Source organism: Kitasatospora sp. NPDC058243 (genome assembly GCF_042882025.1).
GTDB lineage: Bacteria > Actinomycetota > Actinomycetes > Streptomycetales > Streptomycetaceae > Kitasatospora.
This window is the reverse complement of the sequence record NZ_JBHVWW010000023.1, coordinates 1-56,581: the sequence shown is the minus strand read 5'-3', so window position 1 is coordinate 56,581 and position 56,581 is coordinate 1. Positions and strand designations below refer to the sequence as shown.

Here is a 56,581-nt window from a genome sequence, read left to right as displayed (position 1 = left end):
GCTCACCTCGGTGACGTCCTGCAACGGCAACGACCCGGCCCAGCGCTGGAAGATCGGCTGACGGCTCACCGAGAGGGGTCCGACGGTTCCCGCCGGGGGCGCGAACCGTCGGACCCACCCCGTCCCCGGTCCGTTCGTCGGCCTCGGCGAGCGGGCCGGTCCGCGCCCACCACCCCCCTCCCGAGCCACCCCTGGGCCGGCGGAGGGGTTCGTGGGCGAGCCGGTCCTCGACCTGCTCGCCCACGAGTGGGCCCCGTGACACGCCGCCGGACCCCTCCCCGGCGGCGTGTCACGGTCAGGCTTCCGCCGTCACCGTGCCGCGGGCGTCTCACGCTCCGGCGCCCGCTGTCACCGCGCCACCGGCACCCGCGCCGTCACCGCACCGCGGGCACCCGGTGGATCCGCAGGAAGGCGTCGACACCGAGCGCCGCGATCCGGGCGAGCTCCTCGTCCGCCACCGGCAGGGCGCCCCAGAACGAGCGCTCGGCGACGCCGTGGAAGGTCAGCAGCGTGAACTGCTCGGCGGTCTGCGGGGCGTCGTCGACGACCAGCAGGCCTCGGTCCGCGATCGCCTCGAACCGCTGCGCGAGGTCGCGCTGCGAGGCGATCGGGCCGGCCTCCAGCCACGCCTCCAGGACGTCGGCCGGGATGTTGGCGACCTCGGCGCGGATGGCCCGGCCGAGCGCGCCGCGATCCCCGGCCGAGAGGACGGCCCGGGCCCGTTCGACCGCGAAGTCGGTGAGGTCCTGGCGCAGGTCCACCACCCGGTCGAGGTGCTTGTCCATCAACTCGCGTATGAACTCGGTAAGTTCGGCCGAGTTCTGGAGTGCGACGGAGAGGAAGAGGGTCTCCTTGTCGGCGAAGTGGTTGTAGACCGTGCGCTTGGACACCCCGGCCTCCGCCGCGATCGCGTCCATGCTGGCCCGGACGTAGCCCTCGCGCCCGAACACCGCCGTCGCGGCCCGCGTGATCGCCTTGCGCTTCTCCGGCCGTCCCGCTCCGCCCGTCGCCGCCACGGCGTCACTCCTCATCTACCGGGGCTCTCGAAAACTGCCCGGTGTAGTGTCTCCCGAGCCCGCCTGAGCCGGGTTGCCATCGAACAAGGGTGCTCTATGCTGCCTACAACCTCTACACCCGTGTAGAGGGAATTCAACAGCACGCCTGCCCCCGACCGGAAAACGGAAGCCGAGCGCGGGAACCGGCCGGCCGAACAGCAGCGTCCAGAAGTGGCAGCGCACAACGGCTCATCACACGAGGACCGGGCGCAGGCGCCACAGGGGCGCAGAGCACGGGAACACCGGGGGTGAGTGCGTGGCGGGGCGGCGAGGACGGACGTCCAACCAAGAGGCACGCGGGCGAACGCCCGGCCAGGAGACGCAGGCGCGGACGACCGACCAACGGACGGCCGGCCAGCGGACGGCCGACCGGCGGACGACCGGCCAGCAGGCACCGGGGCGGACGACCGACCAACGGACACCGGGGCGCACCTCCGACCAGGGAGCCCGCCGGCGGGCGAACAAGGCCCCCGCCCACCCCCGCCCCTTCCCCGGCGGAGCGGCCCTGCCCGCGGCCCTGGCCGTGGGGCTGCCGGCGGCAGGCGCCGGGATCGACGAGCTCTCCGGCCCCGGCATGGGGACGGCCTTCCTGGTGGGCGCCGTGCTCGGCACCGGCCTGGCGGCCGCACTCAGCAGCCGCAACGGCTGGTGGTGGGTCCTCGCCGCCTCCCCGCTGCTGGTCCTGGGGGTGACGGCCGGCGCGGAACTGCTGGCCAACGGCGACGCCTACCAGGGCAAGAACCTGGCCACCGGCTCCGCGAAGTGGGTGGTCCACGACTTTCCCGTGATGGCCGCGGCCGTCGCAACGGCCGCCCTGGTGATCGTGGTCCGGCTGGTCCGGGACCGGAGGAGGGACCATGGCTGAGAACCCGCAGACCCGGGACGGCGGCCGCACCGCCGCGCCCCCGACCCGCCGCACCTCCCCCCTGCTGATCGCGGGCCGGACGCTGGCCTGCTCGGTCGCCCTGGCGGTGTTCGCCGCCAGCGGGGTGGTCTGGTACGAGGTGACGTCCCTCACCGACGGGATGACCACCTCCAACGCCATCGCCGAGACCAAGAAGAACGCGCCCAAGCACCTCGACAACTCGGTCAACATCCTGCTGATCGGCCTCGACAGCCGCAAGAACATGGACGGGACGGACCTGCCGCCGGAGTTCGTCCAGGACGAACTGCACGCCGGCCACAGCTCCGACATCGGCGGCTACAACACCAACTCCCTGATCCTGCTGCACATCCCCGCCGGCGGCGGCAAGGCGCAGGCCGTCTCCATCCCCCGTGACGACTACGTCATGACCTACACCGGGGACGGCAAGCAGGCCGGCATGCGCAAGATCAAGGAGGCCTACGGCGAGGCCAAGGAGAAGGCCACCCCGGCCCTCCAGGCGAAGGGGCTCAAGGGCGCGGACCTGGAGAAGGCCGGCCGCGACGCCGGCCGGGCGGCCACCATCCAGACCGTGCAGAAGTTCCTCGACCAGCCCGTCGACCACATAGCCGAGGTCAACCTGATGGGCTTCTACGACATCGCCAAGGCCGTCGAACCGATCGAGGTCTGCCTCACCCACGACACCAAGGACCCGGCCATGGAGGGCCAGGGCTCCGGCGCCGACTTCCACAAGGGCATCAACAAGCTCAACGCCTCCCAGGCGCTCTCCTTCGTCCGCCAGCGCCACAACCTGGACGGCCCGGACGGCAACAGCGGCGACTTCGCCCGCACCCACCGCCAGCAGGCCTTCATCTCCTCCGTCGTGCACAAGCTCAAGCAGGACGGCGTCATCAGCGACCTCGGCAAGCTGCAGCAGCTGTTCGGCGTGGTGCAGAAGGACCTGGTCATCGACAACGAGTGGAACGTCCTCGACTTCGCCCAGCAGGCCCCCAACCTCACCGGCGGCAACGTCGAGTTCAACACCCTGACCTTCGACGGCTTCGGCACCCGCAACGGCCAGGACGTCAACCTCGTCACCCCCGCGAAGCTCCAGAAGGTCGTCAAGCAGATCTTCGGCTACGCCGACTCCGCCCCGGCCGCCCCCGACGCGGCGGGCGACACGCCCACCCCGGCGGCCTCCTCCGCGCCGGCCACGACCGCACCGCCCACCACCAAGGCCGCCGCCCCCACCACCGTGGACGTCTTCAACGCCTCCACGGCCGCCGGGGTCTCCTCCACCGCCGAGTCCAAGGCCCTGGTCGCGATGGGCTTCAAGGCGGGCAGGACCGGCAGCGCCGCCGCGAAGCCCAAGACCACCGCCGTGGCCTACGGCAAGGGCGCCAAGGAGGCGGCCGACCAGATCGCCGCCCGCTACGGCGTCACCGCCACGGAGTCCGCGTCGGCCCCCGCCGACCGGGTGGTCGTCACCCTCGGCACCGGCTTCACCGGCGCGACCGACGACAAGACCGGCGCCGCAGCGCCGGGCGGCGGCGCGACCGGCTCCCCGTCCGACCCGGCGGCCAACCTGCCCGTGCAGGGCCCGTCGGTCGACGCCCAGAGCGACGGCGGCATCCCCTGCGTCTTCTGACACCCCGCACCTGACGCACCGCACCGAGCCGTAGGGAGGCTCCCACCCGGGAGCCTCCCTACGGCTTTTCCCCGTGCCTTCCCCCGCGTCCGGGCCCAGGGCGCACACCCCTCGCCCAATTCTCCGTACTATGTATAGTGTACTGCGTACGGGATAACCGCGCGCTCGCGCCGACGAGAGGGCTCCGCCATGCAGATCACCACCACCACCCTCGCCCTGACCGTCGAGGACGTCACCGCCTCCGCCGCCTTCCTCCAGCGGCACTTCGGCTACACCGAGGAGATGTCGGCCGACGGCTTCGTCTCGCTCCAGCACCCCGGCGGCGGGGTCGACGTCGTCTGCCTGCGGCGCGGCCTGGAGGTACTGCCCGAGGGCCGGCGCGACCGGACCGCGACCGGCGTCATCCTGGCGTTCGTCGTCGAGGACCTCGCCGGCGAGGAGCGGCGGCTGCGCGGCGAAGGGGTCGAGATCACCCTGCCGCTGCGCGAGGAGCCGTGGGGCGAGAAGCTGTTCCAGGTCACCGACCCGAACGGGGTCGTGATCGAACTGGTCGAGTGGGCCAAGCAGTAACCACGCGCCCGAGCAGTGACCGCCCACCCGAGCGGTAACCGCGCGCCCGAAGCGACGGCGCCCCCTCGGCCGATGGCCGAGGGGGCGCCGCGGCGACCGGACCAGGCCGGACCGGACCGGACCGGTCAGTCCACCGTCCAGGTGTCGCCGCCCGCCAGCAGCGCGGCCAGGTCGCCCGGCCCGCGATCGGCCTGCGCGGCCGCCAACTGGCCCGCCATCAGCTCGTCGTAGACAGGCCGCCGCACATCGCGCAGGACACCGATCGGGGTGTGGTGCAGGGTGTCGGCGTCGGCGATCCGGGACAGCGCGAAGGCCGCCGTCGGGTTGGCCGCGTGCGCGTCGTGGACCAGCACCCGCGCCTCGTTGTCCGCCGTCACCGGGGCGGTGAACAGCTCTCCGTCCGGGCCGCGGAACACGCCGCCGGCCAGGTCCGCGCCGAAGCGGATCGGCTGCCCGTGCTCCAGCCGGATCAGCGCCTCGTCCCGGGTACCGGGCTGCTTCAAGGCCTCGAACGCACCGTCGTTGAAGATGTTGCAGTTCTGGTAGATCTCCACCAGCGCGGTGCCCTCGTGCGCGGCCGCCGCCCGCAGCACCGACTGCAGGTGCTGGCGGTCCGAGTCGATCGTCCGGGCGACGAAGGAGGCCTCGGCGCCGATCGCCAGCGAGAGCGGGTTGAACGGCGCGTCCAGCGAGCCCATCGGCGTCGACTTGGTGATCTTGCCCAGCTCGCTGGTCGGCGAGTACTGGCCCTTGGTCAGGCCGTAGATCCGGTTGTTGAACAGCAGGATCTTCAGATTGACGTTGCGCCGCAACGCGTGGATCAGGTGGTTGCCGCCGATGGACAGCGCGTCACCGTCCCCGGTCACCACCCACACGCTCAGGTCCTGCCGCGCGGACGCCAGCCCGGTCGCGATCGCCGGCGCGCGCCCGTGGATCGAGTGCACCCCGTAGGTGTTCATGTAGTACGGGAAGCGCGAGGAACAGCCGATCCCGGAGACGAACACGGTGTTCTCGCGCTTGATGCCGAGCTCCGGCATGAAGCCCTGCACCGCCGCCAGGACGGCGTAGTCCCCGCAGCCGGGGCACCAGCGCACCTCCTGGTCGGTCTTGAAGTCCCGTGCGCTCTGCGGCTCTTCGGCCTTGGGCACCAGGCGCAGGGAGGGGAAGCCGTTCTCGCTCATCGGTGGTCCTCCTCGTCCAGGGTGCCGATCGCCGCCGACAGCACGTCCGCCAACTGTGCCGCCTTGAACGGCAGTCCACGCACCTGGTTGTAGGACTCCGCGTCCACCAGGTACTTCGCCCGCAGCAGCAGCGCGAGCTGGCCGAGGTTCATCTCCGGCACGATGACCTTCTCGTAACTCCTGAGCACCGCGCCCAGGTTGGCCGGGAAGGGGTTCAGGTGGCGCAGGTGCGCCTGGGCGACCTCCCCGCCGTCCGCCCGCACCCGCCGCACGGCCGCGGTGATCGGCCCGTACGTCGAACCCCAGCCGAGCACCAGCACCCGCGCCTCGCCGCTCGGGTCGTCGACCTCCACGTCGGGGACGGCGATCCCGTCGATCTTCGCCTGCCGGGTGCGGACCATGAAGTCGTGGTTCGCCGGGTCGTAGGAGATGTTCCCCGTCCCGTCCTGCTTCTCGATCCCGCCGATCCGGTGCTCCAGCCCCGGCGTACCGGGCAGCGCCCACGGCCTGGCCAGGGTCTTCGGATCCCGCAGGTAGGGCCAGAACGAGCCGTCCTCGCGGTTCGGACCGGTCGCAAAGTCCGGGCTGATCAGCGGGAGTTCGTCCACCTCCGGGATCCGCCACGGCTCCGAGCCGTTCGCCAGGTAGCCGTCCGAGAGCAGGAACACCGGCGTCCGGTACGTCACCGCGATCCGCGCCGCCTCCAGCGCCGCGTCGAAGCACTCGGCCGGCGTCGCCGGGGCGACGATCGGCACCGGCGCCTCGCCGTTGCGCCCGAACATCGCCTGCAGCAGGTCCGCCTGCTCCGTCTTGGTCGGCAGGCCGGTGGAGGGGCCGCCGCGCTGGATGTCCACGACCAGCAGCGGCAGTTCCAGCGACACCGCCAGGCCGATCGTCTCGCTCTTCAGCGCCACCCCGGGGCCCGAGGTCGTCGTCACGCCGAGCGCGCCGCCGAAGGACGCGCCGAGCGCGGCGCCGATCCCGGCGATCTCGTCCTCGGCCTGGAAGGTGCGGACCCCGAAGTTCTTGTGCCGGCTCAGCTCGTGCAGGATGTCCGAGGCCGGCGTGATCGGGTACGAGCCCAGGTACAGCGGCAGCCCGGAGCGCTGCGCGGCGGCGATCAGGCCGTAGGAGAGCGCCAGGTTCCCCGAGATGTTGCGGTAGCGCCCGGCCGGGAGCTTGGCCGGCGGCACCTCGTAGGAGACCGCGAAGGTCTCCGTGGTCTCGCCGAAGTTCCAACCCGCCTTGAACGCGCTGATGTTCGCCTCGGCGATCTGCGGCTTCTTCGCGAACTTGCTGCGCAGGAAGGTCTCCGTCCCGCGGGTGGGGCGGTGGTACATCCAGGACAGCAGCCCCAGCGCGAACATGTTCTTGGCCCGCTCGGCGTCCTTGCGCGCCAGCCCGCTGTCCTTCAACGCCTCCAGGGTCAGCGTCGTCAGCGGCACCTTGTGCAGGTGGTAGCCCTCCAGCGAGCCGTCGGCCAGCGGATCCGCCGCGTAACCGACCTTCGCCAGCGCGCGCTTGGTGAACTCGTCCGTGTTGACGATGATCTGCGCGCCGCGCGGCAGGTCCTCCAGGTTCGCCTTCAGCGCCGCCGGGTTCATCGCCACCAGCACGTTCGGCGCGTCCCCCGGGGTGAGGATGTCGTGGTCCGCGAAGTGCAGTTGGAAGCTCGACACGCCCGGCAGCGTCCCGGCGGGCGCCCGGATCTCGGCCGGGAAGTTCGGCAGCGTGGAGAGGTCGTTGCCGAACGACGCCGTCTCCGAGGTGAACCGGTCACCGGTGAGCTGCATGCCGTCACCCGAGTCGCCGGCGAAACGGATGATCACCCGGTCGAGTCGGCGAATCGGCTTGCTGTTCCTCGGCGGCGAACCTCCCGGGGCCGTTGGATCGGCGGGCACGGCCGCACCGGGGCGTCCGTCACCACTGCCGGAACGACCACCGTCGCCGTCCGAGCCGTCCACTGCCTCTGACTGATCGACCTGACTGGTCACTGCCGCGGACCTCCTCGAGGGCACACCACCGCGGGCGCGGCCCCGTGCCCCGTCCGCTTGGTGCACCTCCCGCATCCTATGCGCGGGCACTTGATCCCGGACGGAACTCCCACGTGCGGCGGGAAAACACCGGCCCGCGCCCGAACCGCACACGGGGTACAACGTCCGACCGCCGGAGATCATTCCGCGTCCGACGGCCGCTCCCCCGGCCCCCTGCCCCCGAGCTGCCCGGCCGCCCGGCCGGCTACGAGTTGAGGTAGGTGAGCACCGCCAGCACCCGGCGGTGGTCCTCCGGGCTCTGCGCCAGGCCCAGCTTCAGGAAGATGTTGCTGACGTGCTTCTCCACCGCGCCGTCCGAGACCACCAGCTGCTTGGCCACCGCGCTGTTGGTGCGGCCCTCCGCCATCAGCCCGAGCACCTCCCGCTCGCGCGGGGTGAGGTTGGCCAGCACATCGCCCTTGCGGCTGCGGCTGAGGAGTTGCTGCACCACCTCCGGGTCCAGCGCGGTGCCGCCGTCGGCGACCCGGACCACCGCGTCCGCGAACTCGCGCACCTCCGCGACCCGGTCCTTCAGCAGGTAGCCGACGCCCCGGGTCGAACCCGCCAGCAGCTCGGAGGCGTACCGCTCCTCCACGAACTGCGACAGCACCAGCACGTTCAGCTCCGGGTAGCGGCCGCGCAGCTCGACGCAGGCGCGCAGGCCCTCGTCGGTGTGGCTCGGCGGCATCCGCACGTCGGAGACCACGACGTCCGGCAGCTGCCCGGCCGCGGCCAGGTCGTGGATGGTCTTCACCAGCGCGGCGCCGTCCCCGACACCCGCCACGACCTCCAGGCCCCGGTCGGTGAGCAGCCGGGTCAGCCCCTCCCGCAGCAGTACGGAGTCCTCGGCTATGACGACACGGCGCATGGTGACCTTCCCGGCAGGGCTGAGCTGACAGAGGCCAGTCTCCCCCATCCGGGCAACCACCCGACCCGCCGTCCGCGGATCCGCCGGCCGGGGGCCGCCGCCCGCCGCGCCCCGGTCACATGGTCCGGATCGCCACCGCGTCGCAGAGCCCCTCCAGGGCCGCCTTCGCCGCGCAGTCCGGCAGCGGGGCGAGCAGCGCCCGGGCGTCCTCGGCCTGGCGCAGCGTCTCCCGGCGGGCGCGCTCCAGCGCGGGGTGGCGGCGCAGCAGCCGCAGCGCCTCGGCGTGCAGCTCGTCGTCGGCGAGGTCCAGGGTGAGCAGTTCGCGCAGCCGGGTGTCGGCCGGGTCGGCGGGGTCGGCCGGCATCTGCTCCAGCAGCAGGGTCGGCAGGGTCGGCACGCCCTCGCGCAGGTCGGTGCCGGGCGTCTTGCCGGACTCCTGGCCGTCGCTGGCGATGTCCAGCACGTCGTCGGCCAGCTGGAAGGCGATGCCGATCCGCTCGCCGAACTCGCTGAGGGTGTCCACCATCCACGACTCGGCGCCGGCCATCAGTGCTCCTATCCGGCAGGAGACCGCGATCAGCGAACCGGTCTTGCCGGCCAGCACGTCGAGGTAGTGCAGCAGCGGGTCGCCGTCCGGGCCGGGGCCGCGGGTCTCCAGGATCTGCCCGGTGACCAGCCGCTCGAAGGCGTCGGCCTGCATCCGCACCGCCTCGGGGCCGAGGTCGGCGAGCACCTGGGAGGCGCGGGAGAACAGGAAGTCGCCGGTGAGGATGGCCACCGAGTTGTCCCAGCGGGAGTTGGCGCTGGGGGCGCCGCGGCGCACCGGGGCCTCGTCCATGACGTCGTCGTGGTACAGGGTCGCCAGGTGGGTGAGCTCGACGACGACGGCGGCCGGCACCACCCCGGGCGCCCCCGGGTCGCCGAACTGCGCCGCCAGCAGCAGCAGCAGCGGGCGGAAGCGCTTGCCGCCGGCCTCGATGAGGTGACTGGCGGTGATGGTGATGAACGGGACGTCGCTCTTGACGGCCTCGGCGAGAGCCGTCTCCACCGCGTCCAGTCCGGCCTGAACGTCCCGGGTCAGGTCGCGGTCCTGCACGCTGAGCCCGAAGGGTCCCACGACGGTCACGAAGACCACTCCTCTGTCCCTGGTCGATCTAGCGGCCTGGTCCCTGAGTGCCGCCGCTGGCCATACAGGCAGGGTATCCGGTCACGAGTGGATCACTGCACGGGCGTGCGGATCCTGTCATGATCGGGCCGGATGCCCTGGTCAGGGCGGCTGTGGGGGCAGTACTGCGGTGGGGGCGAATTCAGCTGGAAAACACGGGCCGGAGCCCCTCCGCCGACAGGCCGGCGGCAAACACGCGTCCGGACCGCGCGCCGAGGGCGCGGCCCGGACGGGCCCGGGGCGGCGGCGCCGCCCCGGCGGCGGTCAGCGGACGAACAGCGCGGCCTTCGACGCCAGGTCCAGGAAGTACTGCGGCAACAGGCCGAGACCCAGCGTGACCAGCACCCCCACCCCGATCGCGGTCGCCGTGAAGGCACTCGGGATCGCCACCGTCGGGCCGCCCGGCTTCGGGTCGGAGAAGAACATCAGCACGATGACCCGGATGTAGAAGAACGCGGCCACCGCCGAGCTCAGCACACCCACGATCACCAGCGGCGTCGCCCCGCCGGCCGCCGCCGCCTGGAACACCGCGAACTTCCCGGTGAACCCGGAGGTCAGCGGGATCCCGGCGAAGGCCAGCAGGAACAGCGCGAACACCGCCGCCACCAGCGGCGAGCGCCGGCCCAGCCCGGCCCAGCTGGACAGGTGGGTCGCCTCGCCCTTGGAGTCGCGCACCAGGGTGACCACGGCGAACGCGCCGAGCGTCACGAAGGAGTACGACAGCAGGTAGAACAGCACCGAGGACAGGCCCTGCTTGTTGGTGGCGATCACGCCCGTGAGGATGAACCCGGCGTGCGCGATCGAGGAGTACGCCAACAGCCGCTTGACGTCCTGCTGGGTGACCGCCAGCACCGCGCCCACCACCATGGTGAGGATCGCCACCCCCCACAGCACCGGCCGCCAGTCCAGCCGCAGGCCCGGGAAGGCCACGTAGAACAGCCGCAGGAACGCCCCGAAGGCCGCGACCTTCGTCGCCGCCGCCATGAAGCCGGTCACCGGGGTCGGCGCGCCCTGGTACACGTCCGGGGTCCAGGAGTGGAACGGCACCGCGCCGACCTTGAACAGCAGGCCGACCGCGAGCATCGCCAGGCCGATCAGCAGCAGCGCGTCACTCTGGGTGCTGCTCAGCTGCGCCGGGGTGGTCATCGCCTTGCCGGAGATCACGTCCGAGATGTCGCCGAGCTTCACGCTGCCCGCGTAGCCGTACAGCAGCGCGGTGCCGAACAGGAAGAACGCCGAGGCGAAGGCACCCAGCAGGAAGTACTTGACGGCCGCCTCCTGGGAGAGCAGCCGGCGGCGCCGGGCCAGCGCGCAGAGCAGGTACAGCGGGAGGGAGAAGACCTCCAGCGCCACGAACATCGTCAGCAGGTCGTTGGCCGCGGGGAACAGCAGCATCCCGCCGACCGCGAACATGGTGAGCGGGAAGACCTCGCTGGTGGCGAAGCCGGCCCGGACCGCGGCCCGCTCCTGCTCGCCGCCGGGGGTGGCGGCGGCCTGGGCCGCGAAGGCGTCGGCGGGCAGGCCGCCCGCCTTGGGCTCCAGCTTCCGTTCGGCGTAGGTGAGCACCGCGACGACGGCGACCAGCAGGATCACGCCTTGCAGGAACAGCGCCGGGCCGTCCAGCGCGACCGACTCCATGGCCAGCAGGTCGACCCGGGTGGAGCCGAAGCCCTCGGAGGCCAGCACCACCACGGCGACGAAGGAGCCGATCAGCCCGGCCAGTGCGAGCGACACCTGCGTCCAGTGCCGGTACCGGCGGGGCACGAAGGCCTCCACCAGGATGCCGGCCACGGCGGCGCCGAACACCACCAGCATCGGGGAGAGCTGGCCGTACTCCAGGTGCGGCGCCGGGATGCTGGCGGTGTTGCCGCCGGCGGCGGCGAGCATGCCGGTGGTGCTCACTTCTGCTCACCTCCTGAGGTGGCGGCGACCGGGTGGGCCGGCGCCGGGTCGGTCTCGTGGACCTGCGAGAGCGTCGCGTTCACCGAGGGGTTGACCAGGTCGGTGAGCGGCTTGGGGTAGACGCCGAGCAGGATGGTCAGCGCCACCAGCGGGGCGACCACGGCCAGTTCGCGGACCTTGAGGTCGGGCATCCCGCCGACGCCGGCCTTCACCGGTCCGGTCATGGTGCGCTGGTACAGCAGCAGGGCGTACAGCGCGGCCAGCACGATGCCGAAGGTCGCCACGATGCCGATCGCCGGGTAGCGGGTGAACGTGCCCACCAGCACCAGGAACTCACTGACGAACGGGGCCAGCCCGGGCAGCGACAGGGTCGCCAGACCGCCGACCAGGAACGTCCCGGCGAGCACCGGCGCGACCTTCTGCACCCCGCCGTAGTCGGCGATCAGCCGCGAACCGCGACGGGAGATCAGGAAGCCCGCCACCAGCATCCACGCGGCGGTGGAGATGCCGTGGTTGACCATGTAGAGGGTGGCGCCGCTCTGGCCCTGGCTGGTCAGCGCGAAGATGCCCATGATGATGAAGCCGAAGTGCGAGATCGACGCGTAGGCGACCAGCCGCTTGATGTCCTTCTGGCCGACCGCCAGCAGCGCGCCGTAGATGATCCCGATCACCGACAGGACCAGGATCGCCGGGGCGAAGGTCTTCGAGGCGTGCGGGAACAGCCCGAGGCAGAAACGCAGCATCGCGAAGGTGCCGACCTTGTCCACCACGGCGGTGATCAGCACGGCGGTGCCGGCGGTGGCCTCGCCCATCGCGTTCGGCAGCCAGGTGTGCAGCGGCCACAGCGGGGCCTTCACCGCGAAGGCGAAGAAGAAGCCCAGGAACAGCGCCTTCTCGGCGGTGCCGGACAGCTGCAGCTTGCCGTCGGCGATCGCCGAGGTGAGGGTCTGGAGGTCGAAGGTGCCGAAGCCCTGGTCCTGCGCGATCACGTACAGGCCGATCACGGCGGCCAGCATCACCAGGCCGCCGAGCAGGTTGTAGAGCAGGAACTTCACGGCCGCGTACGAGCGCTGGCGCGCCGCGTCGGGGCCGCCGGCCCGGTCCCCGAAGCCGCCGATCAGGAAGTACATCGGGATCAGCATGGCTTCGAAGAACACGTAGAAGAGGAAGACGTCGGTGGCGTAGAAGGAGACGACCACCATCGCCTCCACCGCCAGGATCAGGGCGAAGAAGCCCTGGGTGCGGCGCCTGCCCTCAAAAGTGTCGGGGGCGAAGGTGCCGTCGGGGCCGGCCGGCCCCGGGTCGGCGTCGTGCCAGGAGGCCAGCATCACCACCGGCACCAGGACGGCGGTGAGCAGGGCGAGGACGGCGCCGATGCCGTCCACGCCGAGCGAGAAGGTGATGCCGAAGGAGCGGATCCAGCTGTACGACTCGGTCAGCTGGTAGCGGGCGCCGTGCGGGTCGAAGCGGGTCGCCACCACGGCGGCCAGCACCAGGGTGACGACCGAGACGCCCAGGGCGACGGCCTTGGTGGTCGAGCGGCGGCGCTCGGTCGACCCGGCGGGCAGCGCGGCGGTCAGCACCGCGCCGGCCGCCGGGACGGCACAGGTGGCGGTCAGCAACGCGCTCATGGCCGCACCCCCCACGTGGAATCTGCGCGAGTCATCAGACGGACCTCATCAGGAGAGTCGTGGCGACCAGCACCAGCGTGCCGCCGAACATGGAGAGCGCGTACGAGCGGACGAAGCCGTTCTGGATCCGCCGCAGCCGACTGGACACCCCGCCGATGGTGGCGGCCAGGCCGTTGACGAAGCCGTCCAGGCCGCGGCTGTCGAAGTAGACCAGCGTCGCGGTGAGCGCCGAGCCCGGGCGGACCAGGACGGCGTGGTTGAAGTCGTCCTGGAGCAGGTCGCGGCGGGCGGCCCGGGTGAGCGGGGAGCCGACCGGCGCCACCACGGGGACGGCGGAGCGCCCGTACATCAGGTACGAGACGAGGACGCCGGCCAGCATGCAGGCCGTGGTGAGCACGGTGACCACCAGCGGGGCGAGCGGCGAGTTGCCCTCGGAGTGTCCGGTGACGGGCTCCAGCCAGGTCAGGAACGAGTCGTTGAAGGCGAACAGCCCGCCCGCGAAGACCGAGCCGAAGGCCAGCAGGACCATCGGGATGGTCATGGTCTTCGGCGACTCGTGCGGGTGCGGGGCGTCGCCGTCGGCGTCCGGCTGCCAGCGCTTCTCTCCGAAGAAGGTCAGCAGCATCACCCGGGTCATGTAGAACGCGGTGACGGCGGCGCCGGTCAGCGCGCACAGGCCGAGGATCCAGCCCTCGGTGCCGCCCTTGGCGAAGGCCGCCTCGATGATCTTGTCCTTGGAGAAGAAGCCGGACAGACCGGGGAAGCCGATGATCGCCAGGTAGCCGAGGCCGAAGGTGACGAAGGTGACCGGCATGAACTTGCGCAGGCCGCCGTAGTGACGCATGTTCACCTCGTCGTTCATGCCGTGCATGACCGACCCGGCGCCGAGGAACAGCCCGGCCTTGAAGAAGCCGTGCGTCACCAGGTGCATGATCGCGAAGGCGTAGCCGATCGGGCCGAGCCCGGCCGCCAGCACCATGTAGCCGATCTGCGACATCGTCGACCCGGCCAGCGCCTTCTTGATGTCGTCCTTCGCGCAACCGACGATCGCACCGAACAGCAGCGTGACCGCGCCGACCACCACCACGGCGGTCTGCGCGTCCGGCGCCAGGTCGAAGATCGCCGACGAGCGGGTGATCAGGTAGACGCCGGCGGTCACCATGGTGGCCGCGTGGATCAGCGCCGACACCGGGGTCGGGCCCTCCATCGCGTCGCCCAGCCAGGACTGCAGCGGCACCTGCGCCGACTTGCCGCAGGCCGCCAGCAGCAGCATCAGGCCGATCGCCGTCAGCTTGCCCTCGCTCGCCTGCGCCGCCCCACCGGCCCCTCCTTCTGAACCGAGGATCGGCTGGAAGGCGAAGGAGCCGAACTCGGTGAACATCAGCATGATCGCGATCGACAGGCCCAGGTCACCGACCCGGTTGACGATGAACGCCTTCTTCGCCGCCGTCGCCGCGCTCGGCTTGTGCTGCCAGAAACCGATCAGCAGGTACGAGGCGAGGCCCACGCCCTCCCAACCGAAGTACAGCAGCAGGTAGTTGTCGGCGACCACCAGCAGCAGCATGGCGGCCAGGAACAGGTTCAGGTACGCGAAGAAGCGGCGCCGGCGCTCGTCGTGCGCCATGTAGCCCACCGAGTACAGGTGGATCAGCGTGCCGACACCGGTGATCAGCAGGACGAAGGTCATCGACAACTGGTCGAGCCGGAACGACATGTCGGCCTGGAACCCGTTCACCGGGATCCAGCTGAACAGGTGTTGGGTGACGGCCCGGTGCTCGGCCTCGCGGCCCAGCATGTCCCAGAACAGCGCCAGGCCGAAGCCGAACGAGAGCGCCGCGAGGGCGGTGGCCAGCCAGTGGCCGAAGCGGTCCAGCGCGCGGCCGCCGAGCAGGAGCAGGGCGGCGCCGGCCAGCGGGGCCGCCACCAGCAGCGGAATGAGAGAGTTCACCGAGGCCCTCCGCCTACAGCTTCATCAGATTGCTGTCGTCGACCGAAGCGGAGTGCCTGGTCCGGAAGATGGAGACGATGATGGCGAGGCCGACCACGACCTCGGCCGCCGCGACCACCATCGTGAAGAACGCGATGATCTGACCGTCCAGGGTGCCGTGCAGCCGGGAGAAGGTCACCAGGGCGAGGTTCGAGGCGTTCAGCATCAGCTCCACGCACATGAACAGCACGATCGCGTTGCGCCGGATCAGCACTCCGGCCGCGCCGATGGTGAACAACAGGGCCGCGAGGTACAGGTAGTTGACCGGGTTCACTCCGCTCCCCCCTCGTCGGCGCGGCCGTTCAGGCCGTCCTTGCCGTTCAGGCCGTCCTTGGCATTCAGACCGCCGTTGGCATTCAGACCGCCGTTGCCGTTCAGACCGTTCGGACCGCCGTTGCCGTCCTTGCCGTTCACCGACGTCGGCACCGACGCCGGCACCGGCTCCAGGGACTTGCGCGGTCCGGCGACCGCCGGCCGCTCGGACGACGGCCGGCCCAGCCAGTCCGCCGTGGTGTTCTCCAGCTCGGCCATCCGCCGCAGCATCTCCTGACTGACGTCCCGGACCTGGCCGCGCTCGCGCAGCGTCGCCATCACCGAGTCCTCGGCGATCGTGCCGTCCGGCAGCAGCGCCGGAACGTCCACCGCGTTGTGCCGCGCGTACACGCCCGGCGCCGGCAGCGGCGGCAGCTGGAGGTTGTCCACGACCCGCTGGGCGGCCAGCTCGCGCTGCGTCTTCGGCGCCTTCACGTGCTCGCGGTGGGTCAGCACCATCGCACCGATCGCCGCGGTGATCAGCAGCGCGCCGGTGACCTCGAACGCCCACACGTACCGGGTGAAGATCAGCCGGGCCAGGCCCGGTACATTGCCCTCGGCGTTCGCCTCGGACAGGCCGGTGAAGTGGTCCAGCCGCGCGTTGGCGATCCCGGCGATCAGCAGCACGCCGAAGCCCAGCCCGCACAGCACCGCGGCGACCCGCTGACCCTTCAACTGCTCCTTCAGGGAGTCCTCGCTGGTGACGCCGACCAGCATCACCACGAACAGGAACAGCATCATGATCGCGCCGGTGTACACGACGATCTGCACCACGCCCAGGAACACCGCGCCCTGCGCCATGTAACAGACCGCCAGCGCCATCATCGTGGCCGCCAGGCACAGCGCGCTGTGCACGGCCTTGCGCATCAGCACCATGCCGAGCGCGCCGCCGACCGCGAGCACCGCGAGCACCCAGAACTGGACGGCCTCCCCGACGGAGGTCGTCCCGGTCGCGGCCAGGTTGAGGGAGGTCACTGCTGGACCTCCCGCTCCCGGTCGGTGCGCTCCTGCTGGACCGTCCCGGGCGCCGCCGCGGTGATCTCGCCCCGGTAGTACGCGCCCTCGTCGGCGCCCGGGAAGATCGAGTGCGGGGAGTCCACCATGCCCTCGGACAGACCGACCAGCAGCTGCTCCTTGGTGAAGATCAGGTCCCGGCGCGAGGAGTCGGCCAGCTCGTACTCGTTGGTCATGGTGAGCGCGCGGGTCGGACAGGCCTCGATGCACAGCCCGCACAGGATGCAACGGGCGTAGTTGATCTGGTAGACCGCGCCGTAGCGCTCGCCCGGCGAGTAGCGCTCCTCCTCCCGGTTGTCCGCGCCCTCCACGTAGATGGCGTCGGCCGGACAGGCCCACGCGCACAGCTCGCAGCCGATGCACTTCTCCAGGCCGTCCGGGTGCCGGTTCAGCTGGTGGCGGCCGTGGAAGCGCGGAGCGGTGGGCTTCTTCTGCTCCGGGTACTGCTCGGTGAGCCGCTTCTTGAACATGGCCTTGAAGGTCACGCCGAAGCCGGCGGCCGGGCCGAGGATCGACGGCTTGTCGGGCCGTTCGGCCCGTTCCGTCTGGTCGGACGACATCTCGGTTCAGCTCCCTTCGGTATGGTCGGCCCCGTTGAGGGCTTCCTGGAGTTGCTTCGGGGCCCGGCTGCGCCGGCGCGGCACCGGCGGGAGCTCCTGCCCGGGCAGCGGGGGCACCGGGTAGCCGCCCGCCATCGGGTCGAACTCCCCCTTCGGCAGGGTTGGTTCGGGCTCGGGTTCCTTCTTCAGGAAGTCCCGCAGCAGGGCGAGCAGCAGGATCGCCCCGACCGGCGCGCCGACGTACAGCACCACCTCGCCGAAGCCGTAGCCCTCGTTGCGCAGCGCCCGCACGCTCGCGATCAGCACCAGCCACACCAGCGAGACCGGGATCAGCACCTTCCAGCCCAGCTTCATGAACTGGTCGTAGCGGAACCGGGGCAGCGTGCCGCGCAGCCAGATGAAGAAGAACAGCAGCAGCTGGATCTTCAGCGTGATCCACAGCATCGGCCACCAGCCATGGTTGGCGCCCTCCCAGAAGGTCGACACCGGCCACGGGGCCCGCCAGCCGCCCAGGAACAGGGTGGAGGCCACCGCCGAGACGGTCACCATGTTGACGTACTCGGCCAGCATGAACATCGCGAACTTCAGCGAGGAGTACTCGGTGTTGAAACCGCCGACCAGCTCGCCCTCGGCCTCCGGGAGGTCGAACGGCGCCCGGTTGGTCTCACCCACCATCGCGATGATGTACACGATGAACGACACCGGCAGCAGCGCCGCGAACCAGGTCGGCTGCTGGTGCGCCACGATCTCCGAGGTCGACATCGACCCCGAGTAGATGAACACCGCCGCGAAGGACAGACCCATCGCGATCTCGTAGCTGACCATCTGCGCGGCCGAGCGCAGCCCGCCCAGCAGCGGGTACGTCGAACCGGACGACCAGCCGGCCAGCACGATGCCGTAGATGCCGATCGAGGCCGTCGCCAGGATGTACAGCAGCGCCACCGGGAAGTCGGTCAGCTGCATCGCCGTCCGGGTGCCGAAGATCGACACCTCGTTGCCGGCCGGCCCGAACGGGATCACCGCGAAGGCCATGAACGCCGGGACGGCGCAGACGATCGGGGCCAGGATGTAGACCACCTTGTCCGCGCCCTTGACCACCAGGTCTTCCTTGAGCGCCAGCTTCACGCCGTCCGCCAGGGACTGCAGCATCCCCCACGGCCCGTGCCGGTTCGGCCCGATGCGCAACTGCATCCAGGCCACCACCTTGCGCTCCCAGACGATCGCGATCAGCACCGTCAGGACCAGGAAGCCGAAGCAGAACACCGCCTTCAGCAGCACCATCCACCACGGGTCCTGCCCGAAGAAGTGGAGCGTCTCGTACGGCTGCGGAGTCATCGCTCCTCCCCTTCACTGCCCGCGTCGCCCGCCGCGGCCTCGGCCCGGACGGCCGGCTCGGGGGCGGCCACGGCGATCGTGACCAGATGGCCGACGGTGGTGCCGAGCGCGCGGTGGGCGCCGCCCGGCGTGGAGTTGAGCGGGATCCAGACCGTACGGTCCGGGATCGAGTCGGTGACCTCCAGCGGCAGGGTCAGCGAGCCGGCCGGGCCGGTCAGCCGCAGCGCCCCACCCTCCCCGCCCGCCTCGGCGCCGGTGTCCTTCGCGCCGATCTCCTTCGCGGTGGCCGGCGAGACCCGGGCCACCGCCCGGTGCCGGGTGCCCGCCAGGTGCGGATCGCCCTGCTGCAACGTGCCGTTGTCCAGCAGCTGGCGCCAACCCGCCAGCACCGCCTGGCCGGTGGCCGGGCGGGGCAGCACGCCGGGGTGCGCGGCCGGGTCCGCGGACCGGTCACCCGCCCACGGGGTGAAGTGGTCCAGCTCCAACCGGGCCGCCCGGACGTCCGGCAGACCCAACCGGTGGCCCAGCGCCTCCGCCAGCATGGTCAGCACCCGCAGGTCCGGGTACAGATGGCGGCCCATCTGCTGATCGGGCTTGAGCGCCGCCTCGAACATCCGCAGCCGGCCCTCCCAGTCCAGGAAAGCACCGGCCTTCTCCGCCACCGCCGCCACCGGCAGCACCACGTCCGCGTGCGCCGTCACCGCGGAGGGCCGCAGCTCCAGCGACACCACGAACGGCACCGCCGCCAGCGCCGCGTCGGCCAGCGCCGGATCCGGCAGGTCGTCCGGGTCGACGCCGCCGACCAGCAGCGCGTCCAGCTCACCGTGCGCCGCGGCCGTCAGGATCTGGCCGGTGTCCCGGCCCGGCCCGGACGGCAGCTCCGCCACCCCCCACACCCCGGCGGCCTCCGCCCGGGCAGCCGGAGCCGCCACCGGACGGCCGCCGGGCAGCAGCCCCGGCAGCAGGCCCGCCTCGACCGCACCGCGCTCACCCGCCCGACGCGGCACCCACGCCAGCCGGGCGCCGGTCGCGTGCGCCAGCCGCAGCACCGCCGTCAGCGCGCCCGGGGCCGCGGCCAGCCGCTCGCCCACCAGGATCACCGCGCCCGGGCTACGTAGCAGCTCGGCGGCCCGCCCGGCCTCGTCGTTCAGCGGCTCGTCGGCGGCCAGCGCGGCGAACCACTCCGCCTCCGTGCCCGGGGCCGCCGGCAGCAGCGCGCCGCGCAGCTTGGCCAGTCCCCGGGAGGCGAACGCCGCCACCGAGTACACCTTCAGGCCCCGGTCGCGGCTCGCCTTGCGCAGCCGCAGGAAGACGATCGGCGACTCCTCCTCCGGCTCGAAGCCCGCCAGCAGCACCGCCGGCGCCTGCTCCAGCTGCTCGTAGGTCAGGCCCTCGCCGTCCACGTCCACCCCGCGCCCGGCGACGGCGGCGGCCAGGAAGTCCGCCTCCTCGCCGCTGTACGGGCGGGCCCGGAAGTCCACGTCGTTGGTGCCGAGCACCACCCGCGCGAACTTCCCGTACGCGTAGGCGTCCTCGACGGTCACCCGGCCACCGGTCAGCACCCCGGCGCGGACGCCGCGCAGTCCCTCGGCGGCCCGGGCCAACGCCTCCGGCCAGGAGACGGGCACCAGCTCGCCGTCCACCCGCACCAGCGGGGTCGCGATCCGGTCCCGCTGCTGGGCGTAGCGGAACGCGAACCGGCCCTTGTCGCAGTTCCACTCCTCGTTGACCGCCGGGTCCTCGCCCGCCAGCCGGCGCAGCACCTTGCCGCGCCGGTGGTCGGTGCGCTGGGCGCAGCCCGCGGAGCAGTGCTCGCACACGCTCGGCGAGGAGACCAGGTCGAACGGGCGGGAGCGGAAACGGTAGGCCGCCGACGTCAGGGCGCCCACCGGGCAGATCTGGATGGTGTTCCCGGAGAAGTACGAGTCGAGCGGCTCGTCGTCCCCGGTGCCGACCTGCTGGAGCGCGCCGCGTTCCAGCAGGTCGATGAACGGGTCCCCGGCGATCTGCTGCGAGAAGCGGGTGCAGCGCGCGCACAGCACGCAGCGCTCCCGGTCCAGCAGCACCTGGGTGCTGAGCGGGATCGGCTTCTCGTAGGTGCGCTTCATCCCCTCGAACCGGGTGTCGGCGTCACCCGTGGACATCGCCTGGTTCTGCAGCGGGCACTCGCCGCCCTTGTCGCAGACCGGGCAGTCCAGCGGGTGGTTGATCAGCAGCAGCTCCATCACGCCGCGCTGCGCCTTCTCGGCCACCGGCGAACTCACCTGGGTGCGCACCACCATGCCCTCGGCGACCGGGATGGTGCAGGAGGCGACGGGCTTGCGCTGGCCCTCGATCTCGACGATGCACTGCCGGCAGGCGCCGGCCGGGTCGAGCAACGGGTGGTCGCAGAAGCGCGGGATCTGGGTGCCGATCCGTTCAGCGGCCCGGATCACCAACGTCCCCTTGGGGACCTGCACTTCGACGCCGTCGATGGTGAGCGTGACCAGCTCGACCGCGGCCTTGTCGCCCGTGGAGGTGGATGGCTCTGTGATCGTCACGCGTGCACCTCCCTTTCGGTGGCGGACTGGTGGCCGGGGCGGGGGCCGTCGGCCCAGACGGTGGAGGCGGCCGGGTCGAACGGGCAGCGGCGCTCGGCCAGGTGCTGCTCGTACTCGGCCCGGAAGTGCTGGAGGGAGGAGACGATCGGGCTCGCGGCGCCGTCGCCCAGCGCGCAGAAGGACTTGCCGTTGATGTTGTCGGCGATGTCGAGGAGCTTCTCCAGGTCCCCCTCGACGCCCGCGCCCGCCTCGATCCGCTTGAGCAACTGGACCAGCCAGTAGGTGCCCTCGCGGCAGGGGGTGCACTTGCCGCAGGACTCGTGGGCGTAGAACTCGGTCCAGCGGGTGACCGCCCGCACCACGCAGGTGGTCTCGTCGAAGACCTGCAGCGCCTTGGTGCCGAGCATCGAGCCGGCCGCGCCGACACCCTCGTAGTCCAGCGGGACGTCCAGGTGCTCGTCGGTGAACATCGGGGTGGACGAGCCGCCCGGGGTCCAGAACTTGAGCCGGTGCCCGGGGCGGACGCCGCCGCTCATGTCCAGCAGCTGGCGCAGCGTGATGCCCAGCGGCGCCTCGTACTGGCCGGGGTTGGTGACGTGGCCGGAGAGCGAGTACAGCGTGAAGCCGGGGGACTTCTCGGTGCCCAGGCCCTTGAACCACTCCTTGCCGCGGGCCAGGATCGGCGGCACCGAGGCGATCGACTCGACGTTGTTGACCACCGTCGGGCAGGCGTACAGGCCGGCGATCGCCGGGAACGGCGGCCGCAGCCGGGGCTGGCCGCGGCGGCCCTCCAGCGAGTCCAGCAGCGCCGTCTCCTCGCCGCAGATGTAGGCGCCGGCGCCGGCGTGCACGGTGATGTCGAGGTTGACGCCCGAGCCGAGGATGTCGCGGCCGAGCAGCCCGGCCTGGTACGCCTCGGCGACGGCCGCGTGCAGGCGGCGCAGCACCGGGACGACCTCGCCGCGCAGGTAGATGAACGCGTGGTCGCAGCGGATCGCGTAGGAGGCGATGATCATGCCCTCGATCAGCGCGTGCGGGTTGGCGAACAGCAGCGGGATGTCCTTGCAGGTGCCCGGCTCGGACTCGTCCGCGTTGACCACCAGGTAGTGCGGCTTGCCGTCGTTCTGCGGGATGAACTGCCACTTCATCCCGGTGGGGAAGCCGGCGCCGCCGCGACCGCGCAGCCCGGAGTCCTTCACCAGGGCGATCACGTCGTCCGGCGGCATCGCCAGGGCCGCCTTGAGGCCGTCGTAGCCGTGGTGGCGGCGGTAGGTGGCCAGCGTCCAGGGCCGGTCGTCGTCCCAGGAGGCGGACAGGACGGGGGTGAGCAGCTTCTCGGCCGGCTCGGCGGCGGTCATCACGCTTCCGTCCCTTCGTGGCCGGTGCCCTCGTGGCCGGTGCCCTCGTGGCGGGGTGCGACGACCTTGGTGCCGCCGGTGCCGGGCAGCGCCTCGCCCTTGGCCAGGCGCAGGCCCGCAAGCGAGGGCGCGCCGCCCGCGCCGGACTCGTCGTTGGCACCCGGGCGCTCGTCGGGGAAGCCCGCCAGGATCCGGGCGGACTCCTTGAAGGTGCACAGCCGGGCGCCGCGGGTCGGCCGGACCTCCCGGCCCGCGCGCAGGTCGTCGACCAGCCGCTTGGCGCTCTCCGGGGTCTGGTCGTCGAAGAACTCCCAGTTGACCATCACCACGGGCGCGTAGTCGCAGGCCGCGTTGCACTCGATGTGCTCGATCGAGATCTCGCCGTCCCCGGTGGTCTCGTTGTTGCGCACGCCGAGGTGCTGCTGGAGCTCGTCGAAGATCTGGTCGCCGCCGAGCACCGCGCACAGGGTGTTGGTGCAGACCCCGACGTGGTACTTCCCGGCCGGGCGCCGCCGGTACATGGTGTAGAAGGTGGCGACGGCGGTCACCTCGGCGGTGGTGAGGTCCAACTGCTCGGCGCAGAACCGGATGCCGGTCGGGCTGACGAAGCCCTCCTCGGCCTGCACCAGGTGCAGCAGCGGCAGCAGCGCCGACCGGGCCTGCGGGTAGCGGCCGATCAGCTCCGCGGCGTCGGCGGCCAGCCGGGCGTGCACCTCCTCGGGGTACGGTGTGGCCGGCAGCGCCGGCATCCCCAACTGAACGTCTGTCACCGGTCCACGCCTCCCATCACCGGGTCGATCCCGGCCACCGCGACGATCACGTCGGCGACCTGGCCGCCCTCGCACATCGCCGCCATCGACTGCAGATTGGTGAACGACGGATCCCGGAAATGGACCCGGTACGGGCGCGTCCCGCCGTCGCTGACCACGTGCACGCCCAGCTCGCCCTTGGGCGACTCGACCGCCGCGTACGCCTGGCCGACCGGGACCCGGAAGCCCTCGGTGACCAGCTTGAAGTGGTGGATCAGGGCCTCCATCGAGGTGCCCATGATCTTGCGGATGTGGTCGAGCGAGTTGCCCATCCCGTCCGGGCCGACGGCGAGTTGGGCGGGCCAGGCGATCTTCTTGTCGGCCACCATCACCGGGCCCGGCCGCAGCCGGTCCAGGCACTGCTCGACGATCCCCAGCGACTGCCGCATCTCCTCCAGGCGGATCAGGAAGCGGCCGTAGGAATCGGCGCTGTCCGCGATCGCGACCTCGAAGTCGTAGTCCTGGTAGCCGCAGTACGGGTCGGTCTTGCGCAGGTCGTGCGGCAGGCCGGTGGCGCGCAGGATCGGGCCGGTGGCGCCGAGGGCCAGGCAGCCGGGCAGGTCGAGGAAGCCGACGTCGACCAGGCGGGCCTTGAACACCGGGTTCCCGGTGGCGAGTTTGTCGTACTCGTGCATCCGGGAGCGCAGGGTCTTCACGCACTCGCGGATCTGGTCGACGGCGCCGGGCGGGAGGTCCTGGGCGAGGCCGCCGGGGCGCACGTACGCGTGGTTCATGCGCAGGCCGGTGACCAGCTCGAAGACGTCCAGGATCAGCTCGCGGTCGCGGAAGCCGTAGATCATCAGGGTGGTGGAGCCGATCTCCATGCCACCGGTGGCCAGGCAGACCAGGTGCGAGGCGATCCGGTTGAGCTCCATCATCAGCACCCGGATCACGGTGGCCCGGTCCGGGATGTCGTCGGTGATGCCGAGCAGCTTCTCGACGGCCAGGCAGTACGCGGTCTCGTTGAACAGCGGGGTCAGGTAGTCCATCCGGGTCACGAAGGTGGTGCCCTGGACCCAGTTGCGGAACTCCATGTTCTTCTCGATGCCGGTGTGGAGGTAGCCGATGCCGCAGCGGGCCTCCTTCACCGTCTCGCCGTCGATCTCCAGGATCAGCCGCAGCACGCCGTGGGTGGACGGGTGCTGGGGGCCCATGTTGACGATGATGCGCTCGTCGTCGGCCCGGCCGACCGCCTCGACCACCTCGCCCCAGTCGCCGCCGGTGACCGTGAAGACCCGGCCCTCGGTGGTCTCCCGGGCCTCTGCCTGCTCGGCTTCTTCGTGGGGACGAGTCCCTTCGTCGTGCCGAGCCTCTTCGTCGTGCCGAGTACTCATCAGCTGTACGACCTCCGCTGGTCGGGAGCCGGGATCTGGGCGCCCTTGTACTCGACGGGGATGCCGCCGAGCGGGTAGTCCTTGCGCTGCGGGTGGCCCAGCCAGTCGTCCGGCATCATGATCCGGGTGAGTGCCGGGTGGCCGTCGAAGACCAGGCCGAAGAAGTCGTAGGCCTCGCGCTCGTGCCAGTCGTTGGTCGGGTAGACGCTCACCACGGAGGGGATGCGCGGGTCGGCGTCCGGCGCGGTGACCTCCACCCGGATCAGCCGTCCGTGGGTGATCGACCGCAGGTGGTAGACCGCGTGCAGCTCGCGGCCCTTGTCGTCGGGGTAGTGCACGCCGCTCACGCCCAGGCACAGCTCGAAGCGCAGTGCCGGGTCGTCGCGCAGGGTGCGGGCGGTCCGGAGCAGGTGGGCGCGGTCGATGTGGAAGGTGAGCTCGCCGCGGTCGACGACGGTCTTCTCGATCACCTCGGCCGGGTCCATGCCCTGCTCCTCCAGGGCGCCCTCCAGCTCGTCGGCGACCTCGTCGAACCAGCCGCCGTACGGCCGTTCGCTCGGGCCGGGCAGCACGATCGGCGCGGCCAGGCCACCGAAGCCGGAGGTGTCACCGCTGCCCAGGGCGCCGAACATGCCCTGCCGGCGGCCGACCACCTCGACCGGGATCTCGCGGACCGGGTGTTCGCGACGGGTCTCGGGTACCTGCTCGTTCATCGCAGCAGCCCCCGCATCTCGCTGACCGGGGTGGCCTTGAGGGCGAGCGCCTCGCCGAGCTCCTCGGCCCGGATCCGGTTCGCGCCCAGCGGCTCGTGCTGGATCTTGTCGTGCAGCTTCAGGATGGCGTCCATCAGCATCTCCGGGCGGGGCGGGCAACCGGGCAGGTAGATGTCCACCGGGACGATGTGGTCGACGCCCTGCACGATCGCGTAGTTGTTGAACATCCCGCCCGAGGAGGCGCAGACGCCCATCGAGATGACCCACTTCGGGTTGGCCATCTGGTCGTACACCTGGCGCAGCACCGGGGCCATCTTCTGGCTCACCCGACCCGCCACGATCATCAGATCGGCCTGCCGGGGGGAGCCCCGGAACACCTCCATGCCGAACCGGGCCAGGTCGTAGCGGCCGGCGCCGGTGGTCATCATCTCGATCGCGCAGCAGGCCAGACCGAAGGTGGCCGGGAAGAGTGACGCCTTGCGCACCCAACCGGCGGCCGTCTCCACGGTCGTGAGCAGAAAGCCGCTCGGCAGCTTCTCCTCGATTCCCATCAGATCCCTCTCAATGCCCTCAAGAAGCCCTCAAGTCCTGTGGTACCTCGGCCCGTTCGGGCTTGTCCGCTCGTTCACAAAGGCGGCGGCCACCCCGCGCTCAGTCCCACTCCAGGCCGCCGCGGCGCCACACGTAGGCGTAGGCGACGAAGACCGTGGCGATGAACAGGAGCATCTCGACCAACCCGAAGATCCCCAGGGCGTCGAAGGTCACCGCCCAGGGATAGAGAAAGACGATCTCGATGTCGAAGACGATGAAGAGCATCGCCGTCAGGTAGTACTTGATCGGGAACCGACCGCCGCCCACGGGCTGCGGGGTCGGCTCGATGCCGCACTCGTACGCCTCCAACTTGGCCCGGTTGTAGCGCTTGGGGCCGGTGAGTGAGGCCATCACGACGGAGCCGACCGCGAACGCCGCCGCGATGGCACCGAGTACGAGGATCGGCGCGTAGGCATTCATAGCCCCCGCTCCCTCCGTCCAGTCGTCCTTGACTGCAGATCGGAACCGGCAGGTCACGCTGAGGTGAACCCGCGTTCCGGTTCCCGGGATCCACCTCATGTGAGGCAGTTCACAAAGCCTGGAACGAGCGCATCCTATGCCCGTCGGCTTGTGATCTGCGACACGCAGTTCAACGTCATCTTTGTGATCTACGCCACGATGGGAATCGTGCCGAATATGAACATGTCCAGAATTGTCGACACAAAGAAGTCAAATGGTCACAACCAGTCGCATTTACTTGTGAAGCGGCTGGTCAGAGCCGCGCTCCTATATCAACTATGCGTCGACGGGAGCAAATTTCGAGGCGCCATGTTGACGTGTTATAGCGGCTCACTCTGAGGGGTGGCGGGGGGCCGAACGCTCGCTTGACCCTTCGTTCACAAGCGCGCGAAACGGTCCTTGGGGCCCTCCCCCTCCCCCCTCCCCCACCCCGCCCGCCGCCCGCCGCCCGCCGCCCGCCCGACCCTCTCCTGCGCTGGGCCATGCCCGGCCCAGCGTGCGGCGCCCCGGCCTCCGTGCGCTGCCCTTCCCGCGCCACCTTCCCTGGGGCCCTTTCCTCGGGGCCCTTCCTCGGGGCCGCTGCCCTCTGCCCTCGCGCCCGCGTCCGGGCTCGCCCCACCGTTCACCGGGGCCGGTTACCGGCTACCGGCCCTGCTCCCAGACCCAGGCCGCGATGCCCACCCGGTTACGGGCACCGAGCTTGCGCTGGACGTTGGCGAGGTGGTTCTTGACCGTCCCCGGCGAGATGAACAGCCCCGCTCCGATCTCGGCGTTCGTCGCGCCGTCTGCCACCTGTTCGGCGATCTCCCTTTCTCTCGCGGTCAGTTCCTCGATCGGGCCGGCTATCAGCGGCGCCGCCGCCGAAGGCCCTGCTCCGGCCGTACGGTCGCTCCCGGGCGCCGTCATGTGCCGCAGCAGCCGGACGGTGACCTGTGGACTGATCAACGCGTCCCCGGCCATCGCCGCCCGCACCGCCTCGATCAGCAGCACTGGCCCCGATCGCTTCAACAGGAAGCCGGCCGCCCCATGCCGCAGGGCCGTATGCACGTACTCGTCCAGGTCGAAGGTGGTCACCACGATCACCTTGCACTCGCCGGCCAGCTGCCTCGTGACCTCCAAGCCGTCGAGCCTCGGCATTCGAATGTCCGCGAGCACGACGTCCGGTCGAAGCCGTCGGGCCTCCTCCACCGCCGCGGCGCCGTCCGCCACCTCCGCCACCACCGACATGTCCGGCTGAACGTCCAGGATCATCCGGAACGCGGTGCGGACATCGGCCTGGTCGTCCGCGACCAGGATCCGGATCGGCCCTGTGCTGCCGATCATTTCCACCTCTCCCCTGAACTGGTCCTCACCGGAATCACTGGTTTCTCCTGACTCTCCTGTCGTTCCTGCCTCTCCAGCGGCAGTCTCGCCGCCACCCGCCAGACCTCCCGCTCCTCCGTGCCTGCCGCGAACGTGCCGCCGAGCGCCTCCACTCGGGCCGCCAGCCCCGGCAGTCCGCTGCCGCCGCCACCGCGCGGGCGCCCACCCGCGCCGGGTGCGAGTCCGTCGTTCGTCACGGTCAACTCCAGCCACCCGCCCGCGCGACGGGCACGGACCTCGACCGTCCGGGCGCCCGCAGCGTGCCGCCGGACATTGGTCAGCGCCTCGACCACGATCCGGTGGACCGTGCCCTCCACCTCCCGGGGGACCGGCCCGTCCGGCAGCTCCAGCCGGACCTCGGCGCCGCCCAAGGCGGTGAACCGCTCTGCCACCTCCGCCAGTTCGGCCAGCCCCTGTTGCGGTCCGCGCCCACTCCCCTCCTCCGTGCGCAGCAGTTGAACCGTCCGGTCCAGCGAGGCCAGGGCCCGCTGCCCGGCCTGTTCTATCCGCTCGAACATCTCGACCGCCCGGGCTGGGTCAGCCGCGGCCAGGTACACCCCGGCCTGAGCCTGGGCGACCATGCCGCTCACGTCGTGCGCCACGAAATCGTGCAGATCGTGGGCCAGTTCGAGCCGCTGGGAACGCCTGGCCTCGGCCACCGCCCGACACCGCCCCTCGTCCAGGCCGCGCAGGTAGAGCCCGGTCAGGACGGCCGGCAGGGCCAGCATCGACCCGAATCCGAAAAGGGTGAGCACGTCTCCGGGCCCGCCGATCGCCTCGAACCGGGACGGCCAGAGCGCGACCGCGCCGCAAGCCGTCCACGTCGCCAGCGCGCACCGGAGGCCGTCCTCGACGCGCAGGGCGAGGACCACGGACAGCAGGAGGACGGCCAGTTCGACCAGGCCGACCAGGCCGGGCCACCGGTCCGACTCCGTCCAGCGGCCGGTGAGCCAGACGGCAACCGTGACCGCGGCCGACATCGCCCCGGCCGTCGCCGTCACGACCGCCATGCCGTGGCGCCTGTGCGCCGCCCGGACCAGCGGAAGCACGGCCGGGACGATCACCGCCAGCATCTGATTCATCGCCATCTCCTCCCTTCGACTGCCGCCACGTTACGACGCGGCGCAGGTTGCCCGCCTGTGCCGATCGGCATATTTCAGAGGCCTGTTGAGCAGGGAGAACAGCCCGATCGGCAGCTGCCGCTCGCCGCGTGGAACGGCCAGGCTTGAGCCATCGAAGCGGCCGGAGGGCCGGCCGCGAAGGGAGTTCACCACCATGTCGAAGCTCGCGATCAACGCCCGGACCACCACCCGTCCGGCCGTCCCGCCCGCACCACGCTGGGCCGAGCTCGCCGCCAAGGCCACCGTGCTGACCACCGTTCCCTCGGGGCTGTGGCGGATCGCGTTCGGCTTCGGCGTCCCGGTCGGCTTCACGGGTGCCACCGCCGCACGGTACGCCGAGCACCAGCCGGGCTGGGGCACGGTCTACGTCGTGGTGCTGAGCGCCCTGGCCGAAGCGCTGGCCTTCCTGACCGTCGGGCTGGTCCGGCCCTGGGGCCAGCTGGCGCCGCGCTGGATCCCGCTGATCGGCGGCCGGGCGGTGCACCCGCTCGCCGCGATCGTTCCGGGCGCGCTGGGCTCGGCGTTTCTGACCGCGCTCGGGATAACCGCGGCGGTCGGCGGCTGGGGCCGGAACATGGCGGAGCCGGACTCCCCGCACGGTGCCGCCGGCCTGGTGATGACCCTCGCCTACCTGCCGCTGGTGGCATGGGGTCCGCTGCTCGGCGCGGTCACCATCGACTACGCCCGTCGGACGCTGAGTCGCCGGTGACCACCACCGCGGATCACACCGGGGCCGGCTCCGGGCCCCGCTCCCCGACCCCGGTCGCGGACTCGGCAACAACAGATCCAGCGGCCTCGGACTCGACGATCTCGGACTCAGCGGCTTCGGTCTCCCCGCGCCGGACGGGGGCGGGAGCGGTACGGCGGCCCCACTCGGTGGCGACCACGACCAGGGCTCCGCCGACCAGGGCGAGCGGCCCCATCCGGTTCCCGGCGATGGTGATGCCGAAGACGGCGGCCCACAGCGGTTCGGTGCCGAGCAGCAGACTCACCCGGGACGGCGAGGTGGCGCGGACAGCCCACATCTGAACGAAGAAGGCGAACAGCGTGCACAACAGGGACAGGTGCAGCAACCAGGCCCACTGGCCGGGCCCGTACGAGCGGGCGACGGCCCACGGCGACGGCCCTACGGCTGGTGCAACGGCCGCGAACACGGCGGTCGCGACGGCGAGTTGGACCCAGGTCAGGGCCAGCATGTCGGTTTCGCGGACGGCGCGGACGCGGGCCGTCGCCAGGACGAAGGCCGAGCGAACCAGGGCAGCTCCCAGCACCAGCAGGTCGCCGAGCGAAGGCGGGCGCAGCCCGCCGTCCCCGGTGAGCAGGGCGACGCCGAGCACGGCCAGCGCGGCGGCCGCGAGGAAGGCGCGGGGCGGCGCCGTCCGGCTGAGGACGCTCTCGCCGAGCGGGGTGAGCACCATCGCGAGGCTGATGATCAGCCCGGCATTGGTGGCGGAGGTGTGCACGGCGCCGTACGTCTCCAGCAGGAAGATCCCGCTGAGCACCAGCCCCAGTGCACCGCCGCCCAGCCACTCGGCGCGGCTCAGCCTCCGTAGCGCCGGCCAGGCGACCATCCCGAGCAGCGGCAGCACCAGCCCGAACCGCAGGACCAGCATCGCCACGGCCGTCCCGGGCTCCGCCACCCGCTGGACGGCGAGGAAGCTCGACCCCCACACCACCGCCACCAGGAGAACCGGCAGGTCGCGAAGGGCCGATGAGGACGAAGACATGGACAGGGAGGCACGCATGAGTCAGATCCCTCCGAGCGAACGGAACCGGCGGGGCGCGAGTACCGTACGGCGTCGGACGGACCCTGGAGCTGGGCGAAGGGCACAGCTATCGACGGGGCGGAGCATGGAGCAGGGGGACGCCATCCTCCCGCACCGGCCCACCCGTGATCAACGCCCTGCCGTAACTCGCTGGATCTCCGGAGGGCTCCGGCGTCCCCGGGGCCAACGCCCTTCCCAGGCCCGGCAGGTCAGCGGGCGAGCAGGCCGTTCGCCGCGGCGATCTCCTCGATGTCGGCCGGGGTCCCGGACATGATGGCGCGGACGTGCTCGGTGACGAGCTCGACCGGCCAGTCCCACCAGGCCGCACGGAGCAGGCGCTCGACGTCGGCGCCCTCGAAGCGGCGCCGGATCGGGCGGGCCGGGTTGCCGCCGACGATGGTGTACGGCTCGACGTCGGCGGTGACCATCGCACCGGCCGCGATGATCGCGCCGTCACCGATCCGGACGCCGGGCAGGACGGTGGCACCGAAGCCGAACCAGACGTCGTTGCCGATCACGGTGTCGCCCCGGCTGGGCAGGCCGGTGACGAGGTCGAGGGTCCGCTCGGTCCACTCGCCGCCGAACATCGTGAACGGGAAGGTGGACACGCCGATGGTCGGGTGGGCGGCGCCGGCCATCAGGAAGCGGGCCCCGGTGGCGATCGCGCAGTACTTGCCGATCACCAGCCGCTCGGGTCCGTAGGCGTAGAGGACGTTGCGCTCCTCGAAGTGGGTGGCCCCCTCGGGGTCGTCGAAGTAGGTGTACTCGCCGACCTCGATCCGCGGGTCGATGACGAGTGGGCGCAGCAGGACGACCCGGTCGTGGCCGGCGAGCGGGTGCAGGGCAGTGGGGTCGGGAATGGCGGTGGCGGTCACGCAGGCTCCTCTCGTAACGCGACCAAAGTCGCATTACGATGAGCATGGCACGACCGCCACACCGCAGCAAGCCTTAACGCGACTGGAGTCGACTTTGAACGAGAACGCCCCGGAGCCGACCCACCCCGCGACGGCCCGCCCCGCGACGACCCGCCCCGCCACCACCGCACCACCCGCGACGACTCGCCTCGAAACGACCCACCCCGAGCCCCGCACCCCGACCCCGCGCCCCGGCGGCCGCAGCGCCCGGGTCCGGGAGGGGGTGGTCGCCGCCACGCTCGCCGAGGTCACCGAGAAGGGGTACGACGACCTCACCATCGAGGCGGTCGCGAGCCGCTCCGGCGTCCACAAGGCGACGCTGTACCGGCGGTGGGGCGGAGTGGACGGCCTGGTCGCGGACGCCCTGACCGCCTCGGCCGACCAGCCCTGGCCGCTGCCCGACACCGGCGACCTCCGCGAGGACCTGCGACTGATCACCCAGGAGGTGTTCACCGTCTTCACCGATCCCGACCTGGGGGCCACCCCCACCGCGCTGATCTTCGCCGCCCAGCGCTCCGACACCGGCGCGACCGCCCTGCGCGCCTTCTTCGCCTCCCGCCACCGCCAGGCCGCCGAGGTCGCCGAACGAGCCGTCGCCCGAGGCGAGTTGCCCACCGGAACGGACGGTGCCGAGGTGGTCCGGGCCGCCACCGCCCCGCTCTACTACCGGCTGTTCGTCACCGGCGAGCCGCTGGACGCCCGCACCGCCGAGCGGGCCGCCGACGCCGCCGCACTGGCCGCCCGCGCCGGACTGTTCACCCCCGCCCCCCGGGCCAACCCCGTTCCCCCGGAGTCCACCTGACCCTCCACCCGCCCGACGGGGCCTGAACCCCACCGCTCCCTACCGCCCCCTACCGGATCGCCGCCCCGGCGTGGATGATGGCGCCATGCCAACCCCGCCGTCCACCACCCTTCGGAAGGCCCGTCACGTGAAGCGCGCACCCTGGGCTCTGCTCGCCGTCGCCACCGTCCTCCCGCTCACGGCGAGCACCGGCACCGCCGTCGCGGACACCACGCCGCCCGCGCCCGCCTGCACCTACACGCCCGCGGTGCCGGCCGACAACTTCAAGGGCATCCCGGTCTTCGACGCCAAGAAGGCCGCCCAGCCCTACCGCGCCACCCTGCGCACCAGCCAGGGCGCGATCACCTTCCAGGCGTTGACCGACAAGGCGCCCTGCACCACCTTCTCGTTCCGCTTCCTCGCCGAGCACGACTACTTCGACCGCAGCCACTGCCACCGCCTCACCACCCAGCGGCTCTACGTCCTGCAGTGCGGCGACCCGACCGGAACGGGCAGCGGCGGGCCCGGCTACTCCTTCCCGGACGAGAACCTGACCGGCGCCACCTACCCGGCCGGCACCGTGGCGATGGCCAACGCCGGTCCGAACACCAACGGCAGCCAGTTCTTCTTCGTCTGGAAGGACACCAAGCTCTCCCCCGCCTACACCCCGTTCGGCCGGATCACGGCGGGCCTGGACGTCCTGCAGAAGATCGCCGCGGGCGGCGAGGACGACCAGAACAACCCCGGCGACGGCTTCCCCACCCTCCCCGTGAACATCCGCCACGTGAAGATCAGCACCCGCTGACCGGGAGCCCGCCCCTCACCGCCAGCCCCTCACCGTCCGTGCCTCACCGCCCGCCCCCACGCCGTTCCCGTGCGTCGGCAGCGCCTCCCGTACGGTGGCAGCACCAACGACACCGCACGGGAGCAGCGCGCATGGACAGCCGGATCTGGGAGAGCGTGGACCACCTCGTCGCGTGGCTCGACGAGCAGGGCACGCAGTCGCCCCGGGAGGAGCGCCTGCTGCGGATCCTCAAGCTCTCCGAGGAGGTCGGCGAGGTGGGCGCCGCGGTGATCGGCGCCACCGGCCAGAACCCGCGCAAGGGCGTCACCCACAGCTGGGAGGACGTCCAGCACGAGCTCTGCGACGTCGTCTTCACCGCCCTCGTCGCCCTCCGGACGCTCACCCCCGACGCGGCCCGGGTCTTCGCCGACCGCCTCGCCTACGTCGAACAGCGCTCCGCCGCCTCCCGCCGCCCGGCGGACGGGGAGCGGAAGGCGGCGGAGGAGACGCCTTGAGGTCCTGGAAAGGACCGGGGGGACCGGGGGGACCGGGGGGACCGGGGGGACCGGGGGAAGGCCTCAGGCCCGCTACGCGTTGGGCGCGACCTTCGCGAGGCCGTTGATGATGCGGTCCATCGCGTCGCCTCCCTGCGGGTCGGTGAGGTTGGCGAGCATCTTGAGGGTGAAGCGCATCAGCATCGGGTGGGTGAGGCCGCGCTGGGTGGCGATCTGCATCACCTTGGGGTTGCCGATGAGCTTCACGAAGGCGCGGCCCATCGTGTAGTAGCCGCCGTAGACGTCCTTGAGGACGCGCGGGTAGCCCTGCAGAGCGCGCTCGCGCCCGGTCTCGGTGACCCGGGCGTGGGCCTGGACGATGACGCCGGCGGCGATCTGGCCGGATTCCATCGCGTAGGCGATGCCCTCGCCGTTGAACGGGTTGACCATGCCGCCCGCGTCGCCGACGAGCAGCAGGCCGCGGGTGTAGTGCGGCTGCCGGTTGAAGGCCATCGGCAGCGCGGCGCCGCGGATCGGGTCGGTCATGTTCTCGGGGGTGTAGCCCCATTCCTCCGGCATGCCGGCGCACCAGGCCTTGAGCACCTCGCGCCAGTCGAGTTCGCCGAACGCGGGCGAGGAGTTGAGGATGCCGAGGCCGACGTTGGAGGTGCCGTCGCCCATGCCGAAGACCCAGCCGTACCCGGGCAGCTGCTTGCGCTGGCCGCCGCGGGTGTCCCACAGCTCCAGCCAGGACTCCAGGTAGTCGTCGTCGTGGCGCGGCGAGGTGAAGTACGTCCGGTAGGCGACGCCCATCGGGCGGTCCTCGCGGCGGTGCAGGCCCATGGCGAGCGAGAGCCGGGTGGAGTTGCCGTCGGCGGCGACCACCAGCGGGGCGCGGAAGGTGACCGGCCGCTTCTCGTCGCCGAGCTTGGCGGTGACGCCGACGATCCGGCCGGTGCGCTCGTCCAGGACGGGCCCGCTGACGTTGCAGCGCTCGTAGAGCCGGGCGCCGGCCTTCTCGGCCTGACGGACCAGCAGCTCGTCGAAGTCGGCGCGCTTGCGGACCAGGCCGTAGTCGGGGAAGGCGGACAGCTCGGGCCAGTCCAGCTCCAGCCGGACGCCGCCGCCGATGATGCGCAGGCCCTTGTTGTGCAGCCAGCCGTTCTCGGTGGAGACGTCGATGCCCATGTCCACCAGCTGCTTGGTGGCGCGGGGGGTGAGGCCGTCGCCGCAGACCTTCTCGCGCGGGAACGCGGTCTTCTCCAGCAGCAGCACGTCCAGCCCGGCCTGGGCGAGGTAGTACGCGGTGGTGGACCCGGCCGGACCCGCGCCGACCACGATGACGTCGGCCGTGCTCTCGACCGGGCTGTCCGGCTTCGTCAGATCGGCTGCGGTCTCGGACACGGTGGACACTCTCCTGGAGCTGCGGCTGTGGGGACGGCGGCTTTTGTCTCCGGCAGTCTAGTTCCGTCCCCGCCGCCGGAAACGACCACGCCCCCATCCCGCCGGTGCAGCGGCTAACCGAGCTTGTACGCCCGGTGCAGCGCGACGATGCCGCCGGTGAGGTTGCGCCAGGCGACCTTGGACCAGCCGCTCTCCTGCAGCCGGGCCGCCAGCTCGGGCTGGTCGGGCCAGGACCGGATGGACTCGGCGAGGTACACGTACGCGTCCGGGTTGCTGCTGACCGCGGTGGCGACCGGCGGCAGGGCGCGCATCAGGTATTCGGTGTAGACCGTCCGGAACGGCGTCCAGGTCGGGGTGGAGAACTCGCAGATCACCAGCTTGCCGCCGGGCTTGGTGACGCGCTGCATCTCGCGCAGCGCCGCGTCGGTGTCCTGGACGTTGCGCAGCGCGAAGGAGATCGTCACCGAGTCGAAGGTGCCGTCCGCGAACGGCAGCCGGGTGGCGTCGCCGGCGGTGAGCGGCAGTTCGGGGTGGCGGCGCTTGCCCTCGACGAGCATGCCGACGGAGAAGTCGCACGGGACGACCTGCGCGCCGGCCTCGGCGAAGGGCAGCGAGGAGGTGCCGGTGCCGGCTCCGAGGTCGAGCACGAGGTCCCCCGGTCCGGCGGCCACCGCCTCGGCCACCGCCCGGCGCCAGGCGCGGGCCTGGCCGAGGGACAGCACGTCGTTGGTGCGGTCGTACTTGGCCGCGACGTCGTCGAACATGGCGGCGACTTCGTGCGGCTGCTTGTCCAGAGAGGCTCGGGTCACGCCCCCATTGTTCACCCTGGCGCCGACAGCCCGACCAACGGGGCACGCCGCGGGGCGTCCGCACCCGCCGCACGGGCCCCGCCGCACAGACCCGTCCACCCGGCACCCGTCGCACGGACGTCGCCGCGCGCCCCCGCCGCCCAGCTCCCCCGCCCCCGCCCACCAGCGCCCCGCCCGGCCCACCGGCGCTACGCGCCCCGCCGGTGCTGCGCGCCCCACCGGTGCTGCGCGCCCCGTCAGTGCTGCGCGCGCCGCCCGCCCGCGCGCCGCCGGCGCCGGGAGCGCTTGCCGTGGGTTATCGCGGGCATCCCGTCGGCCAGCGCCCCGGTCGCCAGCGCGACGGTGGTGGCCAGCCGGCCCTGCCCGGCGCGGACCGCGAGCGCCCGCCGGTGCCGCCGGATGCGCAGCACGCAGATCACGAACATCCCGACCGCGACCGGCACGCTGAACCGGGCCAGGCCGACGCCGACCGGCTGCGGGTAGGTGTCGCCGCAGATCCGCACCGCCCCCGGGTCGTCGGCGGCGTGCTCCAGGCAGATCGGGTCGCCGATCCTGGCGCCGTCGGCGAGCGGCAGCGCGGCCGCGGTGTGCGACTGGCCGGACGCCCGGTAGCTGACGGCGCTGTAGGAGCCGCCGCCGGTGGGGAGCTGGGTGACGACGCCTTCGACTCTCACGGGGTGGGCGCCGATCCGGTCGGCCTGGTCGGCCTGGCGCCAGCCGAGCAGGCACATGCCGACGGCCAGCACGGCGCTGAGCACGGCGGCGAGGTACCAACCACGGCCCATCCGCGGGGATCGCGGCGGGGGGACGGTCGCGGATCGCATGGTTCCTGTCCTGGCTTGCCTTCGGGGCCTGGGACACGGCCCCGCCACCCGCGGGCACGGGCGGTAGGTGGTGAGGGTACGGAGTGAGCTGTCCGGGATCGTATCCGCTGGCGGGCCCTCAGGTCACGGCGAAGGGGGAATCACCCCACAGGGTGGACAGTGGAGTTCGGCGGCACACGAAGGAAGTGCCGTACGCCGCAAGGAAGTCCGACTACCGGCGAGTACGTCGCCCGGTTCCCGGCCTCGTTCAGCGCCGCCGGTACACCAACCGCCCGCCCAGTACGGCGGCCAGGCAACCGCCCGGCGATGGCTGGGCGAAGCCCTCCCCAACGGCCGGGAACACCGCGAAGTCGGCCCGGCCGCCCGCCGCCACCCGGCCGTGCACGGCCGCCGCGAGCGGCAGCACCGACAGCGGGTCCAGCGGGCCGTCTCCCAGGCCCAGCAGGCAGTCCCCCGCGCCCACCGCGCCAGGGCCACCCCCCGGGCCCGGGCCGCTCCCCGCCTCAGGGCCACCCCCCGTGTCAGGGCCGCCCGGCAGCGCGACCAGCCCGGAGCGCGCCACGGCCGTGCGCACCGCGGCCCGCTCGAACGGCCCGGCCACCGCCGTCACCCCGAACCCGAGCATCCGTTGCAGCCCGCGCCGGGCGCTCGCGCCGCAGCGCCCCTCGTCGGCGGAGCCCGTCAGCCCGTCCGCGACCGGCTCGACGCCGATCTCCTCGCGCGGGTCCGGGTGGTAGGCGTGTTCCAGCAGCCGGTGCCCGTACGGGTTGCGCAGCCCCGGCGTGAGCACCGCGGCGCCCCAGTCCCGCAGTCGCGCCCCCGGGTGCGCGGCGGCCAGTTCCCGGTACGGTCCGACGGCCTCGACGCGGTCGCCGCGCACCAGCACCGCCCCGTCCGGGAGGGACGGGGCGGTGGGGTCGGCCGGGTCGGGCAGCACCAGGGCCGCCCGGTGCAGGGTCAGCACGGCGGTGCCCCGGGCCTCAGTTGTCCAGGATCTTCAGCTCGGGGTGCGCGGTGCCGCCCTCGATCGCCGTGGAGGCGATGTGCGAGGCGACCCGCGGGTCCACCGGGTCGTTGGCCGGGTCGTCCAGCACCCGCAGGTGCTCGTACGTGGTCGCGCGCTGCGCCGGGACGCGGTCGGCGGCCCGGATGAGGTGGATCAGCTCGGTGAGGTTGGAGCGGTGCTTGGCACCGGCCGCCGAGACGACGTTCTCCTCCAGCATGACCGAGCCGAGGTCGTCCGCACCGTAGTGCAGCGACAGCTGGCCGGCCTCCTTGCCGGTGGTGAGCCAGGAGCCCTGGATGTGGGCGATGTTGTCGAGGAACAGGCGGGCGATCGCGATCATCCGCAGGTACTCGAAGACGGTGGCCTGCGTCGAGCCCTTCAGGTGGTTGTTCTGCGGCTGGTAGGTGTAGGGGATGAAGGCCCGGAAGCCGCCGGTGCGGTCCTGCACGTCGCGGATCATCCGCAGGTGCTCGATCCGCTCGGCGTTGCTCTCGCCGGTGCCCATCAGCATGGTGGAGGTGGACTCCACGCCGAGGCCGTGCGCGGCCTCCATGATCTCCAGCCAGCGCTCGCCGGACTCCTTGAGCGGGGCGATCGCCTTGCGCGGCCGCGCGGGCAGCAGCTCGGCGCCGGCGCCGGCGAAGGAGTCCAGGCCGGCCCGGTGGATCCGGGTGATGGCCTCCTCGATCGAGACGCCCGAGATCCGGGCCATGTGGTCGACCTCGGAGGCACCCAGGGAGTGGATCACCAGCTGCGGGAAGTCGGCCTTGATGGCCGAGAAAGCGCGCTCGTAGTACTCCACGCCGTAGTCCGGGTGGTGGCCGCCCTGGAACATGATCTGGGTGCCGCCCAGTTCGACGGTCTCGGCGCAGCGGCGCAGGATCTCGTCGAGCTCGCGGGACCAGCCCTTGTCGCTCTTCGGCGGCACGTAGAAGGCGCAGAACTTGCACGCCGTCACGCAGACGTTGGTGTAGTTGATGTTGCGCTCGATGATGTACGTCGCGATGTGCTCGGTACCGGCGTAGCGGCGGCGGCGCACCGCGTCGGCGGCGGAGCCGAGCGCGTGCAGCGGCGCCGAGCGGTACAGCTCCAGCGCCTCCTCCGGGGTGATCCGGCCACCGCCGGCGGCGCGGTCGAGCACGGCCTGCAAATCGGTGCTGGGCGCATCGAGGGTGGTCGCTGCGAGCTCGGTCACCTGGCCGCCTTCTCTCTCTCGGATACTGCAGTTCTCGGCGCTGCCGCCCCCCGGACGACGGGCGTCCGGGTACGGCCGAACCAGCCTACGCCAGGCCTTTCGAGCGTCCGCGTCAGCCCGCTGCCCGTCGACCCCGGAGCCGGAGCACCTGAGCACCTGAGCACCTGAGCCGGCGCACCAGCGCACCGGAGCGCCCCGCCGCGCTCAGCCGACCGGCAGCGCCGCCGGCTCCAGCAGCCGCACCGCGACGTCCGACGCGAAGCCGCTGTCGTGCGCGACCCGGCGGGCGAACTCGGCGACGCCGGCCAGCTGCCGCTCGCCGAGCGAGAAGTCGAGGGCCTCGCTGAAGTACCGCTCCAGCACGTCCGCGCCGAAGGCCTCCCAGCGGGCGGCCTGTTCGGCGACCTTGGCGGCCTCGACCAGTGAGAGGTCGCGGGACTCCAGGAAGGCCCGGTGCACGGCCGCGGTCAGTTCCGGACGGCGCTCGGCGAACTCGCGGCGCACGGCCCAGACGGCGAAGACGAACGGCAGGCCGGTCCACTCCTTCCACATCTCGCCGAGGTCGTGGACGGTCAGTCCGAGGTCGGCGGCCTGGCCGAGGTAGGCGCGCAGCGCCGGGTCGCCGATCAGGACGGCGGCGTCGGCCTCGGCGAGCATCGAGCTGAGGTCGGGCGGGCAGCTGAAGTAGTCGGGGCGGACGCCCTCGCGTTCCTCCAGCAGCAGCCGGGCGAGCCGGACGGAGGTGCGGCTGGTGGAGCCGAGGGCGACGCGGCGGCCGTCCAGGTCGGCGAGCGGCACCTTGCTGACGATGAGGCAGGACATCACCGGGCCGTCGCTGCCGACCGCGATGTCGGGCAGGACCAGCAGGTCGTCGGCGTTGCGCAGGTACTCCACGCAGGTGATCGGACCGATGTCCAGCGAGCCGTCGACGAGCTGGTCGCTCAGCTTCTCCGGGGTGTCCTTGGTGAGGTCGAGGTCGAGCAGGTTGCCGGTCCTGGCGAGGCCCCAGTAGAGGGGTACGCAGTTCAGGAACTGGATGTGGCCGACGCGAGGCCTGACCGGGGTGTGTTCCTGGGGCTCCCGCGATTGTCCGTCCGGTGCTGCCACTGCGCCGCTCCCTTGTACTGTTCGTGCGCTTTCCCGCAGCGTATGCCTGCTGTTCACAAAGGCCTGCACCGGGCACCCGACACGCGCTCGCGAGGCCTGCGGGACGCGCCTGCGAGGGCCTACGACACGCGTCGTGGGGGCCGCAGTTCACCCCTGGTCGTCACAGCGACCGCATGCTAGCGTTGCCCTCAGTTGCAGTTTGATTCCCCTTGCAGTACTTGAAGCCTGCGGAGCATGTAACCGCGGGCTTTTTGTAGTTTTTCAGCAATATCGAAAAACTTCGGACTCGTCCGGAGGCAGGGCGATCAGCGCAGCGGACCGGGTGCCACACGGTGTGGCCCCGACACGTCCCTCGCAAGGAGAACGGCATGGCCACGGGAACCGTCAAGTGGTTCAACGCTGAGAAGGGCTTCGGCTTCATCGCCCAGGAGGGCGGCGGCCCCGACGTCTTCGTCCACTACTCCGCCATCAACGCGAGCGGCTTCCGCTCGCTGGAGGAGAACCAGGCGGTGAACTTTGACGTCACCCAGGGCCCGAAGGGCCCGCAGGCGGAGAACGTCACCCCCATCTGACCATCTTCTGATGTTCTGATCGCTCGGGACCCCAGCGGGTCCGTCGGCGGCTCCCGACAGCCGTCACCATGAGCACAAGAGCAACACCCAAGGGGGCCCGCCCAACCGGCGGGCCCCCTGCCTTTTCCCCTGGCCGCCGCCCCGGAGAGCAGCACACGAGCACGCGCCAGCACCCGCGCCCCAGTGGCACGCACAAGGGCCCGCTGCCGCACCGGGGAACGGTGCGGGAGCGGGCCCTTGTCGCCGAGCCGGCGGGGATCAGGCGGCCACCGGGGCCGCCTTGTCCGCCTGCGCCGGGACGACGGCCGACGGCGCGTCCTCGTACAGGTCGCCGGAGGGGCGGTTGTAGGCGGCGACGTCGAGGATCTTCTCCCGCGAGGCCACCAGGACCGGTACCAGCACCTGGCCCGCGACGTTGGTCGCGGTGCGCATCATGTCGAGGATCGGGTCGATGGCGAGCAGCAGGCCGACGCCCTCCAGGGGCAGGCCCAGGGTGGAGAGGGTGAGCGTCAGCATGATGATCGCACCGGTGAGGCCCGCGGTGGCGGCCGAGCCGACGACCGAGACGAAGGCGATCAGCAGGTAGTCCCGGATGCCGAGGTCGATGTTGTAGACCTGGGCGACGAAGATCGCGGCGATCGCCGGGTAGATCGAGGCGCAGCCGTCCATCTTGGTGGTGGCGCCGAACGGCACGGAGAAGGACGCGTACTCGCTGGGGACGCCGAGGCGCTCGGTGACGCGGCGGGTGACCGGCAGGGTGCCGACCGAGGAGCGCGAGACGAAGGCCAGCTGGATCGCGGGCCAGGCGCCCTTGAAGAAGTTGACCGGGTTCAGGCCGGCGGCGAACTTGAGCAGCAGCGAGTAGACGACGAACAGCACCAGCGCGCAGCCGACGTAGATGTCGAGGGTCAGCGTGGCGAAGGGCTTGAGCAGGTCCCAGCCGTACTTGGCGACGGACTTGCCGATCAGGCCGAGGGTGCCGAGCGGGGAGAGCCGGATGACCCACCACAGGGCGGTCTGGGTCAGCTCCAGGACGGACTCGCTGAGCTTGAGGACCGGCTCGGCCTTGCTGCCGAGCTTGATGATCGCCGCGCCGACCACGACCGCCATGAAGACGATCTGCAGGACGTTCACCTTGGCGAAGGCGTCGACGATGTTGGTCGGGAAGATCCCGGTCAGGAAGTCGATCCAGGAGCCCTTGGAGTCGAGCGCCTTGAGGCCGTCGGTCTTGAGGTTGGTGCCCTGGCCGGGGTTGGTCAGCAGGCCCAGGCCCAGGCCGACGGCCACCGCGATCAGCGAGGTGATCATGAACCAGAGCAGCGTGCGGGTGGCCAGGCGGGCCGCGTTGGTGACGTTGCGCAGGTTGGCGACGCTCACCACGATCGCGGTGAACACCAGCGGCGGGACGGCCAGCTTGAGCAGCTGGACGAAGATCTTGCCGATGGTCTCCAGGGTGGTGGCCAGCCAGGAGATGTCGGCGGCGCGGGCCAGGTAGCCCAGGCCGACGCCGAGCAGCAGGCCGCCGACGATCTGGACCCAGAACGGGGTCTTGCGGATTCTCGCGAGCACGGACGGCGACGGGGTCGCCTCGGGCGCTGTGGACATGACGGTGCGGCTCCGGGGGAGGGCGTTGCTGACGGTGGGGTGTGGCGGAGGAGGCGGCACGGCGCGCGGGCCGGGTGGGGAGGTCCCGGCCCCCGGTCAGGGGCGTGCCGCCGGGATACAGCTCGTGGCGCGACAACGGCGCGGGCTGTCCACAGCACCGGTCAGAGCGCACGGGCGGGCGGCGCCGGGCAGCGAGCCCTGGCCGTTCTTCCGCGATGCGTCTGAGGTGGTCATGGCCGACACATTAGCAGCAAAGGTTTGAGATGTTCAAAGTAGTTGTTTGAGGTTGGGGTGAGATCCGGACACGAACGAAGCTGACGCACCATCAGATCATCCTCACCGGCCCGATTGACCGCTGAGCGGTTATACGTATAACTTTGACGGCGTCCCCGCCCTCGCCTGCCCAGACCGGAGAAGACGCCGATGGGCTACCTCGCCCTGCTCCGCGCCCCCCACGTCAGCCGCCTGCTCCTCGGCACCCTGCTCGGCCGCCTGCCCGCCGGTATGACCGCCCTGGTGATCGCCCTCGCCCTGCGCGAGGCCGGCGCGCCGTACGGGCGGATCGGACTGGCCACCGCCGCCTACGCGATCTCCGCCGCCGTCGGCGGGCCGGTGCTCGGGCGGATCGTGGACCGCACCGGGCAGCCCCGCGTCCTGCTCGCCTCCGCCGTGCTCGCCGGCGGCGGGTACGCGCTGCTCGCCCTCGCCCCCGGCTCCGGGATCGCCGCCCCGCTCGGCGCCGCGATCGCCGGGCTCGCCATGCCCCCGCTCGAACCCTGCCTGCGCTCGCTCTGGCCGGACGTGGTGGAGGAGGAGCAGCTCGACACCGCCTACGCCTTCGACTCCGCCTCCCAGCAGATCCTCTACGTGGCCGGCCCGCTGGCCGTCGCCGGGATCGCCGGCCTGTTCAGCCCGGTCGCCGCGCTCTGGATGGCCGCCGGACTGGGGCTGGCCGGCGCGCTGATCGTGGCCACCACCGCCCCGGCCCGGGCCTGGCGCGCCCCGGCCCGCGCACACTCCGCCGGGCTGCTCGGCCCGCTGCGCTCCCCCGGCCTGGTGCTGCTGCTGGTCGGACTGGCCGGGGCCGGCTGGGCCGTCGGCGCGCAGAACGTGCTGTTCATCGCCTACGCCGAGCACCACGCCGACGCCCTGCCCGGCGGCGCGGGCACCCTGCTGGCGCTGGCGGCGCTCGGCGGCCTGCTCGGCGCGCTCGCCTACGGCGCGGTGAAGTGGCGCAGCAGCACGGCCACCCGCACCTGGATCATGGCGCTCGCGATGGCCGCGTCCTACCTGCCACTGGTGCTGCTGCCCGGACCGTACCCGATGGCCGCGCTGGCCTTCCTCTCCGGGATCGGGCTGGCGCCGCTGCTGGCGGCGGCGTTCGTGCTGGTCGCCGAGCTGGCGCCGACCGGGACGGTGACCGAGGCGTTCGCCTGGCTGGTGACGCTGTTCGCGACGGGCAACTCGCTCGGCTACGCGGCGTCCGGCAACCTGGCCGAGGACTCGCTGCGGCCGGTGGCGCTGTGCGCGGCGGGCGGGATCGCCCTCGGCGCCCTGCTGCTGTTCGGCGCCCGTCGCTGGTTCCACCCGGTGCCGCCGACGCCGTCGGTGCAGCCGGTGCAGCCGGTGCCGGTGGGCTGAGGCCCCCCACAGACGACCGCGCCCACCGGGGTCTGGCCGGCGGGCGCGGTCTTTCGTTCTCCCCTACGACTACCTACTGCTTCTCCTACTACCTACTGCTTCGCGCCCCGCCCCGGCCCGCCGACCGCCGACGCGGTGGAGGAGCGCAGCACCAGCGAGGTGGCCAGCGGCGGGACGGGCGCCGCCCGCTCGCCGCGCAGCAGGCCCGCCAGCGCCGCCGCGCCGACCCGGCCCAGCTCCTCGCCGGGCAGGTCGACGGTGGTCAGCGGCGGGGCCAGCAGCGCGGCCACCGCGACGTTGTCCATGCCGACCACCGACAGGTCGGCCGGCACCCTCAGCCCCAGCTCGGCGGCGGCCTGGTACACCCCGGAGGCGACCACGTCGTCGTCGCAGATCACCGCGCGCGGGCGGTCCGGGCGCTCCAGCAGGCGGTGCGCCACGCTCCGCGCGGCCGGCTGGCCCTCGTTCAGACTCACGCCCAACTCCACGACCTCCAGGTCGAGTTCGGCGGCGACCTGCTCGAACGCGGCCTGCCGCACCCGGAACGTGTACGCGGAGTGGGTGGAGCGCAGCCGCCCGATCCGGCGGTGGCCGAGCCCGGCCAGGTGCTCGACGGCGGCGCGCATCCCGCCCGCCACGTCGAGTTCGACGGTCGGCCGGGCCCGGTCGGTGCCCGGGTCGGCGTCGAGGAAGACGGCGGGGGTGTCGGCGGGCAGCTCGCCGAGCTGGCTGTCGTCCGGGGAGCAGATCAGCAGGCCGTCGAAGCGGCTGGTGGTGGCGGCCTCGGCGAGGGTGGCGCTCCCCCAGCCGGAGCTGACCACGACCGCCAGGCCGTGCCGGCCGGCCTCCTCGTGGACGCCCTCCAGTACCCGGCCGAAGAACGGACCCAGGATGTTCGGCACCGCCAGCAGGATCATCCCGCTACGGCCGAGCCGCAGCTGCCGGCCGGCCGCCTGCGGGCGGTAGCCGAGGCTGCGGGCGGCCTCCCGGACCCGCTCCCGGGTGGCGTCGGAGACCCTGCGGCCGGCCTCCGCGCCGGAGAAGACCAGTGAGACGGTGGCTTGGGAGACCCCGGCGAGCCTGGCCACGTCCCGGCCGGTGGGCCGACGCACCGGGGCCGGCCAGGTCCCGGCCTCCGCCTCGACGGGCGCCCCCTCGACGGGCGCCGCCTCGACGGCCGACCCGCGCAACGCGGACGGCCCGGACGGCGGGTCGGCCGGTCCGGGCTCGGAAGCCGCGGAAGCGGAAGCGGGGTCGGGGTCGGAAGCGGAGGCGTCCGAGGCGGCGGAGTCGGGCACGGCGGCTGCGGTCGCGGGTCCGGCCGGGGTCAGCTCTGCCGGACGGCGGCCGTCCGGGCCGCCTCGTCGACGGCGTCCTCCTCGGCGTTCTGCGCGGCGATCCGCTCGGCGGTGCGGCTGCGCAGGCCGGAGACCTTGGTGGTGATCTGGGCGGACATGTCGTCGCGCTGACGGCTCAGCAGCACGTAGCTGAGCGGCGCGGACGCGATCGCGGCCAGCAGGAACAGGAAGATCACGCCGGCCTGGCCGCTGACCGGGATGATCTTGAAGTGCCCGAGCAGCAGGGCGACCAGCAGGCAGCCGAGGAAGATGCTGACCCGCAGGGAGGTGTAGCGGAGCGTGGCGTGCGACTTCTCCTGGCCGGTGCTGCTCACGGGACACATCCTTTTCACTGGTCTGGCTTTTCACTGGTTTGGGCGGGGGCCGGTCTCCCAGTGAAGCATGCCTGACGGGCGGCGAGGGGAAGGGGGCGCCCGTCCCCCGCCCGCCGCCGCCCGACCGGACCCGCCGCTCAGCGCAGGTCGAGCCAGAGGGTGATGTCGTCGCGGTCGTCCCCGGGGGCGACCCGGATCGCGGCCGGCACCCGGCCGACCTCCCGGTAGCCGCAGCGGGTGTAGAAGCGCTCCAGGCCCTGGCCGCCGCGCGCGGTCAGCCGCAGGCTCTCCAGGCCCCACTCCCGGGCTATCCGCTCGGCCTCGGCGAGCAGCCGGGCACCGTAGCCGCGGCCCTGGCAGTCGGGGTGCACCATGACCCGCTTGAGCATCCGCCAGTGCTCCATCAGGTCGAAGCGCATCGACTCGAAGAAGAGGACACCGACCAGCCGGCCGGTGTCACTCTCGTGGGCGACCAGCAGCCGGTCCGGGCCGTCCGGCTCGACCCCGGCGAACTGGTGGTCGGCGGTGTCCCAGACCTCGTCCTCCGTCACCGGCGCCACGAAGCCGACCGCGCCGCCGGCGTTGGTGACGTCGGCCCACAGTCGGACGACGGCGGTGCGCAGGTCCGGGTCGAGCTTCGGGTCCAGGGTGAAGGTGAGCGCCATGGTCGCGGAGCCTAGCCGTCCGGTCCGACAGGCCCCCGGCCCGCCCTACGAGAGGGCGGGGACGGAGCGGTCCGGCCGGCTGGTGCGCAGCGCCAGGCAGAGCCCGACGGCGACCACGCACAGGGCGCCGGCGCCGTACCAGGTGAGGTCGTAGTTCCCGAGCGCGTCGCGGGCCAGGCCCGCCAGCCCGGCGACGACGGCCGCGCCGATCTGGTGGCTGGCCAGCACCCAGCCGAAGACGATCGGGGCGTCCCCGCCGAAGTGCCGGCGGCACAGCGCGACGGTCGGCGGCACGGTGGCCACCCAGTCCAGGCCGTAGAAGATGACGAAGGCCAGGATCGGCGGTTGCAGCGAGCCGGCGAGCAGCTGCGGCAGCAGGAGCAGCGAGATCCCGCGCAGCCCGTAGTAGGTGACCAGCAGGATCCGGGAGTCGACCCGGTCGGTGAGCCAGCCGCTGAAGATGGTGCCGACCACGTCGAAGACGCCGATCATGGCGAGCAGGCCGGCCGCGGTGGTCACCGGCATGCCGTGGTCGTGGGCGGCCGGGATGAAGTGGGTGCCGACCAGGCCGGCGGTGGTGGCGCCGCAGATCGCGAAGGAGCCGGACAGCAGCCAGAACGCCCGGCTCCGGGCGGCGTCCCGCAGCACCCGCAGCGAGCGGGTCAGGGCGCGGCCGTCGGCGGCGGGCGCCGGCGGCTCCTCGGTCGCCCCGTACGGGAGCAGGCCGAGGTCGGCGGGCCGCTCGCGCATCAGCAGCAGGACGGGGACGGCGACCGCGCTGGCCGCGAGCGAGACCACGATCACCGCCGAGCGCCAGCCGTGGTGCTCGACCAGCCAGGCGCCGACCGGCAGGAACACCAGGTTTCCCGCCGCCCCGGCGGCGGTCAGCACGCCGGTGACCAGGCCCTGGCGGGCCTGGAACCAGCGGCCGGTGATGGTGGTGGCGAAGGCGCCGGCCATCGAGCCGCTGCCCAGGCCCACCAGCACGCCCCAGCAGAGCACCAGTTGCCAGGGCTCGCGCATCAGCATGGTGAGCCCGGAGCCGACCGAGATGGTCAGCAGCGCGCAGACCACCACCAGGCGCACGCCGAAACGGTCCATCAGGGCGGCGGCGAAGGGGGCGGTGAGGCCGTAGAGGGTCAGGTTGACGGAGGTGGCGCTGGATATCGTCCCGAGCGACCAGCCGAACTCGTTGTGCAGGGCGTCCATCATCAGGCTGGGCGTGGACCGGAAGCCGGCCGAGCCGAGCAGGACCAGCAGCGAGACACCGGCCACCACCCAGGCGTAGTGCACCCGGAAGCGGGTCGGACGGGCGGGGCGGACGGGTCCTTCGGGGGCGGGCGCGGGGGCGGGGGCGGGGGCGTTGCGTTCGGTCACGCGGACGAGTGTCCCGAAGCGGCGCGGCCGCGACGAGTGGCCTGAATGACAGCTTTCGCAAGAATCGGGCCACGGTCCCGGCGTACCCTGGCCCGAACCGGCCGGACTGGCCCGAACCGACCGACCCGACCGACCGAACCGACCGGCCGACCCGACCCAACCGGCCCGGGCGGCCGCACCACCGAAGGGGAACGGCATGGCCCACCTGGTCGCGGTACTCGCCCTCGACGGCGTGATCGCCTTCGAACTCGGCATCCCCGCCCGCATCTTCGGCGGCGCCAAGGACCCGGCCGGGCGGCCGCTCTACGAGGTCGCCACCTGCACGCTGGACGGCCGGCCGATCGCCACCAGCGCGGACTTCCGGATCAGCGTCGACCACGGGCCCGAACTGCTGGAGCGGGCCGACACGGTGGTGATCCCGGCCTCCGCCGACGCGAGCACGGCCACCGTCGACGCCGCCTTCACCCCCGAACTGGCCGCCGCCCTGGGCCGGATCCGGCCCGGCACCCGGCTGATGTCGATCTGCACCGGGTCCTTCCTGCTGGCCGCCGCCGGACTGCTGGACGGCCGCCCGGCCACCACCCACTGGCGCTACACCCGGCGCTTCGCCGAGCTGTACCCGAAGGTGCGGCTGGACCCGGACGTGCTCTACACCGACGACGGCGACGTCCTCACCTCCGGCGGGGTGGCCGCCGGGGTGGACCTGTGCCTGCACGTGGTCCGCCGCGACCACGGCAGCGCGGTGGCCAACGCGGTGGCCCGCAACTGCCTGGTGCCGCCGTGGCGCGAGGGTGGCCAGAAGCAGTACGTGGAGGCCCCGAGCCCGGTGGACTCCACCGGCCAGGGCACCGCCGCCGTCCGCGCCTGGGCGCTGGAACACCTGGACCAGCCGCTGGCGCTGAGCCGGCTCGCCGACCGGGCGGGCATGAGCCTGCGGACCTTCACCCGGCGCTTCCGCGAGGAGACCGGCGCCAGCCCCGGGCAGTGGCTCACCGTGCAGCGCACCGAGCGGGCCCGGCAGCTGCTGGAGCGCACGGACCTGACGATCGACCAGGTCGCCCGGGAGTCCGGTTTCGGCACCGCCGCCTCGCTCCGGCTGCAACTGCGCGGCCGGCTGGACGTCGCCCCGAGCGCCTACCGGCGAACCTTCCGCGCCGTCCCCGGGTGACCCCGGGCGGCTTCAGGTGCCCTGGACGGCTCTCGGCCGAGTGGCCGGAAAGCGCCGCCGGACGACGGCGGATCGGACGGTGGCCGGCCGCGTGCACCCCGAGCACGGCGCGGCCGACCACCATCCAATCGCGACGCGCGGGCCCTGAACCCGCGCCGCACCCTCCGCACTCGCCAAGGAGCGCCCGCGACCGGCGGTCCACGGCCCCCCTGCTGGCGTGGTCCCCCTGGACAACAGCACCGCGGCGGCGTTCGGGCGTCCCCTCGGCGTCCCCTCACTGACGGAGAGCCGCACCCAAGCGTGATCAGTCGGATACGTCACGTCAATGGGTAGTCCGAAATTCGGAATGGTTGCGTCAACTTTCGGCCGGTGATCTCCGCCAGTGATCTCCGCCAGTGATCTCCGCCGACGATCACCGGCGGGAACGGCAGCGAACCGAGCAGGCCCCGGGCTGCCGCTGCCGCTACTGCGCCAACGCCGCCCAGTCCACGCCCGCCAGCGGGTCCGCCGGCCGGGCGTCCGCGCCGATCTCGCACCACACCCGCTTGCCCGAGCCGTCCGGGAACCAGCCCCAGCGCTCGCAGAGCAGCTCGACCAGCTCCAGGCCGCGCCCGTTGGTGGCGTTCTCGTCCGCCCCGGCGTGCCGTGGGGCCGGAGCCGTCCGGCTGGCGTCGGCGACCTCCACCCGCAGCGGACCGGCCGGCTCGCCGCCCGCCTGGTCCTCCTCCACCGGCAGGCAGAGCCGCAGCACCGCCGGACACCCGGTGTGCACCACGGCGTTGGTCACCAACTCGGAGACCACCAGCACCACCGTCTCGGCGACCGGCGCGTCCGGGTCCACCCCATGGTTCAGCAGCCGCGAGCGCACCCACCGACGGGCCCGGCCGACCTCGGCCGGGTCCGCCTGCACCGCCAGCTGTACCTGAAGAACCTGCACCGCTCCACCACCCGCACTCGCAGTTCGGCCATCGTCCCGATCGGGCCGGATCGTCCAGCCGGCGAACCCTCGCACATCGCCCGGTGCCACCCGGGCCCTCGGCCGGGCTCCCGCCCGGCGCTCACCCGAGCTGTCCCGTCCGGGCCAACTCGTCCGTCGCGCACTGGCCGCGACTCGATTACGCCTCAGGATGAGTGGGCGGACGGACCTCGGCAAGCGCTTCGGGCATATTCCAGCGATCGGGGGACAGCGCAGTGCATACTGTCCCGTTCACTCTCGCGAGCCTCGTACCGGCACTCGTCCGGCCCGGGCCGACCCGCCGGTCCCGCAGTGGCGAACCTACCTCCGGACGCCCCGCGCACCCGGCCCGCCACTCGCGAACCACCCGTGCGACATATGTCCAACGGCCTTCGAACAGCGGCCTCCACGGACCGCCCCGCGCACGGGCCACCGGTACGAGCGACGACCGGGCGACGACCGGGCACTGAGCCGGGTGACGATCCGCGTGACGATCCGGATGACGGCCCGGGTGACGATCCGCAGGCCCGGGTTCCGTTCTTCGGGGAATGCTCCCGCCGCCGACCGGCCGCAAGATACCGTTGGGTACGCCAGCGAAACCCGGGCAGGAGGGTGGTTCCCGATGGCCACCCCCGACCGCGCGCCGCGCTGGGACGAGCAGCTCCAACGCCGCCTCGCCCGCGGCGAGGAGACCGCGCTCGGCGAGATCTACGACCAGCTCGCGCCGATGGTGCACGGACTGGCCGGGCGGATACTCGCCGACCAGGCCGCCGCCGCCCAGCTCACCCGGGAGATATTCGCCCACGTCTGGGAGCACCCCGAGGACTTCGACCCCGCCCAGGGCTCGCTGCGCTCCTGGCTCGGCGCGCTCACCCACCGCCGCGCGGTCGACCGGCTGCGGGCGCGGCGGGCCGCCGAGCGGGTACCGGGCGGCCCGGGCAGCGGACTTGACGGCCCGGGCGGCGGCGAGGGCGCGGCCGAGGCGGAGATCCGCGCCGTGGCCACCGCCGCGCGCATGCAGTACGTGGTGGACTCCCTGCCCCAATCCCTGCGTGAGACCATCGCGGTGACGTACTACGACGGCCGCACCTACCAGGAGACGGCCCGGCTGCTCGGCATCAGCGAGCAGGCCGCCAAGCAGCGGATGCGGCTCGGCCTGGAACTGCTGGCCACCGAACTGGCCGAGGAGCGCGCCCGCCACGACGAGCGGCACGGCCGCGAGGACGACCGGGCCGACGACCGGGACCACCGGGACGACGCGGGCGACAGGGACGACGGGGACAGGGGCGCATGAGCGAGCGGAGCGAGCCCACCACCGAGGAGCGCCACGACGCCCTGCGCTCGCTGCTCGGCGCCTGGGCCCTCGGCGCCTGCCCGAGCCGTGACGCCGCCGAGCTGGAGCAGCACCTGCGCACCTGCCCGGAGTGCGCCGAGGAGGCCGCCCGGCTGCGTGAGGCGGCGGGGTGGCTCGCCCTGGACGAGCCGCTCGACCAGCCCAACTCGCTGCGCCAGCAGGTGCTCGACTGGTGCCTGGCCCGCCGCCCGGCCGAACTGCCCGTCCCCGCCTGGGGCATGCCGTACACCGCGGAGACGGCCAAGCTCGACGCGCTGCTGCGCGACCTCGGCCCGGAGGAGTGGCAGGAGGTGGCCGACCTGCCGTGGCACGGCGGCACCGGGCGGCTGCGTCCGGCCGAGGTGCTGTGCCATCTCGCCGCCGTGGACGGCTATCTGGCGCTCGCCCTCGGCCTGCCCGACCCGGTGCCGGCCGGCCTGGGCGCCACGCCGGCCCCGGCCGCCCGGCGGGTGCCGCCGCAGGAGCCGCCCGCGCGGCTGCCGGCGCCCCTGCTCCTGCCCCGGGTCCCGCTGCAGGGCGGGCCGTACGCCGGGATCGCCGAGCGCACCGCCCGGCTGGTCGCCGACCGGGCCGGCCTCCCACCGCAGTCGGTGCGGGAGCGGTGGCGGCGGCAGACCCACGACCTGGTGCGCACCGCCGCGCTCGCCCCGCGGGGCAACACCCCCGTCGACTACGGCTTCGCCGTGCTGCCGCTGCGCGACGCCTTCGTGGACCGCGCCTTCGAGTGCTACGTGCACGGCGAGGACGTGGCCCGCGCGGTCGCCTACCCGTACGACCCGCCGGCGCCCCAGCACCTGCGGCAGATGGTGGACCTGGCGGTCCGGATGGTCCCGCGGGCACTGGCCGACCTGCGTGCCGCCCGCGCCACCCGTCCCGAGCCCGCCGGGGCGCCGGACCTCCCGCCCGTGGCGGGCCAGGGCCAAGGCCGGGGCCGGCGGCTGCGGCTGGTGATCGACGGCCCGGCGGCCGGCGAGTGGCTGATACCGCTGGACGGGCCGGAGTCGGGGCCGTCCGGCGGCGAGCCGGTGGCCTCGATGGTGCTGGACGGCCTGGAGCTCTGCCAGTTGGCCGCCGCGCACCGCGATCCGGACCGGCTGCCGGTCGGCGAGCACGGCGACCGGGCCGCGATCCGCGAGGTGCTGCACGCCCTGCCGCTGCTGTCGCGGCCGTAAACGGCCACAGCCGCTCCGACCACGCCGACCGCTCTACGCGAAGACCACCGTGCGGGTGCCGTTCAGCAGCACCCGGTGCTCGCTGTGCCACTTCACCGCACGGGCCAGCGCCTGGCACTCGACGTCCCGGCCGAGCGCGACCAGCTGGTCCGGGGTGACGTCGTGGGTCACCCGGGCCACCTCCTGCTCGATGATCGGGCCCTCGTCGAGGTCGGCGGTGACGTAGTGCGCGGTGGCGCCGATCAGCTTCACGCCCCGGGCGTGCGCCTGGTGGTAGGGCTTGGCGCCCTTGAAGCTCGGCAGGAAGGAGTGGTGGATGTTGATCACCCGGCCGGACAGCGCGGTGCACAGCTGGTCCGAGAGCACCTGCATGTAGCGGGCCAGCACGACCAGTTCGACGTCCTCCTTGGCGACCAGGTCCAGCAGCTGCTGCTCGGCGTCGGCCTTGGTGTCCCGGGTGACCGGGATGTGGTGGAACGGGACGCCGTAGCTCTCGGTCAGGTCGCGCAGGTCGGTGTGGTTGGACACCACCGCGGCGATCTCCACCGGCAGGGCGCCGATCCGGGTGCGGTAGAGCAGGTCGTTCAGGCAGTGTCCGAACTTGCTGACCATGAGGACGATCCGCATCCGCTGCTCGGTCGGGTGGATCTGCCAGTCCATCCCGAACGAGGCCCCGATCGCCGCGAAGCTGGCCCGCAGCTTGTCGGCGGTGACCGGCTCGGCGGCGGAGAAGTGCACCCGCATGAAGAACAGCCCGCTGTCCCCGTCGCCGAACTGTTGGCTGTCGATGATGTTGCAGCCGGTCATGAAGAGGTAGCTGGAGACGGCGTGGACGATGCCCTGCTTGTCGGGGCAGGACAGCGTGAGGACGTACTGGGCGCTGGCCGGCTGCTGGTCCACTGGGGGTATCCCGTCCTGAGGTCGTGGCGTTCGTGGGTGGTCCAGCGTGTCACATCCTGGACAGTCGCCGCCCCGCTGCCCGTACTGCGGGACGGCACTGCTCAGCGGCCCGACCGAAAGCCCGACCAGGCACCCGGCCGGCGGCCCCGCCGTGGACCCGGACTCAGACCCGGGCTCAGACCCGGGTGAGGATGCGCAGCACGTCCAGCGACTTGGGCGCCGCGTCCGGGTCGTCCCCGTCGTTCACCGCCAGCGCGACGTGCGCCTCGCGCGCGGCCCGGACCGCCTCCGGCCAGCCGGGGTGGCCGAAGTAGGCGGAGGCGTGGGCGTCCGCGCCGACCTCGTGCAGCAGCTGGACCACGCGCAGCACCGCGACGTCGACCAGGGCGGCCTCGGCGGAGTCGCGGAAGATCGTGCCCACGTACTTCTCGGCCGACCAGTGGTCCAGCCAGGTGTCCTCGACCAGCCGGTAGACGGCGTCGGTCACGTCGCCGTACCCCTCCCGGCCGTTCAGCCAGGTCTCCTGCTGGAAACCGGGGTCGGACAACATGTGCAGCGCCGAGCGCAGTCGGGCTCGCCAGCGCCACCAGGGCAGGTCGTTGAGCGGCATGCCGTTCATCGTGCTGGAGCGGTGGCCCGGACGAGAAGTGTTTCGGGCAGACCGATGCGAAGAATCTGTGCTGGCGGACATGGAGAACGATCGTACGTTCCCTGTCCGTTCGTACTCCACTCCCGATCTACACGCGTGCCCCGCCGGATTTCAGCTCCCGTTATCCGACCGTTCGCACTTCGGCCCTCTCGGCGTGTGGCGCCGGGGCTTGGCTTGCTCCGGTGCGCCGGATGGCGCCCCAGAGAGGGAAGACCGATGACCAGCCGAAGGGACCCGCTCCAACCCCGGCACCAGTTCGCGCGGCGCCGCCGCCGCCCGATCGCCGCGGCCGCCACCGCCGCGGCCCTGCTCCCCACCCTCTTCTCGGCCTCCGCGTGCGGCGGACCGGCCGATGCCTCCACCAACGGCGGCGACCTCACCGTGATGACCTGGTCCCCGTCCGGCACCGGCTCCGCCGACCGGCCCGGCATGACCGCGCTCGCCGAGGCGATCGGCCGGGACGTCAACCTCAAGGGCGGGCTGAACGGCCGCCGGCTGCAGGTGCTCACCTGCAACGAGCACAACACCTCCGAAGGCGCCAAGGCCTGCGCCCAGCGGGCGGTGGACGCCAAAGCGGTCGCTGTGATCGGCTCCTACAGCCAGTACGGCTTCGACTTCATGCCCGTCCTGGAGCGCGCCGGCATCCCCCTGATCGGCGGCTACGGGCTCTCCCAGCCCGAGTTCAGCAGCCCGCTCTCGTACCCGGTGGACGGCGGCATGCCCGCGCTGATCGGCGGCAGCGGCCGTCAGCTGGTCGAGGCCGGCTGCAAGGCCGTCGCGCTGGTCCGCCCGGACACCCCGTCCGGCGACAACCTGCTCGGCTACCTGGCCAACGCGCTCAAGCCGGCCGGCATCAAGCTGCTCGACGTCAAGGCGCCCGAGCAGTCCACCGACTACACGGCGGTGGCCCGCAAGGCGATCGGCAAGGACGAACCGGCGAACTGCGTCACCAGCGCCCTCGCCGCCGAGCCGACCGGCAACCTGCTGGACTCCTACCGCCGGCTGAACCCGAGGAACACCCGGTTCGCCTCGGTGATCGGCAGCGTGCAGCAGTCGGTGGTCGACTCCACCGGCGGCGACTCCGGCCCGCTGGCCGGCACCTACGTCACCAGCTGGTACCCGCCGGAGTCGGCGAAGGTCTGGGACGGGCTGCGCGCGGTGGTGCGCGCCGACGCCACCGGCGGCCACACCATCGACGTCTCCGATCCCGGCGTGCAGACCACCTGGGTCGCGTACGAGGTGTTCCGGCTGGTCGCCGAGAAGGTCGCGGCGTCCGGCCGGCAGGTCACCGAGAAGACCGTCACCGGGCTGCTGGACAGCGGCGAGGGCATCGACGTCGGGCTCACCCCGCCGCTGAACTGGGGCACCCCCAACATGCTGCCCAGCACCGAGTCACCGCGGCTGGTGAACACCTGGGTCACCTACCAGGTGGTCAAGGGCGGCCGGATGACCCTGCAGCAGCCGGGCTTCGTGGACATCCGCTGGGTGCTCACCGGGGGCCGCCCACCGGCGTGACGCCCGGGCGACGCAGAACGGACGACGCAGGAGCAATGACGAAGGACGGACGACGAAGGGGCGGGCCGGCGGGCCCGTTCCCCCGTCGTCCTACAGGTCGCCGTCGCTGCGGCTGGGCAGGCCGGTCTGGGTGGCGATCGCGTTCCACAGGGTCGAGGCCTGCTTCTTCGCGGTGGTCGCCGCGCCGCTGGCCTGGACGGCGTTCTTGTAGTGCTGGTTGTCCAGCTTCTTGGGGTCGCAGGCGCCCTGCGAGTCCCCGGCCCAGGCCGCGTACTCGTCGTCGGCCTGCGCGGAGGCGGTCCACGCCGCGTTGAGCTGCTCGACCAGCTGCTGGCCGCCGGGCAGCTTGTCCGCCTTCAGCTGGCCGAGCTTGGTCTGGAGTTCGCGCCGCTTGCCGGCCGCGCCGGTGAGCGCTTGCTGCGACTCGGGCAGCTTGTCGCACTTCTGCACCGAGGCGACCGCGCCGACCACCGCCGAGCGGCTGTCGCTCGCGGTGCCGAGCAGGTCCGACAGCGGCTGCGCCTGGGCCTTGACCGCCGGGTCGACGGTGGTGCCCGAGCTGCTCGCGCTCGCCGTGCCGGGGGTGGCGCTGCCGGTGGCGGCCACCGGCAGGGTCTTCTTGGCGTCGGCGGCGGGGGTGGTTTCGTCCCCGTTCACCAGGACGGCGACCAGGATGCCGGCCGCCGCGAAACCGGCCACCACCCCGCCGATGATCAGCTTGTTGGACGGGCGGCCGCCACGGGCGGCCGGGGCCTGCGCGCCCGCCTGGGTGGCGTCGAAGCCCTGCCCGTGGTCCTGTCCGTAGCCCTGCCCCTGCCCGTGGTCCTGGGCGTAGCCCTGGCCGTAGTTCTGCCCGTAGTCCTGACCGGGGTAGGCCGGCACCGGCTGCGGCTGCCCGGCCTGCGAGTAGCCCTGGTAGCCGCCCGGACCGGGCTGCTGCGGGTAGCCGGCCTGGGACTGGCCCGTGGGGTAGCCGCCCGCGTGCGGGTCCGCGCCCGGGTAGGGCGGGAGGTGCTGCGTCTCCGGCGCCGGCTCGTGCTGCGGGACGCCGTAACCGGGCTGCGGAGCACCGGCCCACGGGGCGGGCTGGGCCGGCATGGCCTGGGTCGGCCGCGCGTGCCCGCCCTCGCCGAGATACTCCGGCTGCCCGGACGGCTGCCCCACCGGCGGCACGCCTGTCTGACCCTGCGGGTGGCCCTGGGGATGACCCTGCGGCTGGCCCGGCACGCCGCCCTGGGTCTGGCCGGGCTCGGGGCGGAACAGGTCGTCCAGGTTGAAGTCACCCGAGTTGGGGTACGAGCGGCGCTGGCTCAACGCGATTCCTCACCTGTGCACGACCGCGCGCTGACGGCGGACCACATCTCGTCGGTTCTTGGGGGCATCACAGTTCCTTGGACGTCGCGCCCACGCTACCGGTTCGCCGAACCGGGTGGCCACGCGGGCGGGACATCCCTCACGCTCCCCTCACCCCGCCCGCCGGGGCCCGGGGCCTTGGACGGGCCCTGGTGCCCCGGGCAGGGCACCAGGGCGTGTCTGACAATTCCCGCCGGGTGCGCGACGCTCCCCCAGCCTGGCGGCCGGGAGGTGCCCCCAGGCATCCCGCCTGGACGCACCGGCGAAACGTCCAAGTACGGCCCAGTACGAGGACGCTTCGCCGGCACGCCCAGCCGGGCGCGTAATGGGGGTACCTCCCGGCCGAAGGCTGGGGGAGCCGCGCGCTGATCCGACGCGAATTGTCAGACACGCCCTAGTAGGGCTTTGTTAGGTGCCCCGGATGATCGGCCAGGGTGGGGTTGTGATTTTCTTTCAGGTGTGACACCTGAGGAGATGGAGATGGTCCGC

General features: G+C 72.4%; 52 protein-coding genes (1 of these 52 cut by a window edge). 14 read left to right on the top strand and 38 right to left on the bottom strand.

What is annotated here, in order from left to right:
* Window positions 1-61: the final stretch of an RICIN domain-containing protein gene (locus tag ACFVX9_RS17575; protein WP_387982346.1), read on the top strand. 497 nt of this gene lie to the left of the window's left edge; only the last 61 of its 558 coding nucleotides appear in the window; its start codon lies off the left edge, out of view; it ends in the stop codon at window positions 59-61.
* 313 nt (window positions 62-374) lie between these two features.
* Here ACFVX9_RS17575 and ACFVX9_RS17570 read toward each other — a convergent pair whose 3' ends face one another.
* Window positions 375-1,016: a TetR/AcrR family transcriptional regulator gene (locus ACFVX9_RS17570; protein WP_387982344.1), complete on the bottom strand. Its 642-nt coding sequence runs from the start codon at window positions 1,014-1,016 to the stop codon at window positions 375-377.
* Window positions 1,017-1,311: 295 nt separating this feature from the next.
* Here ACFVX9_RS17570 and ACFVX9_RS17565 point away from each other — a divergent pair, with 295 nt between their 5' ends.
* The 3 genes from ACFVX9_RS17565 (at window position 1,312) to ACFVX9_RS17555 (ending at window position 4,135) form a co-directional block, all read left to right on the top strand.
* Window positions 1,312-1,920, top strand: coding sequence for a DUF6542 domain-containing protein (locus ACFVX9_RS17565; RefSeq protein WP_380373203.1), 609 nt, complete (start codon window positions 1,312-1,314; stop codon window positions 1,918-1,920).
* Entirely contained in the window at window positions 1,913-3,565 is a 1,653-nt protein-coding gene (locus tag ACFVX9_RS17560) for an LCP family protein (protein ID WP_380484296.1), read from the top strand. The genes ACFVX9_RS17565 and ACFVX9_RS17560 overlap by 8 nt, the downstream gene beginning before the upstream one ends.
* A gap of 189 nt (window positions 3,566-3,754) precedes the next feature.
* The gene (locus tag ACFVX9_RS17555; RefSeq protein ID WP_380484298.1) at window positions 3,755-4,135 is read left to right on the top strand and encodes a VOC family protein; all 381 of its coding nucleotides are present in this window, start codon (window positions 3,755-3,757) and stop codon (window positions 4,133-4,135) included.
* A gap of 125 nt (window positions 4,136-4,260) precedes the next feature.
* Here the strand turns inward: ACFVX9_RS17555 and ACFVX9_RS17550 are convergent, their stop codons facing one another.
* The 20 genes from ACFVX9_RS17550 to ACFVX9_RS17455 all read right to left on the bottom strand — a co-directional run bounded on the left by ACFVX9_RS17550 (window position 4,261) and on the right by ACFVX9_RS17455 (window position 28,371).
* Window positions 4,261-5,316, bottom strand: coding sequence for a 2-oxoacid:ferredoxin oxidoreductase subunit beta (locus ACFVX9_RS17550; RefSeq protein ID WP_063348136.1), 1,056 nt, complete (start codon window positions 5,314-5,316; stop codon window positions 4,261-4,263).
* Window positions 5,313-7,310, bottom strand: a complete 1,998-nt coding sequence (locus tag ACFVX9_RS17545; protein ID WP_380373210.1) for a 2-oxoacid:acceptor oxidoreductase subunit alpha — start codon at window positions 7,308-7,310, stop codon at window positions 5,313-5,315. Before ACFVX9_RS17545 ends, ACFVX9_RS17550 begins: the two co-directional genes overlap by 4 nt.
* Window positions 7,311-7,554: 244 nt before the next feature.
* Window positions 7,555-8,217, bottom strand: a complete 663-nt coding sequence (locus ACFVX9_RS17540) for a response regulator transcription factor (RefSeq protein WP_063348138.1) — start codon at window positions 8,215-8,217, stop codon at window positions 7,555-7,557.
* A gap of 115 nt (window positions 8,218-8,332) precedes the next feature.
* Window positions 8,333-9,343, bottom strand: coding sequence for a polyprenyl synthetase family protein (locus ACFVX9_RS17535; protein ID WP_063351191.1), 1,011 nt, complete (start codon window positions 9,341-9,343; stop codon window positions 8,333-8,335).
* Between the two features lie 303 nt (window positions 9,344-9,646).
* A complete protein-coding gene (gene nuoN / locus ACFVX9_RS17530; protein WP_387982398.1) occupies window positions 9,647-11,269 on the bottom strand; it encodes an NADH-quinone oxidoreductase subunit NuoN in 1,623 nt (540 codons plus the stop codon).
* An 11-nt stretch (window positions 11,270-11,280) separates the two neighbouring features.
* Window positions 11,281-12,915: an NADH-quinone oxidoreductase subunit M gene (locus ACFVX9_RS17525; protein ID WP_387982340.1), complete on the bottom strand. Its 1,635-nt coding sequence runs from the start codon at window positions 12,913-12,915 to the stop codon at window positions 11,281-11,283.
* 34 nt (window positions 12,916-12,949) lie between these two features.
* A complete protein-coding gene (gene nuoL / locus ACFVX9_RS17520; RefSeq protein WP_387982338.1) occupies window positions 12,950-14,863 on the bottom strand; it encodes an NADH-quinone oxidoreductase subunit L in 1,914 nt (637 codons plus the stop codon).
* A gap of 13 nt (window positions 14,864-14,876) precedes the next feature.
* On the bottom strand, window positions 14,877-15,176 hold the full coding sequence (nuoK, locus tag ACFVX9_RS17515) for an NADH-quinone oxidoreductase subunit NuoK (protein ID WP_030060110.1): 300 nt from the start codon (window positions 15,174-15,176) through the stop codon (window positions 14,877-14,879).
* Window positions 15,173-16,189 (bottom strand): NADH-quinone oxidoreductase subunit J, encoded by a 1,017-nt coding sequence (locus tag ACFVX9_RS17510; RefSeq protein WP_387982336.1) that lies wholly within the window; start codon window positions 16,187-16,189, stop codon window positions 15,173-15,175. The genes nuoK and ACFVX9_RS17510 overlap by 4 nt, the downstream gene beginning before the upstream one ends.
* Window positions 16,186-16,788, bottom strand: coding sequence for an NADH-quinone oxidoreductase subunit NuoI (nuoI, locus tag ACFVX9_RS17505; RefSeq protein ID WP_363371702.1), 603 nt, complete (start codon window positions 16,786-16,788; stop codon window positions 16,186-16,188). Before nuoI ends, ACFVX9_RS17510 begins: the two co-directional genes overlap by 4 nt.
* Window positions 16,789-16,794: 6 nt before the next feature.
* On the bottom strand, window positions 16,795-18,123 hold the full coding sequence (gene nuoH / locus ACFVX9_RS17500; RefSeq protein WP_380423201.1) for an NADH-quinone oxidoreductase subunit NuoH: 1,329 nt from the start codon (window positions 18,121-18,123) through the stop codon (window positions 16,795-16,797).
* Window positions 18,120-20,663 carry an NADH-quinone oxidoreductase subunit G gene (locus ACFVX9_RS17495; RefSeq protein ID WP_387982334.1) on the bottom strand — a complete coding sequence of 848 codons (2,544 nt, stop codon included), beginning with the start codon at window positions 20,661-20,663 and terminating at the stop codon, window positions 18,120-18,122. The genes nuoH and ACFVX9_RS17495 overlap by 4 nt, the downstream gene beginning before the upstream one ends.
* On the bottom strand, window positions 20,660-22,021 hold the full coding sequence (gene nuoF, locus ACFVX9_RS17490; RefSeq protein WP_380344889.1) for an NADH-quinone oxidoreductase subunit NuoF: 1,362 nt from the start codon (window positions 22,019-22,021) through the stop codon (window positions 20,660-20,662). The genes ACFVX9_RS17495 and nuoF overlap by 4 nt, the downstream gene beginning before the upstream one ends.
* Window positions 22,021-22,791: an NADH-quinone oxidoreductase subunit NuoE gene (gene nuoE, locus ACFVX9_RS17485; RefSeq protein ID WP_350877605.1), complete on the bottom strand. Its 771-nt coding sequence runs from the start codon at window positions 22,789-22,791 to the stop codon at window positions 22,021-22,023. The genes nuoF and nuoE overlap by 1 nt, the downstream gene beginning before the upstream one ends.
* Window positions 22,788-24,164, bottom strand: a complete 1,377-nt coding sequence (locus ACFVX9_RS17480) for an NADH-quinone oxidoreductase subunit D (protein ID WP_380373228.1) — start codon at window positions 24,162-24,164, stop codon at window positions 22,788-22,790. Before ACFVX9_RS17480 ends, nuoE begins: the two co-directional genes overlap by 4 nt.
* A complete protein-coding gene (locus tag ACFVX9_RS17475; RefSeq protein WP_380373231.1) occupies window positions 24,164-24,877 on the bottom strand; it encodes an NADH-quinone oxidoreductase subunit C in 714 nt (237 codons plus the stop codon). The genes ACFVX9_RS17480 and ACFVX9_RS17475 overlap by 1 nt, the downstream gene beginning before the upstream one ends.
* Window positions 24,874-25,428: an NADH-quinone oxidoreductase subunit B family protein gene (locus tag ACFVX9_RS17470; RefSeq protein ID WP_063348147.1), complete on the bottom strand. Its 555-nt coding sequence runs from the start codon at window positions 25,426-25,428 to the stop codon at window positions 24,874-24,876. Before ACFVX9_RS17470 ends, ACFVX9_RS17475 begins: the two co-directional genes overlap by 4 nt.
* A 100-nt stretch (window positions 25,429-25,528) precedes the next feature.
* On the bottom strand, window positions 25,529-25,888 hold the full coding sequence (locus ACFVX9_RS17465; RefSeq protein ID WP_030060100.1) for an NADH-quinone oxidoreductase subunit A: 360 nt from the start codon (window positions 25,886-25,888) through the stop codon (window positions 25,529-25,531).
* Window positions 25,889-26,569: 681 nt separating this feature from the next.
* Window positions 26,570-27,250: a response regulator gene (locus ACFVX9_RS17460; RefSeq protein ID WP_380344892.1), complete on the bottom strand. Its 681-nt coding sequence runs from the start codon at window positions 27,248-27,250 to the stop codon at window positions 26,570-26,572.
* Complete coding sequence (locus tag ACFVX9_RS17455; protein WP_380484309.1) at window positions 27,247-28,371, bottom strand: sensor histidine kinase; 1,125 nt, start codon at window positions 28,369-28,371, stop codon at window positions 27,247-27,249. Before ACFVX9_RS17455 ends, ACFVX9_RS17460 begins: the two co-directional genes overlap by 4 nt.
* Before the next feature lie 193 nt (window positions 28,372-28,564).
* Here ACFVX9_RS17455 and ACFVX9_RS17450 point away from each other — a divergent pair, with 193 nt between their 5' ends.
* Window positions 28,565-29,119, top strand: coding sequence for a hypothetical protein (locus ACFVX9_RS17450; protein ID WP_380373237.1), 555 nt, complete (start codon window positions 28,565-28,567; stop codon window positions 29,117-29,119).
* A gap of 13 nt (window positions 29,120-29,132) precedes the next feature.
* On the opposite strand, the gene ACFVX9_RS17445 is transcribed toward ACFVX9_RS17450, so the two are convergent.
* Both ACFVX9_RS17445 and ACFVX9_RS17440 read right to left on the bottom strand, forming a co-directional pair.
* Complete coding sequence (locus tag ACFVX9_RS17445; RefSeq protein WP_387982331.1) at window positions 29,133-30,155, bottom strand: DMT family transporter; 1,023 nt, start codon at window positions 30,153-30,155, stop codon at window positions 29,133-29,135.
* Window positions 30,156-30,385: 230 nt separating this feature from the next.
* On the bottom strand, window positions 30,386-31,051 hold the full coding sequence (locus ACFVX9_RS17440) for a CatB-related O-acetyltransferase (protein WP_380484311.1): 666 nt from the start codon (window positions 31,049-31,051) through the stop codon (window positions 30,386-30,388).
* A 94-nt stretch (window positions 31,052-31,145) separates the two neighbouring features.
* Between ACFVX9_RS17440 and ACFVX9_RS17435 the strand changes: the two genes are divergently transcribed.
* From ACFVX9_RS17435 to ACFVX9_RS17425, 3 genes are all read left to right on the top strand, one after another.
* The gene (locus tag ACFVX9_RS17435; protein ID WP_380484313.1) at window positions 31,146-31,892 is read left to right on the top strand and encodes a TetR/AcrR family transcriptional regulator; all 747 of its coding nucleotides are present in this window, start codon (window positions 31,146-31,148) and stop codon (window positions 31,890-31,892) included.
* Between the two features lie 85 nt (window positions 31,893-31,977).
* Window positions 31,978-32,676: a peptidylprolyl isomerase gene (locus ACFVX9_RS17430; protein ID WP_363371732.1), complete on the top strand. Its 699-nt coding sequence runs from the start codon at window positions 31,978-31,980 to the stop codon at window positions 32,674-32,676.
* A gap of 131 nt (window positions 32,677-32,807) precedes the next feature.
* Window positions 32,808-33,170 (top strand): MazG-like family protein, encoded by a 363-nt coding sequence (locus tag ACFVX9_RS17425; RefSeq protein WP_063348152.1) that lies wholly within the window; start codon window positions 32,808-32,810, stop codon window positions 33,168-33,170.
* 72 nt (window positions 33,171-33,242) lie between these two features.
* On the opposite strand, the gene ACFVX9_RS17420 is transcribed toward ACFVX9_RS17425, so the two are convergent.
* The 6 genes from ACFVX9_RS17420 to ACFVX9_RS17395 form a co-directional block, all read right to left on the bottom strand.
* Complete coding sequence (locus tag ACFVX9_RS17420) at window positions 33,243-34,532, bottom strand: geranylgeranyl reductase family protein (RefSeq protein ID WP_063351195.1); 1,290 nt, start codon at window positions 34,530-34,532, stop codon at window positions 33,243-33,245.
* A 134-nt stretch (window positions 34,533-34,666) separates the two neighbouring features.
* Entirely contained in the window at window positions 34,667-35,362 is a 696-nt protein-coding gene (locus tag ACFVX9_RS17415) for a demethylmenaquinone methyltransferase (RefSeq protein ID WP_063348153.1), read from the bottom strand.
* Window positions 35,363-35,598: 236 nt separating this feature from the next.
* Window positions 35,599-36,186, bottom strand: a complete 588-nt coding sequence (locus ACFVX9_RS17410; protein WP_159398455.1) for a hypothetical protein — start codon at window positions 36,184-36,186, stop codon at window positions 35,599-35,601.
* A gap of 247 nt (window positions 36,187-36,433) precedes the next feature.
* Window positions 36,434-37,150: a hypothetical protein gene (locus ACFVX9_RS17405; protein WP_380484316.1), complete on the bottom strand. Its 717-nt coding sequence runs from the start codon at window positions 37,148-37,150 to the stop codon at window positions 36,434-36,436.
* Window positions 37,151-37,166: 16 nt separating this feature from the next.
* Window positions 37,167-38,387: a cyclic dehypoxanthinyl futalosine synthase gene (mqnC, locus tag ACFVX9_RS17400; protein ID WP_387982327.1), complete on the bottom strand. Its 1,221-nt coding sequence runs from the start codon at window positions 38,385-38,387 to the stop codon at window positions 37,167-37,169.
* Between the two features lie 204 nt (window positions 38,388-38,591).
* Complete coding sequence (locus ACFVX9_RS17395) at window positions 38,592-39,494, bottom strand: menaquinone biosynthetic enzyme MqnA/MqnD family protein (protein ID WP_063348157.1); 903 nt, start codon at window positions 39,492-39,494, stop codon at window positions 38,592-38,594.
* Window positions 39,495-39,862: 368 nt separating this feature from the next.
* Between ACFVX9_RS17395 and ACFVX9_RS17390 the strand changes: the two genes are divergently transcribed.
* A complete protein-coding gene (locus ACFVX9_RS17390) occupies window positions 39,863-40,066 on the top strand; it encodes a cold-shock protein (RefSeq protein WP_052580872.1) in 204 nt (67 codons plus the stop codon).
* 258 nt (window positions 40,067-40,324) lie between these two features.
* Here the strand turns inward: ACFVX9_RS17390 and ACFVX9_RS17385 are convergent, their stop codons facing one another.
* Window positions 40,325-41,671, bottom strand: a complete 1,347-nt coding sequence (locus ACFVX9_RS17385) for a dicarboxylate/amino acid:cation symporter (RefSeq protein WP_063348158.1) — start codon at window positions 41,669-41,671, stop codon at window positions 40,325-40,327.
* Between the two features lie 423 nt (window positions 41,672-42,094).
* Here ACFVX9_RS17385 and ACFVX9_RS17380 point away from each other — a divergent pair, with 423 nt between their 5' ends.
* The gene (locus tag ACFVX9_RS17380) at window positions 42,095-43,312 is read left to right on the top strand and encodes an MFS transporter (RefSeq protein WP_387982324.1); all 1,218 of its coding nucleotides are present in this window, start codon (window positions 42,095-42,097) and stop codon (window positions 43,310-43,312) included.
* A 92-nt stretch (window positions 43,313-43,404) separates the two neighbouring features.
* Here the strand turns inward: ACFVX9_RS17380 and ACFVX9_RS17375 are convergent, their stop codons facing one another.
* The 4 genes from ACFVX9_RS17375 to ACFVX9_RS17360 all read right to left on the bottom strand — a co-directional run bounded on the left by ACFVX9_RS17375 (window position 43,405) and on the right by ACFVX9_RS17360 (window position 47,026).
* Window positions 43,405-44,610, bottom strand: coding sequence for a LacI family DNA-binding transcriptional regulator (locus ACFVX9_RS17375; RefSeq protein WP_387982322.1), 1,206 nt, complete (start codon window positions 44,608-44,610; stop codon window positions 43,405-43,407).
* A gap of 29 nt (window positions 44,611-44,639) precedes the next feature.
* The gene (locus ACFVX9_RS17370; RefSeq protein WP_063348160.1) at window positions 44,640-44,984 is read right to left on the bottom strand and encodes a DUF4229 domain-containing protein; all 345 of its coding nucleotides are present in this window, start codon (window positions 44,982-44,984) and stop codon (window positions 44,640-44,642) included.
* Between the two features lie 137 nt (window positions 44,985-45,121).
* On the bottom strand, window positions 45,122-45,649 hold the full coding sequence (locus ACFVX9_RS17365; protein WP_063348161.1) for a GNAT family N-acetyltransferase: 528 nt from the start codon (window positions 45,647-45,649) through the stop codon (window positions 45,122-45,124).
* 45 nt (window positions 45,650-45,694) lie between these two features.
* Window positions 45,695-47,026, bottom strand: coding sequence for an MFS transporter (locus tag ACFVX9_RS17360; RefSeq protein WP_380373260.1), 1,332 nt, complete (start codon window positions 47,024-47,026; stop codon window positions 45,695-45,697).
* Window positions 47,027-47,222: 196 nt separating this feature from the next.
* Between ACFVX9_RS17360 and ACFVX9_RS17355 the strand changes: the two genes are divergently transcribed.
* Window positions 47,223-48,194: a GlxA family transcriptional regulator gene (locus tag ACFVX9_RS17355; protein ID WP_063348163.1), complete on the top strand. Its 972-nt coding sequence runs from the start codon at window positions 47,223-47,225 to the stop codon at window positions 48,192-48,194.
* Window positions 48,195-48,657: 463 nt separating this feature from the next.
* Here ACFVX9_RS17355 and ACFVX9_RS17350 read toward each other — a convergent pair whose 3' ends face one another.
* Window positions 48,658-49,131, bottom strand: a complete 474-nt coding sequence (locus ACFVX9_RS17350) for an ATP-binding protein (protein ID WP_063348164.1) — start codon at window positions 49,129-49,131, stop codon at window positions 48,658-48,660.
* A gap of 640 nt (window positions 49,132-49,771) precedes the next feature.
* Here ACFVX9_RS17350 and ACFVX9_RS17345 point away from each other — a divergent pair.
* Both ACFVX9_RS17345 and ACFVX9_RS17340 read left to right on the top strand, forming a co-directional pair.
* Complete coding sequence (locus ACFVX9_RS17345) at window positions 49,772-50,443, top strand: sigma-70 family RNA polymerase sigma factor (protein ID WP_363371749.1); 672 nt, start codon at window positions 49,772-49,774, stop codon at window positions 50,441-50,443.
* The gene (locus ACFVX9_RS17340) at window positions 50,440-51,675 is read left to right on the top strand and encodes a zf-HC2 domain-containing protein (RefSeq protein ID WP_387982318.1); all 1,236 of its coding nucleotides are present in this window, start codon (window positions 50,440-50,442) and stop codon (window positions 51,673-51,675) included. Before ACFVX9_RS17345 ends, ACFVX9_RS17340 begins: the two co-directional genes overlap by 4 nt.
* A gap of 33 nt (window positions 51,676-51,708) precedes the next feature.
* Here ACFVX9_RS17340 and purU read toward each other — a convergent pair whose 3' ends face one another.
* Window positions 51,709-52,575, bottom strand: a complete 867-nt coding sequence (gene purU, locus ACFVX9_RS17335) for a formyltetrahydrofolate deformylase (RefSeq protein ID WP_371517487.1) — start codon at window positions 52,573-52,575, stop codon at window positions 51,709-51,711.
* 175 nt (window positions 52,576-52,750) lie between these two features.
* On the bottom strand, window positions 52,751-53,266 hold the full coding sequence (locus ACFVX9_RS17330) for a hypothetical protein (protein WP_079135686.1): 516 nt from the start codon (window positions 53,264-53,266) through the stop codon (window positions 52,751-52,753).
* 174 nt (window positions 53,267-53,440) lie between these two features.
* Between ACFVX9_RS17330 and ACFVX9_RS17325 the strand changes: the two genes are divergently transcribed.
* Window positions 53,441-54,739, top strand: a complete 1,299-nt coding sequence (locus tag ACFVX9_RS17325) for an ABC transporter substrate-binding protein (protein ID WP_380373269.1) — start codon at window positions 53,441-53,443, stop codon at window positions 54,737-54,739.
* Window positions 54,740-54,829: 90 nt separating this feature from the next.
* On the opposite strand, the gene ACFVX9_RS17320 is transcribed toward ACFVX9_RS17325, so the two are convergent.
* Window positions 54,830-56,053 (bottom strand): hypothetical protein, encoded by a 1,224-nt coding sequence (locus ACFVX9_RS17320; RefSeq protein WP_380373271.1) that lies wholly within the window; start codon window positions 56,051-56,053, stop codon window positions 54,830-54,832.
* Window positions 56,054-56,581 lie beyond the last annotated feature (528 nt).

What these genes read in the sequence shown, in the direction of transcription:
- ACFVX9_RS17560 (WP_380484296.1), top strand. Translation starts at nt 1,913, where the DNA reads ATGGCTGAGAACCCGCAGACCCGGGACGGCGGCCGCACCGCCGCGCCC.
- ACFVX9_RS17555 (WP_380484298.1), top strand. Translation starts at nt 3,755, where the DNA reads ATGCAGATCACCACCACCACCCTCGCCCTGACCGTCGAGGACGTCACC.
- ACFVX9_RS17550 (WP_063348136.1), bottom strand. Translation starts at nt 5,316, where the DNA reads ATGAGCGAGAACGGCTTCCCCTCCCTGCGCCTGGTGCCCAAGGCCGAA.
- ACFVX9_RS17540 (WP_063348138.1), bottom strand. Translation starts at nt 8,217, where the DNA reads ATGCGCCGTGTCGTCATAGCCGAGGACTCCGTACTGCTGCGGGAGGGG.
- nuoN (WP_387982398.1), bottom strand. Translation starts at nt 11,269, where the DNA reads ATGCTCGCCGCCGCCGGCGGCAACACCGCCAGCATCCCGGCGCCGCAC.
- ACFVX9_RS17525 (WP_387982340.1), bottom strand. Translation starts at nt 12,915, where the DNA reads ATGAGCGCGTTGCTGACCGCCACCTGTGCCGTCCCGGCGGCCGGCGCG.
- nuoI (WP_363371702.1), bottom strand. Translation starts at nt 16,788, where the DNA reads ATGTCGTCCGACCAGACGGAACGGGCCGAACGGCCCGACAAGCCGTCG.
- nuoH (WP_380423201.1), bottom strand. Translation starts at nt 18,123, where the DNA reads ATGACTCCGCAGCCGTACGAGACGCTCCACTTCTTCGGGCAGGACCCG.
- nuoF (WP_380344889.1), bottom strand. Translation starts at nt 22,021, where the DNA reads ATGACCGCCGCCGAGCCGGCCGAGAAGCTGCTCACCCCCGTCCTGTCC.
- ACFVX9_RS17480 (WP_380373228.1), bottom strand. Translation starts at nt 24,164, where the DNA reads ATGAGTACTCGGCACGACGAAGAGGCTCGGCACGACGAAGGGACTCGT.
- ACFVX9_RS17475 (WP_380373231.1), bottom strand. Translation starts at nt 24,877, where the DNA reads ATGAACGAGCAGGTACCCGAGACCCGTCGCGAACACCCGGTCCGCGAG.
- ACFVX9_RS17470 (WP_063348147.1), bottom strand. Translation starts at nt 25,428, where the DNA reads ATGGGAATCGAGGAGAAGCTGCCGAGCGGCTTTCTGCTCACGACCGTG.
- ACFVX9_RS17465 (WP_030060100.1), bottom strand. Translation starts at nt 25,888, where the DNA reads ATGAATGCCTACGCGCCGATCCTCGTACTCGGTGCCATCGCGGCGGCG.
- ACFVX9_RS17460 (WP_380344892.1), bottom strand. Translation starts at nt 27,250, where the DNA reads ATGATCGGCAGCACAGGGCCGATCCGGATCCTGGTCGCGGACGACCAG.
- ACFVX9_RS17455 (WP_380484309.1), bottom strand. Translation starts at nt 28,371, where the DNA reads ATGAATCAGATGCTGGCGGTGATCGTCCCGGCCGTGCTTCCGCTGGTC.
- ACFVX9_RS17450 (WP_380373237.1), top strand. Translation starts at nt 28,565, where the DNA reads ATGTCGAAGCTCGCGATCAACGCCCGGACCACCACCCGTCCGGCCGTC.
- ACFVX9_RS17445 (WP_387982331.1), bottom strand. Translation starts at nt 30,155, where the DNA reads ATGCGTGCCTCCCTGTCCATGTCTTCGTCCTCATCGGCCCTTCGCGAC.
- ACFVX9_RS17430 (WP_363371732.1), top strand. Translation starts at nt 31,978, where the DNA reads ATGCCAACCCCGCCGTCCACCACCCTTCGGAAGGCCCGTCACGTGAAG.
- ACFVX9_RS17425 (WP_063348152.1), top strand. Translation starts at nt 32,808, where the DNA reads ATGGACAGCCGGATCTGGGAGAGCGTGGACCACCTCGTCGCGTGGCTC.
- ACFVX9_RS17410 (WP_159398455.1), bottom strand. Translation starts at nt 36,186, where the DNA reads ATGCGATCCGCGACCGTCCCCCCGCCGCGATCCCCGCGGATGGGCCGT.
- ACFVX9_RS17390 (WP_052580872.1), top strand. Translation starts at nt 39,863, where the DNA reads ATGGCCACGGGAACCGTCAAGTGGTTCAACGCTGAGAAGGGCTTCGGC.
- ACFVX9_RS17385 (WP_063348158.1), bottom strand. Translation starts at nt 41,671, where the DNA reads ATGTCCACAGCGCCCGAGGCGACCCCGTCGCCGTCCGTGCTCGCGAGA.
- ACFVX9_RS17380 (WP_387982324.1), top strand. Translation starts at nt 42,095, where the DNA reads ATGGGCTACCTCGCCCTGCTCCGCGCCCCCCACGTCAGCCGCCTGCTC.
- ACFVX9_RS17365 (WP_063348161.1), bottom strand. Translation starts at nt 45,649, where the DNA reads ATGGCGCTCACCTTCACCCTGGACCCGAAGCTCGACCCGGACCTGCGC.
- ACFVX9_RS17355 (WP_063348163.1), top strand. Translation starts at nt 47,223, where the DNA reads ATGGCCCACCTGGTCGCGGTACTCGCCCTCGACGGCGTGATCGCCTTC.
- ACFVX9_RS17345 (WP_363371749.1), top strand. Translation starts at nt 49,772, where the DNA reads ATGGCCACCCCCGACCGCGCGCCGCGCTGGGACGAGCAGCTCCAACGC.
- ACFVX9_RS17340 (WP_387982318.1), top strand. Translation starts at nt 50,440, where the DNA reads ATGAGCGAGCGGAGCGAGCCCACCACCGAGGAGCGCCACGACGCCCTG.
- ACFVX9_RS17330 (WP_079135686.1), bottom strand. Translation starts at nt 53,266, where the DNA reads ATGTCCGCCAGCACAGATTCTTCGCATCGGTCTGCCCGAAACACTTCT.
- ACFVX9_RS17325 (WP_380373269.1), top strand. Translation starts at nt 53,441, where the DNA reads ATGACCAGCCGAAGGGACCCGCTCCAACCCCGGCACCAGTTCGCGCGG.